General features: G+C 42.1%; 50 protein-coding genes and 1 pseudogene (1 of these 51 running past the window's edge). 18 read left to right on the top strand and 33 right to left on the bottom strand.

Going from position 1 to position 57,671, the window contains the following annotated elements; all coding sequences use genetic code 11:
• The 3 genes and pseudogenes from drmA to drmC form a co-directional block, all read left to right on the top strand.
• A pseudogene (gene drmA / locus V7K35_RS29650) lies at positions 1–669 on the top strand (DISARM system helicase DrmA) (it extends 2,868 nt beyond the left edge of the window).
• Positions 666–2,546 (top strand): DUF1998 domain-containing protein, encoded by a 1,881-nt coding sequence (locus V7K35_RS09520; RefSeq protein WP_335078334.1) that lies wholly within the window; start codon positions 666–668, stop codon positions 2,544–2,546. Before drmA ends, V7K35_RS09520 begins: the two are co-directional and overlap by 4 nt.
• 5 nt (positions 2,547–2,551) lie before the next feature.
• The gene (gene drmC / locus V7K35_RS09515) at positions 2,552–3,349 is read left to right on the top strand and encodes a DISARM system phospholipase D-like protein DrmC (RefSeq protein WP_335078331.1); all 798 of its coding nucleotides are present in this window, start codon (positions 2,552–2,554) and stop codon (positions 3,347–3,349) included.
• Between the two features lie 42 nt (positions 3,350–3,391).
• On the opposite strand, the gene V7K35_RS09510 is transcribed toward drmC, so the two are convergent.
• On the bottom strand, positions 3,392–3,652 hold the full coding sequence (locus tag V7K35_RS09510; RefSeq protein WP_152590402.1) for a helix-turn-helix domain-containing protein: 261 nt from the start codon (positions 3,650–3,652) through the stop codon (positions 3,392–3,394).
• Positions 3,653–3,872: 220 nt separating this feature from the next.
• On the opposite strand from V7K35_RS09510, the gene V7K35_RS09505 reads away from it, so the two are divergent.
• Entirely contained in the window at positions 3,873–4,175 is a 303-nt protein-coding gene (locus V7K35_RS09505; protein ID WP_335078329.1) for a hypothetical protein, read from the top strand.
• Positions 4,176–4,288: 113 nt separating this feature from the next.
• Here V7K35_RS09505 and V7K35_RS09500 read toward each other — a convergent pair whose 3' ends face one another.
• From V7K35_RS09500 to V7K35_RS09490, 3 genes are read right to left on the bottom strand one after another with little or no spacing between them, the layout of a single operon-like run.
• Positions 4,289–4,804 carry a TniQ family protein gene (locus V7K35_RS09500; RefSeq protein WP_335078327.1) on the bottom strand — a complete coding sequence of 172 codons (516 nt, stop codon included), beginning with the start codon at positions 4,802–4,804 and terminating at the stop codon, positions 4,289–4,291.
• Between the two features lie 29 nt (positions 4,805–4,833).
• Entirely contained in the window at positions 4,834–5,640 is an 807-nt protein-coding gene (locus V7K35_RS09495) for a TniB family NTP-binding protein (RefSeq protein ID WP_335078325.1), read from the bottom strand.
• 3 nt (positions 5,641–5,643) lie between these two features.
• A complete protein-coding gene (locus V7K35_RS09490; protein WP_335078323.1) occupies positions 5,644–7,608 on the bottom strand; it encodes a Mu transposase C-terminal domain-containing protein in 1,965 nt (654 codons plus the stop codon).
• A 464-nt stretch (positions 7,609–8,072) separates the two neighbouring features.
• Here V7K35_RS09490 and V7K35_RS09485 point away from each other — a divergent pair, with 464 nt between their 5' ends.
• Positions 8,073–8,291 carry a hypothetical protein gene (locus tag V7K35_RS09485; protein ID WP_335078321.1) on the top strand — a complete coding sequence of 73 codons (219 nt, stop codon included), beginning with the start codon at positions 8,073–8,075 and terminating at the stop codon, positions 8,289–8,291.
• Between the two features lie 139 nt (positions 8,292–8,430).
• On the opposite strand, the gene V7K35_RS09480 is transcribed toward V7K35_RS09485, so the two are convergent.
• The 5 genes from V7K35_RS09480 to V7K35_RS09460 all read right to left on the bottom strand — a co-directional run bounded on the left by V7K35_RS09480 (position 8,431) and on the right by V7K35_RS09460 (position 11,243).
• Positions 8,431–8,640, bottom strand: a complete 210-nt coding sequence (locus V7K35_RS09480; protein WP_335078319.1) for a type II toxin-antitoxin system Phd/YefM family antitoxin — start codon at positions 8,638–8,640, stop codon at positions 8,431–8,433.
• A 55-nt stretch (positions 8,641–8,695) separates the two neighbouring features.
• Entirely contained in the window at positions 8,696–9,460 is a 765-nt protein-coding gene (locus V7K35_RS09475; RefSeq protein WP_335078317.1) for a hypothetical protein, read from the bottom strand.
• Between the two features lie 7 nt (positions 9,461–9,467).
• Positions 9,468–9,833 carry a hypothetical protein gene (locus V7K35_RS09470; protein ID WP_335078315.1) on the bottom strand — a complete coding sequence of 122 codons (366 nt, stop codon included), beginning with the start codon at positions 9,831–9,833 and terminating at the stop codon, positions 9,468–9,470.
• 10 nt (positions 9,834–9,843) lie between these two features.
• Positions 9,844–10,971, bottom strand: coding sequence for a hypothetical protein (locus V7K35_RS09465; RefSeq protein ID WP_335078313.1), 1,128 nt, complete (start codon positions 10,969–10,971; stop codon positions 9,844–9,846).
• 128 nt (positions 10,972–11,099) lie between these two features.
• Positions 11,100–11,243: a DHHA1 domain-containing protein gene (locus V7K35_RS09460; protein WP_442939709.1), complete on the bottom strand. Its 144-nt coding sequence runs from the start codon at positions 11,241–11,243 to the stop codon at positions 11,100–11,102.
• A gap of 554 nt (positions 11,244–11,797) precedes the next feature.
• On the opposite strand from V7K35_RS09460, the gene V7K35_RS09455 reads away from it, so the two are divergent.
• On the top strand, positions 11,798–17,380 hold the full coding sequence (locus V7K35_RS09455) for a translocation/assembly module TamB domain-containing protein (protein ID WP_335078311.1): 5,583 nt from the start codon (positions 11,798–11,800) through the stop codon (positions 17,378–17,380).
• Between the two features lie 127 nt (positions 17,381–17,507).
• On the opposite strand, the gene V7K35_RS09450 is transcribed toward V7K35_RS09455, so the two are convergent.
• Both V7K35_RS09450 and V7K35_RS09445 read right to left on the bottom strand, forming a co-directional pair.
• Positions 17,508–17,732, bottom strand: a complete 225-nt coding sequence (locus V7K35_RS09450) for an ABC transporter permease subunit (RefSeq protein ID WP_335078309.1) — start codon at positions 17,730–17,732, stop codon at positions 17,508–17,510.
• On the bottom strand, positions 17,701–18,630 hold the full coding sequence (locus V7K35_RS09445; protein WP_335078307.1) for a polysaccharide deacetylase family protein: 930 nt from the start codon (positions 18,628–18,630) through the stop codon (positions 17,701–17,703). Before V7K35_RS09445 ends, V7K35_RS09450 begins: the two co-directional genes overlap by 32 nt.
• Positions 18,631–18,989: 359 nt before the next feature.
• On the opposite strand from V7K35_RS09445, the gene V7K35_RS09440 reads away from it, so the two are divergent.
• Complete coding sequence (locus tag V7K35_RS09440; protein ID WP_442939708.1) at positions 18,990–19,142, top strand: DUF3122 domain-containing protein; 153 nt, start codon at positions 18,990–18,992, stop codon at positions 19,140–19,142.
• Positions 19,143–19,361: 219 nt separating this feature from the next.
• On the opposite strand, the gene V7K35_RS09435 is transcribed toward V7K35_RS09440, so the two are convergent.
• Together V7K35_RS09435 and V7K35_RS09430 are read right to left on the bottom strand one after the other, a co-directional pair.
• Entirely contained in the window at positions 19,362–19,655 is a 294-nt protein-coding gene (locus tag V7K35_RS09435) for a hypothetical protein (protein WP_335078303.1), read from the bottom strand.
• Positions 19,656–19,892: 237 nt separating this feature from the next.
• Complete coding sequence (locus V7K35_RS09430; RefSeq protein ID WP_335078454.1) at positions 19,893–20,732, bottom strand: prephenate/arogenate dehydrogenase; 840 nt, start codon at positions 20,730–20,732, stop codon at positions 19,893–19,895.
• Between the two features lie 67 nt (positions 20,733–20,799).
• Here V7K35_RS09430 and V7K35_RS09425 point away from each other — a divergent pair, with 67 nt between their 5' ends.
• From V7K35_RS09425 to V7K35_RS09415, 3 genes are all read left to right on the top strand, one after another.
• Positions 20,800–22,377: a pentapeptide repeat-containing protein gene (locus V7K35_RS09425; RefSeq protein ID WP_335078301.1), complete on the top strand. Its 1,578-nt coding sequence runs from the start codon at positions 20,800–20,802 to the stop codon at positions 22,375–22,377.
• Between the two features lie 231 nt (positions 22,378–22,608).
• A complete protein-coding gene (locus V7K35_RS09420; RefSeq protein WP_335078299.1) occupies positions 22,609–23,202 on the top strand; it encodes a DUF1517 domain-containing protein in 594 nt (197 codons plus the stop codon).
• Positions 23,203–23,272: 70 nt separating this feature from the next.
• Entirely contained in the window at positions 23,273–24,157 is an 885-nt protein-coding gene (locus V7K35_RS09415; RefSeq protein ID WP_335078297.1) for a hypothetical protein, read from the top strand.
• Between the two features lie 1,174 nt (positions 24,158–25,331).
• Here the strand turns inward: V7K35_RS09415 and V7K35_RS09410 are convergent.
• The 6 genes from V7K35_RS09410 to V7K35_RS09385 all read right to left on the bottom strand — a co-directional run bounded on the left by V7K35_RS09410 (position 25,332) and on the right by V7K35_RS09385 (position 30,749).
• Positions 25,332–26,105 carry a hypothetical protein gene (locus tag V7K35_RS09410; RefSeq protein WP_335078295.1) on the bottom strand — a complete coding sequence of 258 codons (774 nt, stop codon included), beginning with the start codon at positions 26,103–26,105 and terminating at the stop codon, positions 25,332–25,334.
• Between the two features lie 513 nt (positions 26,106–26,618).
• Positions 26,619–27,272, bottom strand: coding sequence for a hypothetical protein (locus V7K35_RS09405; RefSeq protein ID WP_335078293.1), 654 nt, complete (start codon positions 27,270–27,272; stop codon positions 26,619–26,621).
• Between the two features lie 435 nt (positions 27,273–27,707).
• Positions 27,708–28,115, bottom strand: a complete 408-nt coding sequence (locus V7K35_RS09400; RefSeq protein ID WP_335078451.1) for a hypothetical protein — start codon at positions 28,113–28,115, stop codon at positions 27,708–27,710.
• Positions 28,116–28,250: 135 nt separating this feature from the next.
• Positions 28,251–28,901, bottom strand: a complete 651-nt coding sequence (locus tag V7K35_RS09395) for a hypothetical protein (protein ID WP_335078291.1) — start codon at positions 28,899–28,901, stop codon at positions 28,251–28,253.
• A gap of 201 nt (positions 28,902–29,102) precedes the next feature.
• Entirely contained in the window at positions 29,103–30,203 is a 1,101-nt protein-coding gene (locus V7K35_RS09390) for a D-alanine--D-alanine ligase family protein (RefSeq protein ID WP_335078289.1), read from the bottom strand.
• A 129-nt stretch (positions 30,204–30,332) separates the two neighbouring features.
• On the bottom strand, positions 30,333–30,749 hold the full coding sequence (locus tag V7K35_RS09385; RefSeq protein WP_335078287.1) for a hypothetical protein: 417 nt from the start codon (positions 30,747–30,749) through the stop codon (positions 30,333–30,335).
• A 166-nt stretch (positions 30,750–30,915) separates the two neighbouring features.
• On the opposite strand from V7K35_RS09385, the gene V7K35_RS09380 reads away from it, so the two are divergent.
• Positions 30,916–32,607, top strand: coding sequence for an NAD-binding protein (locus V7K35_RS09380; protein ID WP_335078285.1), 1,692 nt, complete (start codon positions 30,916–30,918; stop codon positions 32,605–32,607).
• A 100-nt stretch (positions 32,608–32,707) separates the two neighbouring features.
• Here V7K35_RS09380 and V7K35_RS09375 read toward each other — a convergent pair whose 3' ends face one another.
• Complete coding sequence (locus V7K35_RS09375; RefSeq protein ID WP_273769053.1) at positions 32,708–33,151, bottom strand: hypothetical protein; 444 nt, start codon at positions 33,149–33,151, stop codon at positions 32,708–32,710.
• A 505-nt stretch (positions 33,152–33,656) separates the two neighbouring features.
• On the opposite strand from V7K35_RS09375, the gene V7K35_RS09370 reads away from it, so the two are divergent.
• The 5 genes from V7K35_RS09370 to hemJ all read left to right on the top strand — a co-directional run bounded on the left by V7K35_RS09370 (position 33,657) and on the right by hemJ (position 38,460).
• Entirely contained in the window at positions 33,657–34,808 is a 1,152-nt protein-coding gene (locus tag V7K35_RS09370; protein WP_335078283.1) for an MGDG synthase family glycosyltransferase, read from the top strand.
• 157 nt (positions 34,809–34,965) lie between these two features.
• Positions 34,966–35,421: a photosystem II protein PsbQ gene (gene psbQ / locus V7K35_RS09365; protein WP_335078281.1), complete on the top strand. Its 456-nt coding sequence runs from the start codon at positions 34,966–34,968 to the stop codon at positions 35,419–35,421.
• Positions 35,422–35,614: 193 nt separating this feature from the next.
• Complete coding sequence (locus V7K35_RS09360) at positions 35,615–36,709, top strand: NAD(P)/FAD-dependent oxidoreductase (RefSeq protein WP_335078279.1); 1,095 nt, start codon at positions 35,615–35,617, stop codon at positions 36,707–36,709.
• A 131-nt stretch (positions 36,710–36,840) separates the two neighbouring features.
• On the top strand, positions 36,841–37,692 hold the full coding sequence (locus V7K35_RS09355; protein ID WP_335078278.1) for an alpha/beta fold hydrolase: 852 nt from the start codon (positions 36,841–36,843) through the stop codon (positions 37,690–37,692).
• A 186-nt stretch (positions 37,693–37,878) separates the two neighbouring features.
• Entirely contained in the window at positions 37,879–38,460 is a 582-nt protein-coding gene (gene hemJ, locus V7K35_RS09350) for a protoporphyrinogen oxidase HemJ (RefSeq protein WP_335078276.1), read from the top strand.
• A 576-nt stretch (positions 38,461–39,036) separates the two neighbouring features.
• Here hemJ and V7K35_RS09345 read toward each other — a convergent pair.
• The 5 genes from V7K35_RS09345 to V7K35_RS09325 form a co-directional block, all read right to left on the bottom strand.
• Entirely contained in the window at positions 39,037–39,945 is a 909-nt protein-coding gene (locus V7K35_RS09345; protein ID WP_335078274.1) for a peptidoglycan-binding protein, read from the bottom strand.
• A 476-nt stretch (positions 39,946–40,421) separates the two neighbouring features.
• A complete protein-coding gene (locus tag V7K35_RS09340) occupies positions 40,422–42,140 on the bottom strand; it encodes an NAD+ synthase (RefSeq protein ID WP_335078272.1) in 1,719 nt (572 codons plus the stop codon).
• A 243-nt stretch (positions 42,141–42,383) separates the two neighbouring features.
• Positions 42,384–43,130, bottom strand: a complete 747-nt coding sequence (locus tag V7K35_RS09335; RefSeq protein WP_335078270.1) for an NUDIX hydrolase — start codon at positions 43,128–43,130, stop codon at positions 42,384–42,386.
• Positions 43,091–43,690: a nicotinate-nucleotide adenylyltransferase gene (locus V7K35_RS09330; protein WP_335078449.1), complete on the bottom strand. Its 600-nt coding sequence runs from the start codon at positions 43,688–43,690 to the stop codon at positions 43,091–43,093. Before V7K35_RS09330 ends, V7K35_RS09335 begins: the two co-directional genes overlap by 40 nt.
• Before the next feature lie 4 nt (positions 43,691–43,694).
• A complete protein-coding gene (locus V7K35_RS09325) occupies positions 43,695–45,110 on the bottom strand; it encodes a nicotinate phosphoribosyltransferase (RefSeq protein WP_335078268.1) in 1,416 nt (471 codons plus the stop codon).
• Positions 45,111–45,703: 593 nt separating this feature from the next.
• Here V7K35_RS09325 and V7K35_RS09320 point away from each other — a divergent pair.
• Positions 45,704–45,853: a nicotinate phosphoribosyltransferase gene (locus V7K35_RS09320; RefSeq protein ID WP_335078266.1), complete on the top strand. Its 150-nt coding sequence runs from the start codon at positions 45,704–45,706 to the stop codon at positions 45,851–45,853.
• Positions 45,854–46,131: 278 nt separating this feature from the next.
• Here the strand turns inward: V7K35_RS09320 and V7K35_RS09315 are convergent, their stop codons facing one another.
• Together V7K35_RS09315 and V7K35_RS09310 are read right to left on the bottom strand one after the other, a co-directional pair.
• Entirely contained in the window at positions 46,132–46,779 is a 648-nt protein-coding gene (locus tag V7K35_RS09315; protein ID WP_335078264.1) for a DUF938 domain-containing protein, read from the bottom strand.
• A 104-nt stretch (positions 46,780–46,883) separates the two neighbouring features.
• Positions 46,884–48,416: a trehalase family glycosidase gene (locus V7K35_RS09310; protein ID WP_335078262.1), complete on the bottom strand. Its 1,533-nt coding sequence runs from the start codon at positions 48,414–48,416 to the stop codon at positions 46,884–46,886.
• 315 nt (positions 48,417–48,731) lie between these two features.
• Here V7K35_RS09310 and V7K35_RS09305 point away from each other — a divergent pair, with 315 nt between their 5' ends.
• On the top strand, positions 48,732–48,938 hold the full coding sequence (locus V7K35_RS09305) for a hypothetical protein (protein WP_335078260.1): 207 nt from the start codon (positions 48,732–48,734) through the stop codon (positions 48,936–48,938).
• 69 nt (positions 48,939–49,007) lie between these two features.
• Here V7K35_RS09305 and treY read toward each other — a convergent pair whose 3' ends face one another.
• The 6 genes from treY to V7K35_RS09275 form a co-directional block, all read right to left on the bottom strand.
• Complete coding sequence (gene treY, locus V7K35_RS09300; protein WP_335078258.1) at positions 49,008–51,830, bottom strand: malto-oligosyltrehalose synthase; 2,823 nt, start codon at positions 51,828–51,830, stop codon at positions 49,008–49,010.
• 808 nt (positions 51,831–52,638) lie between these two features.
• A complete protein-coding gene (gene treZ / locus V7K35_RS09295) occupies positions 52,639–54,486 on the bottom strand; it encodes a malto-oligosyltrehalose trehalohydrolase (RefSeq protein WP_335078446.1) in 1,848 nt (615 codons plus the stop codon).
• Positions 54,487–54,683: 197 nt separating this feature from the next.
• Entirely contained in the window at positions 54,684–55,793 is a 1,110-nt protein-coding gene (locus V7K35_RS09290) for a HigA family addiction module antitoxin (protein WP_335078257.1), read from the bottom strand.
• Complete coding sequence (locus V7K35_RS09285) at positions 55,783–56,124, bottom strand: type II toxin-antitoxin system RelE/ParE family toxin (protein ID WP_335078255.1); 342 nt, start codon at positions 56,122–56,124, stop codon at positions 55,783–55,785. Before V7K35_RS09285 ends, V7K35_RS09290 begins: the two co-directional genes overlap by 11 nt.
• Before the next feature lie 148 nt (positions 56,125–56,272).
• Positions 56,273–56,686 carry a thiol-disulfide oxidoreductase DCC family protein gene (locus V7K35_RS09280; protein ID WP_335078253.1) on the bottom strand — a complete coding sequence of 138 codons (414 nt, stop codon included), beginning with the start codon at positions 56,684–56,686 and terminating at the stop codon, positions 56,273–56,275.
• Between the two features lie 150 nt (positions 56,687–56,836).
• Entirely contained in the window at positions 56,837–57,442 is a 606-nt protein-coding gene (locus tag V7K35_RS09275; protein WP_335078251.1) for a Uma2 family endonuclease, read from the bottom strand.
• Positions 57,443–57,671: the final 229 nt, after the last annotated feature.

The raw sequence follows: 57,671 nt of genomic DNA, 5'->3' as shown, positions 1-57,671 counted from the left end.
GGTTTAATGGTAGTCCTTGGTCAACCCAAGACAGCCGCCGAATATATCCAAGCTACCAGCCGTGTGGGACGAGATGAGGAAAGACCAGGGTTAGTAGTGACCTTGCTGAATATTCATCGTCCACGCGATCGCTCTCACTATGAACGCTTTTGTGCTTGGCATTCAACATTTTATCGGGCTGTGGAAGCTACCAGCGTAACTCCCTTTTCCCCTCGCGCTATTGATCGAGGGATTGCAGCCATTACCGTTGCTTTAGCACGTCTCGGACATCCTAAGATGACAGCGCCACTCCGCGCTTTCGATATTACTCAACATCGCCAAGAATTAGAGTTTGTTGTTGAAACCATTGCACAACGCGCAGAGGTTTGTAAAAACGACGAGGATGATGCAGAGGAAACACGTCACAAAGTCAAAGGACGAGTAAAAAACTTACTAGATACATGGGAAAGCATTGCTAATAGCGATGGAAAAATTAGCCTTCAATATCAGCGTGAAGTAGGCGAAGCACCACCACTAATATTTGATCCCCTCGACCCCGAATTAGAGAATCAACCTCCAGAAGTAAGAAAAAAATTCAAAGCCCAGCGAAGTTTGCGCGATGTCGAACCAACAGTCAATCTGTGGGTAATTAATCCTTATGGATATGAGGTAGAAGAGCAAGGAAAATGAGTAAATCTAATAAAAACAAACGGTCACAAGGACAAGTGCGCCAAAGTCAGATTATTTCTACCTTTGGCCCTGGGGCGATGGTAGACTTACCTAAACATTCCGTGTTAATTTCTGGTTTAAATCACTGGCGTGGCGACAGAAGACGCATCTTTGAAGAGCGCCTGGCAGCGAGGGTTGCTAAAATTTTACAAGTCAATCATGTCAAGCTCTATGCACCACCAGTTCATGAACAAGACCCTAAAGCCCCTCGCACTGGGATTAATGTTTTTACTTTTCCCATTTGGTTTTTAGCTCAAGTAAAGGAAACTTGGCCTAAGCTAAATGAGCAAGGAAAATTACTACCAGGAAAAATTTATCGCACTCGCCCTCTGCTACCGTGGGGTAATTTGGTAAGGGGTGAATATCTTAGTTCTGAGAAAAAATCAATACCTGTTGTACCTGTCCGCTTCGTCCAAGCCTGCGTTAAAGGTCATATCAGTGATATTAACTGGTATCGTTTTGTACATAATGACTCTGAAAATAAGTGTCAAGGTCAGCTATGGTTAGACGAAGGTGGTTCAGGTAACGACTTCGCTGAGATTTATGTGCGTTGCGAAGCCTGTAAAAAACGCCGTCCCCTTGCTGATGCAACAGTCCGTAACGGTAAAGTTTTAGGCCCATGTCAGGGAGATCGCCCTTGGCTTGGCTCATTTGCTAAAGAACCTTCCTGTATTCGTGAATCCACAGGTCTACCAGAATATAGCAGGTTGCTAGTTAGGTCTGCCAGCAACGCTTATTTTTCGCAAGTTCTTAGCGTTATTTCTCTCCCAGACTTAGACGCAGCTTTACAAGAAGCAGTCAATTCTGTCTATGAAAACTTTCTTCAGTGTATAGAAAGTATTGATGAGTTCAAAATTTACCGCAAAAATCCAAAAGTATCCAGATGTTTAGAAGGATTTAGTGATGAAGTCGTCTGGGAAGAAGTGCAACGACGACAAAGTGGACAAGGAAAACCAATTAAAAGTATTAAGCAAGTAGAAATTGAGACATTACTCTCTAGTCCTGGCGAAATTGGCGAAGATGTACCAGAAGGTGACTTTCACGCTAGATCACGTACTTTAGATAATTTACAGCCTACGTTTTCCTCCCGGATTGAACGAATTGTTTTAGTAGATCGCTTGCGTGAAGTAATTGCTCAGGTGGGTTTTACCCGCTTTGAAGCTGAAATGCCAGATATCGATGGCGAACTTGATATCAGCGTCAGGCGTGCTGCGTTGGATATTGAAACTACTTGGGTTCCAGCAATTGAGAATAGAGGTGAAGGTGTATTTATTGCTTTCCGTAAGCAAGCGATCGAAGATTGGTTAAAGCGAGAAGCCGTCAAAAAACGTGGACGAGAATTATCAAGAGGATTTGATATCTGGTGTGCGCGTAAAGGTATAGACCAGGAAAAAGAAAAAATTAAGTTTCCTGGCTTGCAGTATATTATGCTGCATTCTCTATCACATTTATTAATTGTGGTTGTATCACTAGAATGCGGCTATGCTGCCAGTTCCATCCGCGAACGCATATACGCTAGTGATGCAGGATATGGAATTCTTTTATACACAGGTTCGTCTGGGTCAGAAGGGACATTAGGCGGACTGGTAGAAGTTGGCAAACGTATTGAATACCATTTGGAAGTAGCAATAGAGCAAGGAAGATTATGCTCTAATGACCCAGTATGCGCTCAACATCGACCAGATAATGAGCAAGAGGAGCGTTTTCTGCACGGTTCCGCTTGTGACGGATGCTTGCTGATTGCAGAAACATCCTGCGAACGCCGCAATGAATTTCTTGACCGTGCCTTGGTTGTCTCCACAGTTGAGGGTTTAGGAGCAGAGTTTTTCCCAGAATAAACACAATGGCTTTTTTGCAACTGAGCCGCCCAACTTTGCTGAAACTAGCAACAGCACTAGAAAACGGCAGGCTATCCCCTCCTTTTCTGATATCAGCAATCATTAACTACGTACCCGCAACTTTAAGTCAAATAGTAGTTGATGAACTTAATCATCTTACTGGTGAAGGCGTAAAATGCAGCTATATTGCTTATACCCTCCGCTTGCTAGCAGCAGAACGAAGCGCATCTCAACAAATACGCGATCGCATTGAGTTGGTATGGACTGGCCCAGACGTAACTGGTTCTCAAAGCCGTGATACTAGCGTTGTTGTCCGCGAACTGTTTAGCAACGCGAAAAAAAGCGTTCTCATCTCCAGCTTTGCCATTGATAGAGGTGAGAAGGCACGGAAATTATTCCAGGTACTTGCAGAACGTATGGATACTAACCCGGAACTATATGTACAGATGTTTCTTAACATCCAACGCCCTCATAACAGCGAAGTACCAGAGTCAATTTTATTGAAAGAATTTGCACATACCTTCCGCCGCGATATCTGGATAGGAAACAGATTACCAGAAGTCTTTTATGATTCGCGATCGCTAGCAGTGAATGTTAAGCAAAAATCATCTCTCCACGCCAAGAGCATTATTGTAGATGAGGAATCTGTGCTGATCACATCAGCCAACTTTACAGAAGCCGCCCACGAACGCAATATTGAAGCAGGTGTGTTACTCACTGACTCAGCGACAGCCCAAGCGTTGCGGTTGCAATTTGACACTTTGGTATCCCACAAAATCCTGCTTCCCATTCCTGGGATTTAATTGTTTAGGCGATCGCCTACGTGGGGTGTAAATCCATCGCGCTCAAACTATATCAACCTGAGAAACAACATTCCCTTCACTTTCATCCGATAAATATTCCAACAGTTCCCCTGGTTGGCAATTCAACGCTTTACAAATGCCATTCAATCGTTCCGGTGCTAATCTTGGCATTTCATCAACCTTACGCAATCTATAAACTGAGTTTTCAGTTATACCTAGTATCTTAGCTAAATCCTTATTCTTAATCCGCTTTCGCGCCATCACTTCATTTAATTTCCAACGAATCACTTGATTCTCAGACATACACTACATCACCAGTTTAGTCGCTGCTAGATGTAGATTTATCTACTCGTCAGTAATCTATATTACAAGTAGATATATAACATTCTAAGTTTTATTAATCTACACTTGACGCAATTCTACGCGTCACGTAGATTAAATTATAGACAAAAATAAAAGCGATCGCTCTCCGGGAAGAGTCTGCGATCGCCCTTTGTAAAACCCCATCAGTGAGGTTATTCACATGATTACACAAGAGGCATTTGATGATCAAACTCTTACACAATCAGAGTTTGAGGAATACGTTAACCAGGTGCATGACCCAGCACCACCAGAAATAGAGATTGATTCTGTGACCGATGATTTTGGAGAACTTTATCGAGTTTGGAACGGTTCGCAACTGCTAGGCACTTTTTATCAAAATCTTGAGGGGAAATGGGTCGCCCAGCCCTGTAATAGGGATGAAAGACCCTGTTTTGAGACTCCTTTGCAAGCTCAGTTGATCATCATAGCTGTTAATGGCTTATTGGTGGCAGATGTAGCCTAACAGGACATCATTGGTAATTTCCCATCACCTGGAGACGTGGAGCATTCCCGTCTCTTTCTTATTGGTAGTCTTTAGGCTATAAGTGGAAGTGCGATCATTTATTAAACTCACACCTATTGTGAAAACTGTTTTTGACGCTTTGCCATCGTACTAAAAGGCAAAAAGCAGTGAGGGCATTCACCTTGTGCCCAATCTGCGGGAATTGGGAAAGGTGTCTCACAATTCGTACATTTGGTTAACAGACGTAAATTGTGACGATCGCATTTCATCACATCCTTAAACTGCCACTCAATGCGGTGATAAGATTGTTCTCCATAGCAAGAAGCACATAATTTAATTGGTCGGGGCTTCATCGTGATACTCTTTGATGGCAAAGTTTCCGTGAGTTTTTCAACTTCCACCTCAATAAACTTTGCTAATGCCTCTAATTCTTGTTGAGTTGGGAATGGATTGAGGTAAAGTTTTTTCCATCTTGTTACTATTGCACCGACTCCGGCTTCCTTACCAATTTGATACCCAGTCAGCAAATTAGCCCTTTCAAAGCGACCTAAAAAGTGACTTATACTCTCCCCTGGTAATGGTTCAACTGTGTTTATCCAAGCTTCAAAATTATAGATTTCGTTTGACATCTGAGTTTATAATTTTGACGATGTATCTTTTAGCTTGCTAGCAATGAATAATCTCCTTCAATACTCTCCAGAAGTGATTTATCTATTTTGTTAACGCCAGATTCTAATGCTTTAACTGCTGCATCTCTAAGAATTTGATCTAATAATCTAATTTGACCATCTGTTTTTCCCTGTAAAAGAGTTATGATTTCTTGATTACCTGCTAAATTTGATGGCTCAGGTAGTCTCAGAATTTGCTGTTCCCAAATCTTTACCGTCTTTGTAAAGTTGGCTCCTAAAAGTTTTTCAAAGCTGAAGTAAGAGACAAAACGCCCAGCAACTTGTTCATCTTTACTTATTAAAGTATCTAGTCTACTACTTGTCCCTACCAATATAGGGATAATCTTCACCTTATCAAATAAGTCTCTAACATCTGCCAGTGTTTTAAATTGAAGACGATGAGCTTCATCAATAATCAATATTTCTACTTTACATTGCTTAATAAAATACCATGCTCTTTCTCTTAGTTGATTTTCAGTACCTCCCTTTGCCTTAAATTTTAGAGTTTCAATAATAGTTTTAAATAAAAGCGATGGACTACAAGAGCTACCCGTTAACTCTATATATAATACTGGAACCACTGGATTTTGATTTTGTATTTTAACCGCTCTATTCTGGTAGGTATAAAAGAGAGAAGCTGTAGTTTTTCCCAGACCTGAATCTCCTACTGCCCTGCCAGGTTTTCGTAACTTCCGCCTTTCATCTAACCAAGCACTGAATCTTTTTACTTGTTCAATATTTAAAATATCTGGTTGTCTTAGACGTTCAATTTCTAACTGTATTTCTTCTTTAGTCATAGTTTACAACCCTAGCTCTTCACGCAATAGTTTGAAATCCACTTTTTCTATTGGCTCATCTACTTCCGTTTTATATGCTAATTTATCAACCTGTTCATTTTGCTTTTCTTCATATCTTTGTGGTATAGGCTCTCTACGTTCTTGTTCGGCTCGGCGGCGTTCAGCTTTAGTTTTACTTTTTTTATTTTTCAAAAAGTTTCTGCGTCTAATTGCTTCTTCTAAAATTGAAACGTTATTGATACCTTTGCCACTATTTTCTGCTTTTTTACGTGCGTATTTAACTTCCTCAACTGACAGCCTTTCTGCTTCTAAACCAACAGCATAAGCACGGGCTAAAAATATTTCTTTATTATTTTTGCGACCATAGACTAACATCATAGTTATATCTCTGGGGTCAAACCTTAAGACAACCTTTTCGCCTGCGTAAGCCCCCAAATTCTCTCCCCTGTAACGAAGACCAGAAAAATTCAGATAGCCATTGTCATACACCACCCGTTCTGCTGCCTTCATTAAGCAAATGTCAAGTTCTCTATCGTTTAGCAAAGTAGGAGTCATTTGCAGTCCTTTTTCCCAACGCTCAATCCGACTTTGCTTTGGAGTTAGAGGGTTAGCTTGACTTCGGGCATCAGGCTTTTGGTTATAGCTATCGACGATGTAACCAATAATCAATTTTTCTAGTTCAGGAAGACTTATACAAGCTTTATCTTCAGCTCCCTCTGGACGGTCTTTAACACTTGACCCCGTGTAACCGGGCATTTCAGAAAGCAGCCCACTTATGGTTCTAAAGGGTCGTTCCACAATGCCGCCATCTGATGGTTGACTTCGCAGGATTGGCTCAAAATCTAATTCGTTAGCAATCCATTCCACTAAATGTTTTGAGCGAAAATCTTTACCACCATCGGTATAAACATATTTAGGTACACCGTAAGCACTCCACTTACATCTGAGTTCATACTCCGAAGCGTACCGTTTCGGCATAATTGCATTACGCAGCGCCAAAGCTACAACTTGAGAACTGGGTGCAGCCAAGCCTAAACGCAATCCAACAATGCAGCGAGAGTAACAATCTATAACCGTCGTTAATTGAGGACGGCCTATTTCCTTACCATCCTCATCCACTAATAAGATGTCAGCTTTAGTATGGTCAATTTGCCAAACCTGATTACTGTACTTAATAGATATTTCTTGATCATTACGGGTTTTAATTATATGTTCGGAACCGTGCCATCCTGGGCTACGGCTAATGCGAGATTTATGCCTTTTCTCCTCAACTGGTTTGAGCCATCTTTCTACCGTTCTAGTGCTGGGAGGTTTTCCATACTTTGACCAATACTTAAATCCTTCTGCTTTTTCCTTTATTTTTATCAGCTTTGTTAACTGCCGATCTAAGTCGTCTTCCCGAAATCCCTGAATTTCTAACCTTGATATTTCTGCTTCTAATTCTTTTTTGGCGAACTCATAAGCTTTAGTCTCAATCTTGTTGGCGACCTGAGCGCGAGTCATGCGATCGCTTCCTTTATTTCCTTCTTTATAAATTTTGAGACTCAAGTTATACCAGTATTCACTTTTTCGCACTTGTCCTTTGTCTGCTCTAGGAACTTCCGCTAAAGCAGCCATACCTTTTTCTTCCCAAGACTTAATCAAACGTCTAACGGTTCGTTCAGATTTACCAAGCTTTTTGGCTGCTTCTTCCAACCTTTTGCCGTAAGTTAGGCGATCGCAGGGTTCACGTAGATTGCGAATTATCTCCAAATTGAGTCTTTGTTCACCTGAGAGCCTAAGTTCTGAGTCCTCTAAAAATCTCTGATCTAAAAACTCAACTGATTTGTCTTCTTCTACAGAGTTATCATTCTCACTCAATGGCTCAACTTCAATTAAAAAGTCGAGTGTGTTTGTATACTCGTCATCCGATAGGAAGCTGTCTTCATCTTCTAGTTCAAACTGGTCATCTACATCTAAAGGACTCATAGATGTGATTTTTCATTGATTATTTGGGTATATTTATACTACTATGAAGCTGCGAAGAATTGACATTTAATTCTTCGATAAATTAAGAATTGTCATCTAATTAGTCGAAAAACTTAAAAAAAGACGCTTAATTTGTCGCCAAGGACTGAATTAGCTTTTTACGGGTTTAATTCCTGAAAGCCTTGATATATACGGATTCGTAGTTAATAAAGGTTTTTGACAAATATTTTGTCGCTGTGGTCAACTAATCTGTCGCTCTACAACATTCGCAAATTAAATGCCGCGATTTGCAAAGTCATGTCTTTATTGCCTAAGATGATAGCGATCGCAAAATCAGTGAATTATCTTTAGTCTACAAGGGGCGATCGCCTTTCTTACCTAGTGTTGTGGGAAATAAGTCTCAAGATAGTGTCTACTCATCACAGAAGAACTTAAACTTGGTGTATAAGTTTGGGGAAATAGTGATGAATAAGGAAACAGTTCCTAGTCAAGCAGAAAAGTCGAATCCAGAAGGCGAACCATCGCAACTAAGTCCAGAGATACTCGACAAAATCAAACACCCTGCAAGAATAGACGATGTTATCCGGGAGCAATCACCACAAGAACGTAGGAGTAACCCAGCTTTAGTACCGGAAATGATTGATGAACCAAATGAGGAATTGAGCGGATTCACGGAAGAGTAATCGAAAGGCTGAGATTCCCGACTTTTCTAAAAAGTTAGGAATCTTGTTATTCATTAATCATTAAGTAGAGCGATCTATATAGCTTGCTAATAGTAAAATACGAGGATCTAGGAAAATTTTCATCTGCCCTCAAATGCATTTAGAATCTCTTCAGACAAAGGTGCATCAAAATTATCAGGCAGTATGAATTCTCCGGCAGATAAACCAAGTAAGCGTTGGTGTTTGTAATTGGTTTTAATTCTGCAATTGGCTTATCTGCCTGGACAATGAGAAAGCTTTCACCTGTTTCAACTTGATTAAGGTACTTCAAGAAATCTCGTTGGATATCATCAAGTGTGACTCTCTGCATTTGAGTGTTTCGGCATAGTGGTATGGTGATAGGAGATTATTTGACTCAATATCTGTTAGCTAGCCGAATAATACAACATTTTCAAATGAGGAGGTAAATCTATCTCTTGGAATTGTTCAGCAGGAGAAGTAGGTAAACCACTTAGTTCAAATAAATCTCTTATTTTACGAGATAGTATTTCGATTAGAGTACCATTTTTTGTCAACTCAGATATATCATCCTTGTCTAGAACAACTATCATTTTATTTGTTTTGGCATGAAAAAGTATTTGGCGAAGCCTACAATCACTAACTTTTCTTGTCCTTGTTGGACCACTTTTTTTAGGAAACCCTGTTGCTCCATTGAGTGTAATAAAAATACCAAGACCTGCACCTTTTAAATTTAAATCCATGATGCTGCACAGTCGAGCAAATTGCTTATCTGGTACAGATGCTTTTGTTGCTTTCGCCTCAATAACTATATTTCTCTGGTTCCACTCAAGATATAAAGTTTTACAGACATTTTGCCAAGGAAGATCATCACCACTCACTAATAAATCATATTGAGGGCCTGCTGACTGAAAACTTTTGATGCTTTGAACCCCTTTTAGTCCTTTAAACACTAGAAGTACAATCTGTTCTAGCAGCTTACCAGCTTCTTGTGTTTCTTTAAGTGTAGGTTTCTTTAATTGATTAAATATCTTCAGATCATCCAAATATTCAGAAAGTTTAATATCTGCTTTATACAAATAAGAAGCTAACTTATTTAATGCTGGATTTCCTAATTCTAGGGAATCCATAGCATTAATCATAGATTCTACAAGTTCGTCTTGAGTTGGCATGATTTAATCAAACAAATTCAATTGATTCCTTAGATGTCGCCATAAGATCAAACGATAGCTCATCATAATTTTCTACAATACTTTCACAATGCGGACAAATCCAAGGTAAATCAGGAAACCCTATACCGTAAGGAATTGCACCCGCAGGGACATCTGGCTCACAATTATGATATATAAGAAGCTTCATTTCACAGACTCCTTCTGCTTCAAGATCTGCTAATAGCGCCAGAGCATTAGAGTATTTTATACCCAACCGTACAGCAAGTTGATGCGGCATTGTTGTTGTCGATGCCGTCATAAAATACTTGCTCAGTTCAGCCTTCTGTTTTTCAGATAAGAAGTCCAAATGACCCTTGTGGATGAAGCTAGTCATGACCTTAGCCTTAAAATCCAAGTTCTTTTAGCAGAAACTCAAGAACACGAGTACTACCACTATAATACCCTGAATAGCACTTGAGGTGTTGAAGAGAATCTTGGGTCTTAGAGTTAGGCTTGAGTCCAAAATAGCAGTGTGCTTTGATGATCTGCTTTAATTTCACTTCTTTTAATATTTCTGTTTCTATTTCATTCGCTATTAATTCCCTGTCTAGTTCAAATTCATAAGATTTAGTACCCCAATCTTTGATTAAGGTAAATAAAATTGCATCTTCAGCATTGCTTATTTTTTCTGCCTCACCAGACAAACCAAGTATATTTAGAACAGAATGAGCTAATTTTTGCGATAGAGCTTGTAATCCTCTCACATCAATTTCTTGAATTCCAGAACTATGAGCATTTATAAAAAGTCCAGAAGCTTCTGCTCGAATCCTTAAATGTTTCCATTTATAGCAAACACCATTGATTGATTTATTGAGATATTTTTCCCACATATTATGCAGAACAAGCTGATGAAGATTAGGGTGTGTCCACTGAGCTTGACAATGATTAGCTAATTCATCAAAAAATCCAGGAATATGATTCCAGAAAGGGAATTGAGTACGTTGTTCTATGTGTTCATCGGCTGTTGAACTATAGGTAAATCCATCCCAGGATAAAGCTAAGTAATCTTTGTCCACCTCAGCAATCACAGACCAGCGAATATAGCGCTCGTCTAATTGGCTAGCAGTTCCAGACCCTCGACGAACATAATCTACAATTCTATAAGTTCGGATATACCATTTTTTCTTGGGTTGATTCGGTTCGTGAATTGGTCCGTACCAACCATCCTGACCAAATTCTTGTAACAAAGATGCAGAAGAACTTAGGTTAAGTGTAGGATCGCACGTACCTATTTTCAAACTCAACCATGTTCTTGCCTGTTTCACATATGCAAGTAATATTTCATCTGAAGTAATCTTACCTTTTTCAAGTGCATTGGCTAAATGTACTGCTAATTCTGCTTTTTTAAGCTGACCTGTCTCTAATAAAATAAATCGGAGGGTTTTAACAGTAAACTCATTGCTAGATAGAAATTGTACACAGAATTCCTCACCTGGAGTAAAACCATGATCAACAAAAGCGTTAATACTCATAAACTATTGCTCAAGATGTTGTGTTGATGGATTTGAAAGGTTGTTAAAAAAAGAGCATAGCAAAAAGTATCTACGCTTAAGCCATTTATAGTAAGGCAGGCAAAACGCCCACCCCTCAAAAAACACAACTAATCCAAACCAGACTTTAACTCACTTTGCGCTTGTGCCAATGCCTTTGGCAATTTACTTGCATCGCGTCCACCGGCTTGGGCTAAGTTTGGTTTTCCACCGCCGCCGCTACCCCAACTTTTAGCGATCGCCTCGTTAATCAATTTGAACGGACTAACTTCAAGCCACCTGCCTACACTCGATTCCATGCGCCTCTATTTTATTGACAGGACAACTAGAAGGTAGCAATTAACGCTGAGAACTTGTTTGATGTGGAATATTACACTTTTTATTGATCAGTGGTTTTGCACTCTTGCAACAGAAACCAAGGGCGACATCCGTGAAAGGTTAAAATAATTCGTAATTAGTAATGACGCTCCTACCTCGCTAATGCTACGCTAACGTAATTAAGTTTTGTAACGGGATTTAGCACCAAACTGGAGCGCCGATTTCCGGCAATCTAGATTTTGCAAGAGACCCCGCCACCAAACTTGCCGCTTAATAGTTGCGGAGGACTTAAACCCACAAAATTGATTAAGGTAATATATGCATTTGCGGAGCCTCTCATTGGCGCAACCTCTTTTAGAGAATAGAAGCAGCCTGCCCCAAAGTTCTTGCGTAAGTCCTAATATTGTGAAACTATAACTTGTGACTTGCTGATTAAACTGCAACCAGCCTGTCTCTAAGCTCACTCCAGAAAAAAGTACTGGTAATGATCATGAAGCGATCGCCAAATTCAGAAAATAACCAGAAACCATCTAATCCTCGTTTATGGCTCCTCATCTTAGGACGTACCAGTTTGGCTGTGGGTGGAGTTTTACTGGTTGGAATTGCAGTTGGTGCTTGGTGGGCTAGAAACTATGTATATAAAGATTTAGCACCGTTAGTGCAGCAAAATCTTCAGCAATTGCTTGGGCGTCCTGTAAAAGTAGGGAATGTTGAACGTTTTTCGCTTTCTAGTCTGAGATTTAGCTCTCTATCGATACCAGCAACTTCCAATGATCAAGATCAGGTGGTAGCAAAAGCTTTAGAGGTGCAGTTCTCGCCGTTGCAACTTCTCCTCACCCGAAAACTGGTATTAAATGTCATATTAGTTCAGCCCAATGTCTATATTCAACAGGATAAAGATGGTCGTTGGGTTACAGCGCAAGTTAAGGCTGGGGAGGGACAAGGCTTCATCCAAACTGAGTTGCAAACACTTCAAATTCAAGATGGTGATGTAGAGTTGATGCCATTCGCCGCACCAACTAAACCGAAAGGATCAGTAATATTAGATCAAGTTGGTGGTGTTGCCCGATTTTCAGATCAAAATCAAAGGATCGGTTATGACATCAATGCTCAACTCAGTAGGGGAGGCGCTGTTAAAATTGTTGGCGAAACACAAGTAAAAGCTCAACAAACTAACCTCAAGTTGCAAGCACAAAATTTACAAGTATCAGAGGTCAGTCGATTAATTCAATTGCCAATTGCCTTGCAAGCAGGGCGTTTAGATGCTGACTTAGGGGTTCAGATTCCACCCAAACTGTCAGAAATAGCGATTACAGGAACAGCTACAGCTAATCAAATCACTGCTAAAATTCAAAATATTCCTCAGCAGGTTTCTAATTTTAATGGGAGATTTCTATTTCAAGGTCAGACAGTTGCTTTAGAGAATCTGAATACGAACTTTGGCAAAGTTCCCATTCAGGCAAATGGAACAATTAATAGCCAAACAGGTTTTAATATCTCTGCTCAGATAAAACCAGTTAGTGCAAAAAATATCTTAGACACATTGAAAGTGAATTCGTCAGTCCCAGCTACTGGCGAAATTCAAGCAAATATTCAGGTACTAGGGTCACTTCAGCAGCCAATCCTTAGCGGTACAGTAAGCAATACTAAACCCATTCAAGTTGATCGTGTTCAACTCCAAACCGTCAATACTGACTTCCGGTTGAATGTATCTAAAACTGCATCTCAACTTGCCGTTTCCAATCTGAAAATAGTCCCCGCAGCTGGTGGTGAAATCACAGGCGGTGGTCAAGCTCAACTGGGAGCTAAAAATGAAGCAAGATTTAATGCTCAAGTTGATGGTGTATCAGGGGATATACTAGCACGCGGTTATGGCGTTACTCTACCGATCGCAGTTGGAAATGTTTCAGCGAAAGCACAAATTTCTGGCTCACTTGGCAAACAACCCTTGAAACTTGATATTACTAGTGTTCAGATAACGCCGCCAGCCGGGGGAAAAATCACAGCCAATGGTCAAATTCAACTGGCTCCCCAAGGTCAAGTAGGCGTAAATATTCAAGCTCAAGGTATCCCAGGAAATGCGATCGCTCAAGGTTACGGTATTTCAACTCCAATTAATATTGGTGGTATATCTGCAAACGCCAAAATTTCTGGTTCTCTGGGCACACCATTAAACGTCAATGTTGTTCGCGTTCAAGCAAATCCAGAGGTGGGAGGGCAAGTTACAGCTAACGGTCAACTTCAGCTTGCACCCAAAGGCAGGGTGGCGTTGAATGTACAAGCAAAAAATTTACCAGGGGATGCGATCGCTAAAGCATACAACTCCTCACCCTCGATCACCATTGGGAATGTATCGGCAAATAGCAGGATTTCTGGCTCACTTGGCAACCTGCAAGCAGTAACGCAAGTGCAAGCGCCCACAGCCACCTATCCGATTACAGGTGAAGCTGTTGTTAATCAACAAGGGCAGAATATCTTCTTGCCAAATGCTGTGTTGAACGTGGCAGGCGGTACAATCAGGGCTAGGGGTCAAGTTGTACAACAACGCTGGCAGGCTTTTGTGAATACCCAACAACTGCAATTGAGCCGTTTTGCACAGATACCACCGCAGTTCCAGGGAGTTTTAAGCAATGTTGCCTTGAATTTGTCAGGAAGCACTGCTTCTTTCCAACCCTCAACCATTCAAGCCACAGGACAAGCAAGGCTGAATGTAGCAGGAGGTACGGTTAATCTCAGGAATGTTAGCTTTAATGGTGGTCGCTGGCAAGTGCTTGCCAACACTTCCCAAATTCAACTTAGCCGTTTCTCACCTCAATTGGGAGGACGGCTCAATAGTAATATCCAATTCGCAGGCACAGCAAAATCTTTCCAGCTTGCAGATATTCGAGCCGCCGGACAAATCCGCGTTTCCCAAGGGTTAGCGCTGCTAGCACAACCGCTGACAGCCCAAGTGCAGTGGAATGGAGAGCAGATTATCGTTGAAAACGCAACTACCTCAGGACTGAGTGCTAATGGGGCGATCGCTGTTCAAACCCCACCAACTGGCGCACCCCAAATTACGGGATTTAATTTAAATGTACTGGCGGAGAATTTCAACCTCAAAAATACAGGCTTTAAAGTTCCTGGTGACGTGGCGGTAACGGGGCTACTTGATTTTAAGGGAAAAGTTACAGGTACTCCAGATGTACCTCAAGCTAATGGCAATATCCGACTGCGGAATTTCCAGGTTAGTAATTTGGCGTTTGACCCAGTTTTAACTGGAAACGTGAATTTTCAAGGGGGACAAGGGGCAAGTCTGCGATTAGCCGGGAAGCAAGACAAGATTGCACTTAACCTGGGTGCAGATTATCGCCCAACTTCATTTTTAGTCCAGCGCGATGAGGCAGTTACCACAGGTAGAACTGAAGGAGATAACTTGCTCATCAACGCCCAACAGTTTCCCATAGCTCTTGTTAGCGGCTTTTTACCTAACAATCAATTGAAACCTCTGGCGGGGCAATTATCGGGAAATTTAGTTGTTAATTTGAATAATTATGCAGTTGCGGGAGATGTGGCGATCGCTGCGCCTCGTGTTGCTAGAATTGCAGCAGATGAATTTCGCGGCACCATCAATTATGCCGATGGTACTGCTAGCTTGGCTAATGGTCAATTGCGGATTGCAGATAGCAATATCGCCCTGAGTGGAAATGTGCAAACAGGGAATGACCCGCAATTTCAAGTTCAAGCTAATTTAGACCAAACCAGAATTGAGAAACTCTTACAAGCGTTTAATATCTTTGACTTTAAAGACTTTGGTACCGGGTTGCAGCCTCCGAAGTTGGCTGGAGCAGAGGTACTTAATACTGAGCCTGTCAGTTTGCCCAACGCAGATTTGAAAACACAGCTAGCATATTTCTCTAATATTGCAACATCGGTAGCAAAACAACAGCAGGTAGAAAGAAAAAAAGCCGCATCTTTGCCCACCCTTGCAGAATTAACGGGTGCTTTGAGTGGAGGAATTACAGCTAATGGCTCGTTGAAGTCTGGGTTAAATGTCGGCTTTAATTTTCAAGGTGCTAATTGGCAATGGGGTGAATACTCGATTAATCAAGTCGTTGCTCAAGGTACTTTTGCTGATGGGATCGTCACACTTTCGCCGTTGAGTGTTGGAATCAATCAAGGACTGGTGGCGTTTTCGGGACAGTTAGGAACTGAGCAACTATCTGGAAAGTTGAATGTAGCAAGTTTACCTTTATCACTTTTAGAGCCTTTTATCGAAAAATACCCTATAGATATTACTGGTAATGTAAATGCTGATGCCACCTTGGGAGGTAGTTTAAAAGACCCCAGAGTTCAAGGACAAGTGGCGCTGGCGAATGCAACTCTCAACAAGCAACCTGTGCAAACAGGACAAGTGAACTTTGACTACAACAAAGCTCGCTTGAATTTTGACAGTACTTTGTTAGTCATAGGAACGCAGCCACTTGCAATTACAGGTAGTGTACCTGCTCCATTACCTTCTGCCGCAGTGCAGCCAGATAGCAATCAAATTAGCATCAACGCTAATCTGCAAAATGAAGGATTGGCACTGTTAAACGTGTTTACCAACAATCAAGTCGCTTGGGTAGACGGTCAAGGAAAAGTAGATTTAAACGTTCAGGGTACTTTAAAGGAACCAATTATCAACGGAAATGCCATACTTAATAATGCAACTTTTCGCACTCAAGCCTTATCTGATCCCCTAACAAATGTCACAGGGATAGCGCGATTTAATGGTAATACGGTGAGTGTTGAAGGTATCCAAGGCACGTACAATAAAGGGCAAGTGACAGCATCAGGCATCCTGCCAATTTTTGATCCGCAGCAAGCCGCAGCGAATCCCCTAACAGTATCAATAGCAGACAAACTCAATTTTAAGCTTGCAGGACTGTATGAAGGCGGTGTTGGCGGCGATGTCGTAATTCGCGGAACAGCCCTAAAACCTATAATTGGTGGAGAGATTAAACTGAGTAATGGTCAGGTGATTATTGGAAACTCGGCTGCTGCGAAGAAAAAATCAGCAGCGACAGCAGAGGCTAACGCTAACGTCATAAATAGAGAAGAGGTTAATGCTAACGTCACACCTACACCAGAGAATAGCACTAGCCCAGTGATTACAGCAAAGAGTAGCACTAGCGCAGTCACTCCACCCAATTTACCTATAAAGTTTGCAGATTTAAAGTTGACTTTAGACAAAGGTGTTCGTGTTACTACTCAATCTTTACTGAGCTTTGTACCAGGAGGAGCGGCCTTTAGTCAGCCCCTATTGAGCTTTGACGCCAAAGGCGACTTGACCATCAATGGTACATTAGCCAAGCCGCTTCCTGAAGGAGTCATTCGTTTGACAGGAGGACGACTGAGCGTATTTTCCACTCAGTTCACCTTGGCGCGGGGCTATGAACAAACTGCGAGCTTTACTCCAAGTCTTGGACTTGACCCGACCCTAGATGTGCGACTTACCGCAATTGTACCCGAAGCATCGGCAAGGAACAGTCAAACTTTGGAATCACCATTGTCTTCTGAAGTCAGCGATGTTTCTGCAAACAATTTTGGGACTTTAAATACCGTTACCGTTCAAGCCAGGGTAAACGGGCCAGCTAGTGAATTGGGCGACAATCTAGAACTGACGAGTGAACCTAACCGTAGTAAGGGAGAAATAGTTGCTCTGCTGGGTGGCTCGATTCTGGGTTCTTTCGGTCAAACAAATGCAGGACAAGGGCTGACTGGTTTCGCTAGTTCAACCATTTTAGGTGGTTTACAAGGAACTATCACTGCGATCGGACAGGCTATTGGTTTCAGTGAGTTTCGGATATTTCCTACTCCATCTACTAATACTAATAAAACAGCGAACGGTTCAGTTCTTAATTTATCAGCAGAAGGTGTGTTTGACATCAATAAAAACGCATCTGTTTCTTTATCACACGCTCTTTCTAACAATGATGAGTCTTTCCGTTACAATGTGCTCTATCGACTCAATGACGAAATCTTGATGCGAGGCTCAACTAATTTGGGGGATGAAAATCAATTCCAAGTTGAGTATGAAAGCCGATTTTAGATTACAGCTTTGTATTTCCGGGTGGATTTGTCTTTGTCTTCTAGGTGTCTCTGTAAACCTGAAATTCTAAACCAGACATTATTGCTAGCCATAGTAATTATTAGCAGGACATAAATCGAGGCAATCGCTATTCCTGATATATATTAGTGCTATGAATAATCGTAATGTAAATGTTACCTGTAACTGAAGCAGCAATAAAACCAGCCACAGCCCCAACCAGCATCATTCCATCTACGCCCAGATTTAACACGCCCGATTTTCTAGTTACTAATTCACCTAGTGCCGCCAAAATTAGAGGTGTCGCTGACCGTAGGGTATCACTAATGATTAAGCAGATTGTTTGGATGTTCACCCTTTGTAACCGTAGGTAAAACTACCTTCGCCAGATGTTGTTCTTGGGCTTGTATTTCCAGTAGTTGGGGAATCGTCACAAATCGATAGCCTTGGGCTTTGAGACCTGCGATCATTTCTGGTAAAGCTTTGACGGATCGAGAACGGTTGCCGCCCCCATCATGCATCAGTACAATTGCACCGGGTTTTGCATATTTAAGCACATTTTTTATCAGCATTGGCACTTGAGGCGAACGACGTTCAGCGTCTCCCGACTCTTCTGACCACATCATGACAGCGTACCTCTCGTTTTTGGCGTATTGAGCTAGTCCATTATTCAGAAAGCCGCCGGGGGGACGAAACAGAGTCGTTTTCTCTCCTGTCGTCTTGTAAATGATGTCTGCCGTGCGATCAATTTCACTAGCCGCAGTCGCTCCATCCATTTTAAAATACCAATGATGCCATGTATGATTGCCAATTACATGACCATCAGCAGCCACTTGCTTGGCAATTTGGGGAAAATATTTCACCATTTGCCCAAGCATAAAAAATGTTGCCTTGATATTATTTTTCTTCAAAATTTCTAAAATCTGTACTGTATTTTTGGGACCAGGACCGTCATCAAAAGTTAGGGCGATGACTTTCTCATTTGCTTTTAGTTTCGCTTGATAAACGATTGTTCCCTGAAAAGGCTTTGGCACTTCATTCATCTGGTCTATAGCTGGGGTGATAGACTCTGCATCTGCACTCATTGCCCTACCTAAACTCGTTTTAGCACTCTCGCCTTTTGGCTTTTGAATTCCGAACAGATGGTCAAGTTTAGTTGTGCCTACAAGCAGAATGATACCCATACTACCTACATAAGCAAGCGATGTAATAGTTACTACCTTTATGAACAGCGATAATTTCCGATTAAACACATTAAATCTCCTTAAATATTAGTCATTGGGCAAAACAGTTCGGAGGTCTGAGTTGCCAGTTCTGAGTAAAGAAGTAAGATTCCCCATTCAGGACTCAGCACTGGGCACTCAAAACTCCCTACTCTCCTATCACATCACTCGTACTCAGTTGTAAATTAATATATCTGCTGCTAAAAGAATAAAATACCTTAAAACATCCCACCTAAAGGAAGTCCCTATTTAATCTGCACTTATTCGCCACCTACGGATAAAAGTGCTATCAAAAGACTGGATAAAATAATACCCACTTGATTTAACCGATCAATAAAACCAGTAATGATCGCAGTATAACCGTAACCACGAGAAATGCTAGGACAAAGTTGACCCCAGCAGGAAAATTGCTGAGTGTATCGGATGCATACGCTTTAATTGCAGCTATCCCTAATGTGGGTGAATATAACTTAACTGATATCTTACCGAAATTGCCAACAACTGATGCACTCAAACTCTATGTACCAATTTCTAGTGGATAGCAATTGGTTCTCAACATATCCAACATTGTAGTCACTGAGTGGCAATGGCTAGTTACAGACATTGATTGATTTTATGCACCAATATTAAAGTCTAATATAAAAGCATTCAACATAAAAATAACCCAATGGTGATGTGGGGCACGATCGCTGCCTTCGGAGCCAGAAATCTTAGTCTTTATATACTTATAGCCTCCCACATCACACGCAGCACTTGTAATGTTAGTCTTGAGACTCCTCAGAGATAGATTCTGACTCAGTTTCAAGTTCTTCTGTTTTGACTTTCGGGGCTGGAGGTTTAACGGGTTTTGGGCCACGCGCTAGGGCAGGATTACCCTGCTGCCTGTTTTCATCCCCATAGGATGCTTTTTTCTCTGTGCCAGATGAGCGATTACGGCTTGGTTTTGAGCTTTTGGGGTTGGATTCAATAGGCGGTATAGAATCCGAATTTTCGGTATTGTTGTCAGTGCTTTCTTGAGACTGACGTTCCGATTTCTTGATTGGGCGTTCTACCATTGTTGATTTTTGTAAATTTATCTGTATAGTACATCGGTTTGGTTACTATCAAACTGTCAAGTAGCATTTTTTAAAGATTTTATTGTTATAATTACTAAATAGCTATGTTTATTAATTTGACAAGCAAGCAGCCACCCGACTTGATCAACTACCTTAAAAAGCATTCAAAACCAATAAGCAATTAACTCACTAAATGTTGAAATAGGTGCGTTATTAATAACCTAACGCACCCGACAACTATTCAACAAAATTAGGTCGTGCCTTCCCCGTTGATTTCAACTTTTGCTCTAAAACTGCCCAATTTTCCTGCTCAATTAAGTTAGTCAACTCATCGAGATTGTGACGATATTGTTGCAGCGATCGCAGCAATGCTTGACGATTATACCGCGCCATCATTACACCCAACTCTGGATTCCCACCACCCACACGACTGGTATCCCGAAAACCTGAACTAGCAAATTTTTGGGCTAATTGCAAAACATCAGGGTCAGTTTCACTCAAACAAGCAGCAATCAACGAGGAACTGACCATTACAGGTAAATGGGAAATCCAACTAACAGCGCGGTCATGTTGCTCTGGTTGACAATAGTGGATATTCGCTCCAAGCGATCGCACAATTTCTTCCACCACCGTAATTGCAGTGGTTGGTGTTGTAGTTATCGGTGTTAATACATAAGGTCTATCAACAAATAAATGCCGCTGTGCAGCTTCTATTCCACTGTCTGTTTTTCCCGCCATTGGATGACCGCCGATAAAATTATTCCAAAGGGGAGAAATCGCCTTGACTATCTGTGCTTTCGCTGAACCCACATCAGTCACGACGGTAGCGGTGGACAAATGAGCGCTCAACTGTTCCAATTGGGGCACAATAAGCGCTAAGGGTGTACAAATAAATACAACCTCTGCGGCTGCTAACAGGCTCAGATCAACTGATGCTTGATCAACACTGCCGAGGGCAACTGCCTTTTGACATGTGGCTTCACGGCGACTAACTCCTAAGATATGATGTCCTTGCGATCGCAAATCAAAACCCAAAGATCCGCCTATCAGTCCCAGTCCTAAAATCCCAACATTTATTTTTGATTTTGACATTCCGTTTTTTATGATACCAACTATTAAAGTTGGCATCCAAGGGGTAGCATCAATGACTATAGAGGAATTATTGGAACAATACGCAGCAGGAGTCTTAAATTTTAGTGGTCTTGACCTCGCAGAAGCTAACCTGAGTGGGGCTAAACTCAGTGGTGTGAATCTTAGCGATGCTAATTTAAGTATAGTTAACCTGAGTGGCGCGAATCTGAGTGAAGCTGACTTGAGCAATGCCAAGCTAAATGTAGCCAGACTGAGTGGTGCGAATCTATCTAGCGCCATCTTGAACAACGCTAGTCTCAACGTCGCTAATTTGATTCGAGCGGATCTGGGTCGCGCTCAACTTAGAGGAGCTTCGTTGATCCGCGCCGAGTTAATTCGTGCTGATCTCAGTCGCGCTGACCTGTTGGAGGCTGATCTTACCAGTGCCGATCTGCGAGAGGCCACACTCCGCCAAGCGAATCTCCGTTACGCTAAGTTGAGTGAGGCCGTCTTGAGAGGCGCTTCCTTAACTGGAGCCAACTTGGAAATGGCTAACTTAAACGCCACTGATCTGAGTCGTTCTGACATTAGCGGTGCAAATTTGCGAGATGCCGAACTTAGACAAGCGAATCTCAGCCATGCTAACCTGAGCGGGGCAGATTTGAGCGGGGCGAATCTCCGGTGGGCAGATTTGAGCAATGCAAATCTCCGGTGGGCAGATTTGAGCGGCGCAAAATTGAGCGGGGCTACTTTAATTGGCACAGATTTAAGCAATGCCAATTTAACAAATACAATTTTAATCCATGCCAATTTAACTCAGGCAAAATTAATTAAGGCGGAATGGATCGGTGCTGATTTAACAGGAGCAACTTTAACTGGGGCAAAGCTTTATGCCACCTCCAGGTTTGGTTTAAAAACCGAAGGCATGATTTGTGAATGGGTTGATCTTAGCCCCAAAGGCGATCGCTCTATTATCCAAAACTTCCATTCCGAAGACTCACGAGATTTTTTTAATGAAACACCGCCAACAATCCGCATTATTGTTGATGCACCCCTAGAATACGAAGCCAATTTTGCTCTTGCTGGCGCTTACTACCAAATTGCTCAGGAATACCGGGGGCTGAAACAACCCCCAAGCGTGGAAAATGGGCGTCGCCGAACTGTTTTCACATTTCATGTAGATAGCGACGAAGCATTATTTGCCACTGCTTACATTGTGATTCTTCCCTTTCTAGATGCGGCATCTACCCAAAAGAATATTTTGAGTATGGTGGAAATGATTAACAGTGAAGTTGTTGCAAACCAAGATTTAAAATCGCTAAAATCTCCCCATTTGGTGAAACAATTAAATCTTCTTGTAGAGCAAGCTATAATTCAGGCTACAACAATTAAGCAGATGAAAAAAAATATCGAAGTAGCTGCAAAGTTAAATTTTTGTAAAGCCTCAACCCAAATAATTTTAACGAATTCTAGCGCCCACACTTTGATTGTCCATGACCATCCTAACTTTGGCAAAAGATTTATTAATCGCTCTGCTCTCAATGCTTCAGCTTATGATGATATATCTAATGAATCAATAAAATATGATATATTGCCTCAGTTAAATATGGTTATAGATTTTGTCCAAGGATTTCACTATATTAGTCATTAATCATGGGGCATTGGGGAGCCACTGCGTTGCGGTGAATCCAGCGCTGTAGGCGGGTTTACCGCCGTAGGCGACTGGTGAACCCGAAGGGAGGTTCCCAGCATTGTACCCCTACGGAGAAGCAAGCTACGCGTTGGCGGAGTCTCTCTAAGAGTTGCGTCTTTGAACAAAAGAAGCAACTAGCGTCATTGGGCAAATGAGAAATAAGAAAAAACAAAATTTTGGAGGACAAAAATGCGCGATACCTTTAATAAAATGATCGGTCGAACTCGCTATGTAGTCTTTCGCCTATTTCTGCACTTAGGGGGAGGTGAGGTAGCACCAATTTTGGGAGTATTAAATAGTGCTGGACGAGATGCGATCGATGTTGATGGCGACTTAGAAGTTTTGGGAGAAGGATTGGTAGAAATTAGCCAAACCCTGCTGCAATATGATGAATATTGGCTTTCTGCTGCCAACGAAGGTGACGTATTTTGGGATGAAGGCGAGGCAGGAGATTACGTGAATGAATTATTTACTGATTCTGCCGAAAGATATCTCAGTGAACCAGATTACAGTCCTAACTCTGGATTGAATGAACCTTTATCTATACCTGTAACTCGCAACATCATTGTGATGATTACAGTAGCTTATGAAGGAGAAGTACTAGAATTAGAAACTGATCTTTCTAACGTTCAGGCACTCAAAGAAGGATTGAAAGCATTGATAAATTTGCATTATAAACATAGATTGAAGGCAATCCAAGTGCATTTCTCCCCAGCACAGTTAGGTGATGAACTCACTAGCGATCAACTGTTGCAATATTACCCAGAATTGATTCCTTTGTAATCTGTTGGGTAGTCCGTACTTACTGCTCACATCAATAAATTGTTAAGCTCAGAGATAGGACAATAATCCAATGATCATGACCATAGTACGTAAATTTACTGCCGTTTTTTTAGCTCTGAGTTTGTGTATGACAACTGTCGCTTGTGGTGGGGGAAACCAAACTATTTCTCCGACTAAGAACGTTAGCCAAACTTCTACTAACACAAAGCTGAGTGACGGTGAGTATCAAATACAACAAGCTACTTATGACGATGCAAGTGGTGAGTACAACCTGTTTTTACTTAATAATAAGCCCCCAACCTTTGCAACCGAAAATTTGCAAATGGCACGGTTAACTGATGATGAAGTCAAGCAGGGTAAGAAGACCTATCTGAAGGTAGAAAAAGGACAACCAATTTTATATCTGACGGAAGACTTTAAAATTGAGTACGTCCATAACGTTACCGAGAATAAAACCAATCCCCAGACAGGACAACAAGAGACGGTTGTAGTCCGTCGAGAAAATAGCTTCTGGGCACCGTTTGCCGGGTCTGTGGCTGGTAGTTTGGCCGGTCAGGCAATTGGTAGTATGTTATTTAGACCCCAGTATTATGTACCCCCTGTCTATCAATCAGGACAAGGATTAAGTGGCTTCGGTGGATATGGTGGAAGCTATGGCCAAGCAGTTCAAAACTACCAAACTCGCTACAATACGCCACCCGCAGCCGTGACAAATCGCACTGCGTTCCGCAATACGGGGACAATTAGAAGGTCATATCCTGGAAATTCAACTATACGCAATACACCGCGTAGCACTACAGGTAATAACCGTCCTTCGGGTTCTGGTTTTGGTGGTAGTACGTTGCAACCCTCTGGTAGAGCTACTTCACCCAGACGCAATTCGGGTTCTGGTTTTGGTAGTGGGCGTAGTACAGCACCCCGCCGTTCAAGTGGTTTTGGCAGCAGACGCCGTTAAGAAAATTTTGTTGCTGCTCAATGAAAAATTCTTGAGCGGGGGAGGTTTCAAGGTGGGGAGAAACTAAAGCTAATTAACGGGCTGAATGCTTTTTGCTAGTAGGCTGTTGGGAGATGTCATCATAGAAATATTTGACGACATCTCTCCAAAAAGAACTAGGAAAAAGCTATTAGCATTCGATTAGCAATTTTTTCAGTAAAATAGCTAACCCTCAGCAAACTATAACCTTAGTATTACCCAGATATCCCCCCGCAGTTGTTTAATCCGTTTCAAATCCTTTTATACAATTTAAAAGATTTCAGAATGCGACACCTCATTACACACCAGCCCTACAATCGCTGTCACACGCGGATGTAGGGTTTTTTATCTGCTCGTGATGGATTGGATATTTTGCCTGGTATGATCCCAACATATAGCAAAAGCCCCATTAATCCAAGCGTATTGAATTAAGCCCCTCTTTAAAAGGGCTTGGGGGGAGCTTCCGGGGCAAAGTATTACAAAAGAAAGCTTTATATCTATACAAGTGGCAACGATTAATTATAAATTATTCGGTCAAATAATATGAAATACCAAATACAAATATTGCTAAAAGAACAGGAATCATTTTATTAAAGTCTATTCGCTCTTTTTTTACTATTTCTAAACAAGATATCGGAATCATCAGAGGCCAGAAGATAGTTGTGACCAAAAACATCACAATTGATAAAAATTTATCTTCTGGAGTAGAAACAGAATAACGTAGGGAAAATATTAACCAATTGCTTAAAAAATAGCATGTCATAAACAGGTAACTAATAGTTAAAGTCAGTTGTATCTGATTCACCGTGAGTACTCCTGAAGTTATGTGAGCTTCACCAAACATCCTCCGTACAAAGTTATAACATATAGGACTTACGCACACTCTACGAATTCTCGGCGCTCTTGGCGTCTTGGCGGTTCGATAAATTAAGCTTTTTGGTAATTTTTGCGTAAGTCCTAACATATTTATTTTTCTCCCTTGCCCTGGTAAATTCCAATGTCTTTATGTATCAAGTTTGTGCCATTTGTGTCAAACTTATCTTCCTGTTTGTAGAGTCTAGTTAACCGTCTTTGGAGAAAATTTTGAAATTTTGGATGATGAATATTCAATTACATTATCCAAAATTTAAAATTTGGTTAGCTATGAGAGTAATAATTAAGCAGTCTTAAAAAATCGAATAATTTCACGGACATGATCGAGAAATTGTCCGTCAGTGGAAAGTTGCGCGATCGCATTCCTTGCTTCTCTCCCCAAACGCTCATGTTCTGTTTGATTTGTCGCCCGTAATTCTTCTAAATTAGCCGCCATTCGGGCTAAATCTCTGCGAGTTTCTTCAGCGAAGCGTTGTTGAGTTGCTGGTAATGAATAAGATTGTTCTGGGTTAAGTTGCTCCTCCAATGACTGGATTTTTTGTTCCAATATAGAGAAGCGATCGCGCAGTTCAAAAATATCTTCGCGCGGATACTTCCATTCTTGGCGAATCATCGCTAACCGCGCATATAAATACTCATAAGCGCGAATAGCTGGGCGTAGAATTGTTAATAACAAAGCTGCACCAGAACTGATATATCCCACAGTACTAATACCAGTGGCAGCAAGAGTATAAAGACCAACGGTTGAGAATAAGTGTAAAGCAATGGCAACCCAGAGCGATCGCTTTGCCAACACTGTGACATATTTCACTTGTTTCTCATCGACTGGAATTCCTTTCTCCTTGGATTGTGCTGCTTCTGCTAAGACTTCTTTGGCTTGAAAATGCACATTCCACGGTACGGTAACAATTACCAACAGCCACCAAAAACTTGCACCACCAATCACCCAATCAAGAAAGTTACCAGCAGGGATGTGCAACCATTGCAGCAAGCCAAAAGCTGTTAGCACCACAATTACAATTCCAGCAATGGAACTGATAAAAAAGTTGATATACATTTTGCCATGTCTCCAATTAAACCATCACCTCGATCATCACTTTGCAGCAGCAGTTATACGTAAATTATTGTGATAGTTTTTCTAATTGCACAGACTAATTTGGGGATGAGATAGCTAAACCAGGTAATTTGAGTATCTTTGTCACCTTTTTCCGAAAAATATTAACACAAATGCTTGTGATGCTTTTTCTACTTGCACTAGATCACTCCTCTGCGTCTCTGCGTGAGATAAAAAATACTTCGGTATTAGCAATACCTTAGCCAAAAAAATAAGTAATCTAGCTTTTGCCGAAATAGCCCAACATATAGCGTTTACCGACCTAGTGAGGTACGTTTTCAAAGTTACTAACTAATCTTGGTAAACAATATTTTGGTGTACCTCAGTTGCTTAGGAAACGCTATAAGACCATGCTTGATTATGAGGCAAAAAACGTCAAACTCCAGTCCAGACGTATACTACAGTCAAAATTATTTCCACACAAACCATACAATTGGTTAACTTTGAAATAAATCACTAAGATGGTTTTAAAAATTCAATAAGGAAAGTATTACCTTGTGCAAATCGAATAGTAATTTGCATGGTAGAACCTTCAGAATATTCAAGATTTAGTGGTTTGCCAACTTCAAAATTTACTGGTTGTTGTTGACCACCATTCACCGCTATATTATCAGCATAAATATAAGTTCTATCTGATGTATCTAAAATGGGATTCAAACGACCTTTTAAACCTTTAATGTATCCAGTGCTATCAGGAAAAATAACAGAACCAACATTTCCTCTATGTTCTAGTTTTTTTTGTGAATCCTTTTCTGGAGAAAAATTTCTAACTATTATGCCTGCAAAATTTGGATGTGCCACTAAAAGAGTATAATTTTGTTGAGACTTAATATTGAACTCAGCTATACCATTATTATCTGTCAAACTTTCTAAATATGTATTATTCTTACCAATTAATATTACTTGTGCGTTATTGATAGGATTATTATTAATATCATGAATAAATATTTTAGCAAATATATTTATGGTTGATGCTTGTTTTTGAGAACCTGGTTGAAATTTAGCTTTATTCTGAGTTGTATTAGCTGATATTGCTGAGTATGATAAAGCTAATGTATTGAGAATTAAGAGAGTTGGTAAAAGCTTTAAAAAGAGTGATTGTATTTTCATCTTTTCCTTTACTAATTTGGTAATTTAATCTTATTGTTCTTGCCCAGACAAAACTGATCCAGAAACTAATTCGGCAAATACTTTGCTACATATTAACTATGCAAATTTGCCGTTTACATCAGTGAATACGCGCATTATGTGTATTTATAGTAAAAGTTCTTGCTTTAATAAAGGAGAGTTTTTTAAGTGAATTCTTAGAGTCAAAGTTGCACCCTTGAGGAAGCGAAATAGCCCAACATAAGACCATGCTTGATTATGAGGCAAAACGTCAAACTCCAGTCCAGACGTATACTACAGTCAAAATTACTTCCACACAAACCATACAGTATTTTATTGGGTCAGTTTTTTGCCATCCGGCAAAAGCAAGCTTGTAAAATCTTAGGTTTGTTCTATATCAAGGCTCGTAAATTGGCGAAGGTATTGTATTAGAACTAGCTATTGGATAAGATAGCTACGCCAATTAGATTGAGTACCTTTACTACCTTTTTCTGGAATTAGCGATCGCCAAGTTTTACCTTCTTGCTGAATTTGCAGGTAAACGTCAAAGGGTTGTTGTGGCTGCGTCAAGCGTCGTTTTGGCAACTTAACAATCAAGTCATAAGTTCCTCGAACGCGGAAAGCTGGTAAATTTTCAATCGTTAGGGGTTGTTCCTGGGTAATTGATAGCCGTTTGATTTCAAATCCTTGAAAATCTAGATCCAACTGTTGGCTAAGTTTTTGTTGAGTTTGTTCTAGCCCAAGTGCGATCGCTTTTTGCACTAATTCGCTAGTCGGTAGCAGTCCAATACTGCCACAAGCTGTCACTAGCACCAGCAATATTGCTGTCAAAACTAACCGCACTATGTTATTCACTGCTTGATCTACTATTTTCTTCCTTATCAGTGTAACCGGACGTGTAAAAACTAGTAAAGACACGGTATAACCGTGCCTTAATTCGCAAAAAGGATTATTTTGACAAGTTTTTGCTTTACAGTACTATTAAGACTGGCGTAAAATTGCAGATAATGAACTATCTTTACGAAGATCCATCAAGTCTGCCAAAGATTCTGTACGCGTATCCAAGTGGTGCTTGTGTTCTGCTGGCAGAACCGTCACCAGGTGTTTTGGTTTAGGTTGCATCTGCATAACAGGCATCAGTCGTGGCTGTGGTACAAAAATTGGCTGGTTTTTAGGAAGGCGTGGTTCCAATCTTTGGTAATGGCTTTGTGCCAAGCGTGCCTGATGACGGTTAATCTGTTTTTGAACTTTCTGCGGTTGTGCTTTCCGGTTGAGCATTCTGAAAATGAGCAAGCAACCACTACCACAGCTGAGGGCGATCGCAGCCACCATCCATAAAGGTGTAGGATTACTATTCTCAGAGGGCGCATTGATTGGTTGTTCAACTATAACTGGGATTTTTTCTGGTTCTTCTTGTGCTACCTGTCCAGCATTACCTAAGCTATACAGGGCAAAGCCACCACCTCCGATAAACATGGCTAAAAACCCAGTAAACAATAGCCAAGGATGATGTGCAACCAGATATATCAGAACATTCGAGCTTTGTTTTAGTCTCGATTTCGTTTTTGTCAGCTCTGGAGTAGCCCCTCTTGGTTGGGTTCGCTCGCGCTGTACACTCTGACTTTTTTCCATGATTACTTTCAGATTTGTACCCCTCTAGTCAATAAATTGTACTGGAGGAGTCAAGCATCGGGTATCCGTAACAAAATTTTAGATTCAAGTAGCTTTTTTGTAAAACATACGCTACCAAATCCGGCTAACTTTTGCCAAAATTCTGTATTTCTTATGACTTTTTGCCGTAATAATCTGAAATCAGTTTGCTTATTTTCTCCCTCAGCTAGGAGAATGCCTAGCGATCGCAAGTTGAATTAACCGATCAACTAATTCTGGAAAGGAGACTCCACTATGAGTCCATAGTTGGGGATACATACTCGTTGCAGTAAAGCCTGGCAAGGTGTTGATTTCGTTAATCAAAACTTCTTGTGTCGCTTCCACGTAGAAAAAATCTACCCTTGCCAGCCCCGCAGCGTCAACAGCTGCAAAGGCTTGCAAAGCCATGTCTTGAATTTGACGAGCGATCGCATCTGGAATCGGTGCAGGTATCAGTAAATCTGCTCTACCCTCAGTATATTTAGTTTCATAATCATAAAAATCGCTGTCATATGTAATCTCTCCAATGACAGAGGCTTGGGGTTGATCATTACCTAAAACGGCACACTCGACTTCTCTAGCGACGACACCAGCTTCCACAACTAGCCGTCTGTCATAACTAGCAGCATTATCTAAGGCGGCTTCTAATTCTTGGCGCGATCGCACTTTGGCAATACCCACTGATGAACCTAAATTAGCAGGCTTGACAAAAGCGGGATAACCTAATGCTGCCTCAATTTCATCACACAATTTCGGAAATACGCAAGGATTAGACCAAACCTGCGCTCTAGTTATCGCCTTGTATTTTACCTGTGCTAGTCCCGCTTGCTCAAAGGCCATTTTCATGGCAATTTTATCCATCCCCATTGCCGAACCTAACACCCCAGAACCAACAAAGGGGACTTGCATCAAGGTGAGTAACCCTTGAATTGTCCCGTCTTCACCGTTGGGCCCGTGGAGAATAGGAAACCAAACATCTACTTGGGCAACTTGAGAGGGAGATTGCCACTTGTTGAGCGTTTGGGCTTGAGGGTTAGATGTCAAATGTCCAACAGATGTTGATTCTTCAGATTCCAGTAGCGGACTGCCGGTTGCTAAAACCTTTTGGGGTGTTTCTCCTGCAAGAGTGCGTCCATCTTTTTGGATGTAAAAAGGCAGTATTTCGTACTTATTAGCATTTTGCTCTGCACTCAAGGCTTTAGCGATCGCCCGTGCTGATTTGATCGAAACTTCATGTTCTCCCGAACGACCGCCAAATAGTAACCCCACGCGCAGCTTAGTCATTTTCGGTTCCTCGACACTCCTCAAGCAGATAGCGTATCACAACCTACAAAAGTTGCCATATTTTTCTATATTATTTTATTGCCTGTTCAAACCCTGGATCCAAAAAACTCTCCTCTTTAAGGTGTCAAATTATAGTGAGCTTTTAGAGTTGCTAGGTAACGTAGGGTGTGCATTGGCATTGTCAGCCGATACAATCGCATTGTCTGTCGATACAATCACATTGTCAATCGATACAATCGCATTGTCTCTCGATACAATCGCATTGTCAGTCAATACAATCGCATTGTCAGTCAATACAATCGCATTGTCTGTTGATACAATCGCATTGTCTGTCGATACAATCGCATTGTCTGTCGATACAATCGCATTGTCTGTTGATACAATCGCATTGCAGGTATCAAAATGCTTGTGTGTACACCTTAGCTTAAAAGGAGAGAGGAATGAAATCTTACTCCCCTTTCGTTGCAGGGAAGGGGCTGTTCTTGTTAGGTCTGTATTAAACTCAACAAGAGAAGTGTTATAAAACCTTTTACCCTCAATCATCAAATTTATAATTCTCTTTCTACTTGGTGTCTCTACCTCCTGCCTCCTGCCTCTTGCCTCCAATTGAAACAATCGTGTTGTCAGCTACAGTTATATTCCAGGAAAGTGGGCAACAATATTGAGAAATAACTAGAAATGCAGCCCTACCTATAAAAGATGCTGCCGTTTCATGAAACCTCGAATTATTGTTTGTGGCTTAGGACTTACCGGATATAAAACCTTTCGGTTGCTGAGACAGCAGGGAGCCTTCGTTGTTGGTATTCATCACCAATCCATCCCTGGGGAAACAGCACCAGATGTGATTGTTGGCGATTTACAAGCAGCTGCCACCCTAACAGCAGCCGGAATTCAACAGGCAGACACTTTAGTAATCACTGGATCTAAAGATGCTCTGAATTTGTCTATTATGATGCAAGCGCGAGTGCTGAATCCCCAAATTCGGATTATCAACCGTTTTTATAATACAAATTTGGGGGAGCGCCTAGATCAAAGTTTGCCAGATCACTTGAGTATGAGTGTTGTAGGATTAGTAGCACCCCTATTCACGTTTGCAGCATTGGGAAGCCAAGCGATCGGACAAATTAAATTATTTGAGCAAACTTGGCCGATTCACGAAGAATATATTGATGAAAACCACTTTTGGAAGGGTCAAAAGCTGAGTGAATTGTGGGAAGACCGATCGCGGATGCTGATTTATTACTTGCCAGTAAAAGGTGAGATGGATTTGGTGTCAGCTGTAATATCTGGACAAAAGATACAAGTAGGCGATCGCTTAATTATTGGCACTCAACCCCGTATCCGTTCTCCTCGCAGATCGTTGATTAAAAAACTGCTGAAAGTCTTGACTAATATTAGGCTGTTTCAGCAACACGGGCGATCGGTACTACTGGGTGCTATTGCACTATTGGGAGTTATTGCGATCGCTACATTCACCTATATGTCTGCTGAGTTGAGTTTGTCTCCTGTCGATGCTTTATATTTTTCTGTCGGCATGATTACGGGAGCGGGTGGTAATGACAAAGTAGTAGAAAATGCTCCTAACAGTATTAAGCTATTTACCGTTGTGATGATGATGGTTGGAGCAGTGGTGATTGGTATTTGGTATGCAATGCTCACCGATTTTGTCTTGGGAAGCCGCTTTAAGCAATTTTGGGATGCAGCCCGAATTCCCCAGCGATATCACTACATTGTCTGTGGCTTAAGTGGTATTGGGGTGAGAATTGTCCAGCAACTCCACGCCAGCGGATATGAAGTTGTAGTAGTTGAACCCGACTCCAACAACAAATATATTAATACCGCCCGCGAACTCGGTATCCCCGTAATTCAAGGTGATGCCAGCTTTCGCACAATACTCAAAGCCAGCAATATAGAGTCTGCCGCCGCAGTGCTTGCTGTTACTAACAATGATGCTACCAATCTAGAAATTGCCCTCAAAGCCAAAGGCTTGACACCCAATATTCCGGTGATTGTTAATTATGCCGATCCCGATTTTGCCGGCATAGCCCAACAGCTATTTGGCTTCGACGCTGTACTGAGTCCGGCTGAACTAGCGGCCCCAGCTTTTGCGGCGGCTGCACTAGGGGGACGCATCCTCGGTAATGGCATCACAGCCGATAGTCTTTGGGTGGCTTTTGCGACTGTGATTACACCTTCACACGTTTTTTGTGGTCGGTGGGTGAAAGATGTAGCCATGTCTACTGATTGTGTACCTTTATACTTAGATAAAAATCAGCAAATCCATCACGGCTGGGATTTATTAGAAAATTGTCTCAGTGTTGGAGATATTTTGTATATGACGATGCCAGCGACGCGCCTATATCAATTGTGGCGGGACGAGCAAATTTGCGAATCACATACTTAAGGCGATCGCAGCGCTAACATCTTTTCTACAAGACGCTTTGAAGGGGTACAGCTTTTAAATTTTGCGAAGCGACTTGACACCGATGAGCAATGCTGTGCCCCTACGGTGTGTTAGTTAAATCAGTTGGTTTATTAAAAACTTCTAAAATCTGTCGGCAAATCTGTTTGAGCTTATCCCCAATTTCACCAGAAGGCAAGGACGCGCCGACAATACTCCAATTTTCTACCGTAGAAAGTCGCCACGCCTCGCCGCGATGATCAAATCCAGCTACCTGCACGCCGATCGCCCGGCATGAGTTATTGATCGGATCTTGATAAAATCGAATTTGAATTAAAATACTGCGACTTCGCCAAGATTTGCTAATACCAGGAAAGTGAAAGCCAATGTCTATAGAGTCTGGATCGACTAACTGCCTGGTTTCCGGGTCATTTTTCCAGGGTTTTAGATCAGATTTGGCATCAGGAAACTCGAATTTGAACAAATTAACCACCGTAGCAATGTTGCTGGCGAGTTCAAGGTTCGTTGCCTGTTCAGCTGCATTCACTAAAAAACACTCCTATATTGACATCGGCATCTTCAGGGATGTGAAGACATAAAAACCGCCAGAAGGCTTATATTATTGGTGTTTCAGCTTATCAAGACCTTTGAAATTTAGCAACTCTAAATCATACTTCTCTAACAATCATTGTTACTAACAGATGCCAAAAATCGCATCTTGTTGGGACTGGCTAACACCTTTTAAGTAATTATACTTAAAAAATCCTTAAAAGCAGATGAAACTCTGCCCTTTGTAAAAAATCTCAAAATTTTCTGCAAAATCGATCGCCAAAGCAAGAAATACGATTTACTGTACAAGCTGACCATTGGATTGGGCTTGAGAGCCACTGTTTGCCACCATGCCGAGCGCTTGTGCCTTCTCTCTTAGCGTAGGCGTACTTGGTGCAGCGCTCTTTGGCGGGTTTCCCCCTGTAGGCGACTGATGTTAGCGTAGCAGTAGCGAGTCAGACGTTAACGCGTTTTGCCAAAGTCATTTTTGAAGAGGTCATTAGATGACAAGAATAGATTTGATTTTTTATAGTGGTGGTGGTGGACATCGCAGCACTGCAAATGCTTTGTCCCAAGTCATCAAGAAGCAACAGCCGAACTGGCAACCTCAGCTAGTCAATATTGAAGAAATTGCAAATATAGAGCAAGCGGATATGTTCTATAAAATAACTGGTAAGAATGGAAATGATATCTACAACCTGGTACTAAAAAAAGGCTGGACATTCCTCATTCCATTATTTCCATTACTTCGGACTTTGGCAAAGGCAAACATTCGTCAAAATTATTCTGAGTTAATAGCTCTACTTGAAAATCATTGGCGGAAGAATCAGCCGGATTTAGTAGTATCCTGCATTCCATTTTATAACCGAGTACTCAGGGAAAGCTTACAAAAAGCAATACCCACAACACCTTTCGTCACTATTCTTACGGATTTTGCGGATTCTCCGCCTCATTTCTGGATAGAACCACAGGAGCAATTCTTAATCTGTGCTACTGAACAGGCAGTTGAACAAGCGCGTGCGTTGGGGCATCAGGAAAAGCAAATTTTCCGCACATCAGGATTGGTGATTAATCCCCGGTTCTACGATCCCATTACTATTGATCGCCGAAGCGAAAGACAACGCTTGGATCTAGATCCAGATTTGCCTACTGGATTGGTTCTGTTTGGCGGTTATGGCTCTAAGGTTATACTCGAAATTGCCCAACGTCTCGAATGTTTTCAAGACAAGCTCCAACTCATTTTTCTTTGCGGGCAAAATGAAGAGTTAGCTTCAGCACTCCGTCAAAGTCAAGGTTTTCAGAAGCGGTTTGTCACTACCTTTACTGAAGACATTCCTTATTATATGCATCTTGCCGACTTTTTTATTGGTAAGCCAGGACCTGGTAGCCTCAGCGAGGCTGCGGCGATGAAGTTACCTGTGATTACAGAACGCAATTTCTTCACTATGAGTCAGGAAAGACTCTCTTGTGAATGGATTACGGATAAAGAACTCGGGATTGTAATTTCTAATTTTCACAATATCGAGCGGGCTGTCGAAAAGCTAATTCAACCAGAAAACTATTCTCACTACCAGGCTAATCTCAACACCCTCAATAACCAGGCTGTATTTGAAACAGTTGATATTTTGGAAAAAATTTTGAAAGCTCCTATTTAAGTAAGTTCAGGAAGTTTCACAAGGCTTTGGGTGAGGATGAAAGTTGCAGCCAGGCAACGCGGTTTGGTTAAAAGTTGACTAGAGTGAACGATAAATTGCGCTAGCGATCTAAAATGACACTGGTAATCGGTAAACAAAAAGCAATTAAGTTCAGTGTATGGCGCGTCAACGGTCGATTTTTTCATTTGTTCTAGTATTATTGGCCACATTCCTCATTAGTTGTGGCGGTCCTGGTGTCGCGGTGGCACCTCCAACTTACACGGCAACACAACTTGAAAGAATTCAGGCATATGTTCCTGAAATTCAAGCTGCGCGCGATCGCTCACAAGAGTTGAAAACCCTGATTCAAAAAGGTGATTGGATCAACGTGCGTAACTTTATACATGGGCCGATAACAGAAGCAAGGCTGAACCTGACTTATGTCACTTCCAACCTTCTACCTAAAGACCAACCCACAGCACGTCAAATAACGCGAGATTTGTTTAACGACCTGGTTAAACTTGATAGAGCTACTAGTGCTGGCAATCCTGAAATTGCCTTAACTAACTCCCAAGCTGCTTTCGCAGACATTGACAAATTCCTCGATTTGCTTCCTAAAGCAGAAGAGAGTTAAGAGTTAAGAGTTAAGAGTTAGGAGTTAAGAGTTTTAAATTTTTAACTCCTAACTTCTCATACCAATTCTGTATGAAGATGCACAGAATATTAAACGAACCGCCAAGTACGCCAAGAGCGCCAAGAATAGAGAGTTACTCATTTAGTGCAGCTTCACATTAAATTGGTATCACTTCTAACTCTAAGCACAAGTCATGAATGTAGTTATTATCGGTTGTGGTGTAGTTGGGGCTGCGATCGCCTATGAACTGAGTCAAGTAAAAGGGCTAAAAATCACGGTTTGCGATCGACAAGCACCAGCACAAGCTTCCACGGGCGCTGCACTTGGCGTTTTGATGGGCGCAATCAGCCAAAAAATCAAAGGCAAAGCTTGGCAGATGCGGCAAACTAGCATCCAACGTTATGAAACCTTGATTCCTGAACTAGAAGCTTTAACAGGTAGCAAAATCCCTTTTAATCGCCAGGGAATTCTCAGTCTGGGTTTGGAAGAGGAAAATTTAGCAGCATGGGAAAAACTAGTAGAAATTCGCCACTCTCAAGGCTGGCATTTAGAAATTTGGGACACTGCTAAACTCCAAAATATGTGTCCTCAAGTTGCTCACAAAAAAATTACTAGCGCTGTCTATTCTCCGCAAGACCGGCAACTTGATCCAACTGCCCTCACATTAGCTTTAGTTGAAGCTGCCCAGCAAAATGGTGTAACTTTCAAATTTGGCGTGACTGTTTTGGATGCCCAAACCTCACCACCTGAGTCTTCCCCCCAATTTTGCAATCAACTTGAGACTACAGAAGGAAAAATAGCCGCTGATTGGTTTGTAGTCGCAGCAGGGCTAGGTTCAACACCATTGACAGCAAAATTAAATCAGATAATTGATATCCGTCCTGTGCTTGGGCAAGCATTGCAAGTACGTGTAGGGCATCCATTAGGCAATCCCGACTTCCAGCCAGCGATCACAGGTAACGATGTCCATATTGTTCCTGTGGGCGGTGGAGATTATTGGGTGGGTGCAACAGTGGAATTTCCCAGCAATGAAAATGAGATACCGCCAAATCAAGAACTGCTGGAATCTGCTAGAGAACAAGCGATCGCATTTTGCCCTGAGTTAGCCACAGCAACTATTATCCGCACTTGGTCGGGGTTACGTCCCCGTCCTGAAGGACGGCCAGCCCCAGTTATTGGTAAGTTGCCAGGGTTTAGTAATGTCCTCCTAGCTACCGGACACTATCGCAACGGCGTTTTACTAGCACCCGCTACAGCTTATGCAATTCGTGAGATGATTATTTCTTAGGGAGTAGGGAATGGGGAGTGGGGGGATGAGGGAGCAGGGGGAGTAGGGGGAGATCAGAAGGAAAAGGAAGACAACGAGAATAACCAATGCCCCATGCCCAATGCCCAACGCCCAATCCATAGGAAAATAGCGTGTCAATAACAGAACATAAAATTAATGTAGATTCACTGGAATGGTTTTATCGCGAATCTTTGCCAATCGGTAGAACTGACTTAGCGCCTGTGTTGTTGCTACACGGCTTAGTTTCACAAAGTTATAGTTGGCGTAATATTATACCTGCTTTGGCGAATCAGGGTACAAGAGCGATCGCTCCAGATTGGATTGGTTATGGAAATTCTTTAAAACCAGAAAAACGAGATTTTGCTTACACTCCCGATGCTTTTATCACAGCTTTAGAAGGATTTATCAAAGCGTTAGAACTTGAATATTTTTCTTTAGTTGTACAAGGCTTTTTAGGTTCTGTAGGACTACAATATGCCTTGCGTCACCCAGAACAAATTGCTAATTTAGTTATTTTAAATACACCAATTTCAACTGCTGCTAAATTACCCTGGAAAATTAAACAAATGGGTTTACCTTTGGTAGGTGAAGTCATGACCCAAGACCCCCTATTAGTTGACCGGACGCTAGAAGGTGGTAGCCGTTATCGCATCGGAGATAAAGATTTAGATATTTATCGCAAACCATTTTTGAAAGCTTCTACATCTGGTCGAAGTCTCTTATCAAGTATTCGCAATTTACAACTTGATTCAGCAATGACAGAAATCGAATCTGGCTTTAAAGAATGGCAACAGCCAATTCTTATCCAATGGGGTATGATTGACCCTTGGTTACCTGTAGACATTGCCCAAAGTTTTACAGATTCTACACCAAATGCCGAATTAATAAAACTTAATAACGTCGGACATTATCCTCAAGAACACTACCACGAGGCGATTTTGGAAGACCTTTTACCCTTTGTGCGTCGTAAAGATGCTCATTGATAATATACCTCTGTCAAAAATCGATATTATAAAAATGAAACCAAGATTATTACAGATAAATATCTGTGGTAAAAAATAAATTTGGGATTTTTGCTAGATTTCTAAATGTTATCCCCGTCGGCATTTGCGAACTTTTTATTACCATTAAAAATACATCACAACTACAAGTAAAGGAGATTAAGACTCATGGCTTATTCATGGTTTAAAGCTTTTCATATTGTCGGATTTGTAGTTTGGTTCGCCGGTTTGTTCTACCTAGTACGTCTTTTTATCTATCACGTTGAAGCGAACCTTGAACCTGAACCAGCACGAACGATACTGAAAAATCAGTATCAAATTATGGAAAAGCGTCTCTACTATATCATCACTAACCCAGGAATGTTCGTGACGATCGCAATGGCTATCGGTTTACTAACCACTGAACCGGACATTTTAAAAGAGGGTTGGTTGCATATAAAATTGTTGTTTGTTGCGGTTCTAATTGGCTATCATCATTACTGCGCTCGGCTGATGAAGAAGTTAGCAGTAGATGAATGTGGCTGGAATAGTCAGCAATTACGTGCTTTAAATGAAGCACCTACAGTTATGTTAGTAGCGATCGTCCTGCTGGCTGTATTTAAGAATAATCTACCTACAGATATCGCTGCCTGGGCTATTTTTGCGATGATTATTTTGATGGCAGTCACTATTCAACTTTACGCCAAAAAACGCAGGCAGGATAAAGAGAAGCTGACGGCAGAAATAGGGCAACCACAAGAACAAGGTTAAAGGTTGTTTCAAAAGTAGTTGGCTGTGATTTTAGGCACTTATTGATCCCCCCTAACCCCCCTTAAAAAGGCTACCGTGTATACACAAGTTGAATTACCCCCCTTAATCCCTCCTTATAAAGGGGGGAAATAAGAAATCTTGTTCCCTCACGCCACATGCTTCAAGTCGGGCATTGCCCGCCCAACGCAGTGGCTCCCCTTTCTAAGGGGAGGGTTAGGGTGGGGTAAAACTGACGCGAAAAACCAGGTGAGTAAGCTATTTCAGACTTGTGTATACACCGTAGCGATAAATTGGGGGGAATCGGAATCAAAGTCCCCCAATTTATCGGGGATTTAGGAGGATCGAGAACGTTTTGATACCTACAATAGGACTTTTCAAACATCCTCTTAGACAAAGTTGCTGCCTCAAATAAAGTATGGATGCACAAATGTGCATCCATACCAAACGTTGCATCACAACTACTACTACTACCAATTACCGATTAAGGTTAATCCACATCTAGTTTTCCAACTGAACGTCCTCTGGGTAAGAGTTTTAGCCTCTAAATTGTGCAAATTAAATGTGGAACAGCTTATCTCATTTTGGAAACGTTTTGAGTAAATCATCCCCAGGAATCACGGTAGTGTAAAAAGTATATTTACGATTAGCGACATAACGGCGGTCTTGTTTGACAATCGTCATAAACTCTCTATGTCCCTCACGAGTACGTCCGACTAAACAACCTGCGCTAGCAAGGCGAATATCATTCCGGGGAAAATCAAAGCCGTAATGTTGATTCACATAAAAATCATTACCTGTATCAAGTTTGTCGCCAGTCCGTTTAAAATCTTTGTTGAAATCTCTACAAACAGTTATATCTCCAGCTTGCACTAATGCTTCGTGAGGCTCTGCTGTGCCGTGGATGCCAACAGCCCAAGCTTTGTATTGTCCAAACTGAATCCTAGCTGCTCCTTTGGGATTCATCGGATTATAAGTGTAGTACTTCCCTGGTTCTGTAGTAGCTTCCCAGTGATCTACGATTTTGGGAACGCCATTTACTACTTCAATGATAATCCGGCGATCGTTAAATTGATTGGGTGTATCACTGTTGAGAGTCCAGTCTGCATCTATACCCTCTACATAAACAATGTTGTATTCTTTTGGATTGGTAAATACCTGATAACCTTTAGATTGCAAGTATTTCACAATCCTGCTGGCAATATCATTACCAAGTTTTAAGGGGAGTTTAGGAAGATCATCTATTTTGGTTTCAATCAGTTTCTTGGCTGTGACTGCTCCTAAAAAGTCACTCTCTCCAGTCTTTGTTAATTCTTGAAATTTTTTGAGAGATATCACAGAAACAGGGCCAAATTTCCCATCGGCTGGAGGTTCTAGCAAACCTAAGCCAATTAACAATATCTGAATCTGACGAGCCAAGTCTGCATCTTGTGCGATCGCATCAAATGACCATTTTTCTTCTTTTCCTAAGAAATCTTGTAGTTTCATTATGCACCTACCTTCATTTACTTATTTCTAAGTATAAACATCACTTTAATAACTGATGTTGTTTGAAACTATACGCTCAACTGAAATATAATGTTACAATTTTTACTATTACTTTATGATTCAGCACACAAAAATTCACAGAAATTACACTGAAGAAAAAACTATTTATTGGCGACATATATTAAATTTTTTCCGTAATATGGTTCAAGTTCAGAGGTTAAATGGTGAACGATTTCGTAGGGGCACGGGAGTCTGCGATCGCACACCGCTTAGATGAATAAAAATAATTTATTGATTAAGCTCAGAGGTTGAGCAATGTTTCTGACAAGCTACACCTACACCCTTTTAACTCGACAATTTGTGTTATGAGGTGCAAGCTTTAAGTCCAAAAGTAAAATAATGAGGGTTAAAGGGAGGAAATCGAAAAATCCAGTTCCCTCCCCTTTACAAGGGGAGGGTTAGGGTGGGGTAAAAAATCACAACAAACTAAGGTTAGGTGTAGCTGTGGTTTTAGTCTGGTAAGCTTTTTTGACACCAACCCAGTTACTAGCAATTGGCATTCGCCAACCAGTTCCAAAAGCGCGATCGGTGATTTTTAAACCGGGGGGTGCTTGTCGCCGTTTAAATTCAGCCCGCGCTACCATTTGGATTACTCTATCTACAATTACCGAATCGTGACCGGCTGCAACAATTTGCGCTGCTGATTGGTGATTATGAACCAAGCGTTGCAAAATATCGTCCAAAATTTCGTAAGGCGGTAGAGAGTCTTGATCAACTTGACCTGGTTTGAGTTCGGCGCTGGGTGGTTTGGTCAAGACGTTTTGCGGGATGATTTCATTATTGCGATTTAACCATTGGCAAAGTGAATAAACCCTCGTTTTAGGAACATCTGCAATTACAGCCAACCCGCCATTCATATCACCGTAGAGGGTACAGTAACCAACCGCCATTTCTGACTTATTACCCGTAGATAGGAGAAGATAGCCAAATTTATTAGCGATCGCCATTAATAAATTACCCCGAATCCGAGATTGTATATTCTCCTCAGCCAGTCCAAACTCTGTACCTGCAAACAAATCACCTAATGTTTGATCAAAGCCTTGCATTAACTCGCCAATTGCTAAAAGATGAGTCTTAATCCCTAAATTTTCGGCTAATGCTTCAGCATCACTAATGGAATGCTCAGAACTATAAGGGGAAGGCATGAGAACACCGAGAACATTTTCTTTACCAAGTGCAGCAGTGGCGATCGCAGCTACTATTGCAGAGTCAATCCCGCCACTTAAACCCAATACTACCTTAGAAAAGCGACACTTTTGAGCATAATCTTGCACTCCCAAAACCAACGCTTGCCAAATTTCTTCATCTTCCGATTCATAGACAGGTGCTACAGAACCCAACTGTAAATCTCGTTGCGCCTCGTCAAATTCGACTACAACTAAATCGGTGTCAAAGCCACGCGCGCGACACATAATTTCACCTTGACGATTCAAGGCAAAACTACGCCCATCAAAAATTAGATCATCATTTCCCCCAACCTGATTAGCATAAATCATCGGTTGTTGAAAACGTACTGCACTATGCCTAAGCATTGTTTCTCGAAACTGCGGCTTACCGACAGTGTAGGGGGAAGCAGACAAATTTACAATTAAATCTACACCCAGAATTGCTAAATCAGCAATCGGATTTACTGCGTAACTACGTTTGCCCCAAAAGTCCTCATCGTTCCATAAATCTTCGCAAATAGTTACGCCAATATGGATATTATCTAAAGTGAAATAATTGGCTTGCAAACCTGGTTCAAAATAGCGACGTTCGTCAAATACATCGTAAGTAGGCAAAAGTCGTTTGTGAAAAACTTGCTTAACCTGGCCATTCTCTAACAAAGCCATGCTGTTAAATAAACTTTTACCGCCAGTAATGGACGCTTCGAGGTTCTGTTGAACAGTTCCTACCAAAACAGCTAAATTTGGGGGTAAATCCTGCGCCAAGTTTTGTAAAGTGATGCCCATCGCTTCCACAAAACTAGGATTTAGTAATAAATCTCTTGGGGGATAGCCACACAAAGAAAGTTCTGGTGTTAGCAACAAACGCGCACCGCTAGATGCTGCTTGTTGTGCCGCCTCCAGGATTTTTTGGGCATTTAAAAGCAAATCACCAATTGTCGGATTAATTTGAGCGATCGCAATTTTCATATTATTTGTTATTAGTCATTGGTCATTTGTCATTTGTCAAGGGTCAAAATAGGTTACTCAGGACTTTTGACTCTGCAAAGTAACGTGAGTTCGACAAGTCTTATTTGACCTCTCCCCCAGCCCCTCTCCGACGCGGAGAGGGGAGCAAAAAGCTGAATTAATTTTTCAGTTGCTCCTCCCTTTCCGAAACGGAAAGGGAGGCTGGGAGGGAGAGGTTCATCGAACTTACGTTCAAGTGATTGGTTAAATAAACACTAAAGGTTTATCTTTTAAGGGAGCAAAAGCTTCAGCGTCAAACTTATACAAACTAGCTGGACGACCAGCACCTCGTGATACCTTAATTCCGGTATCGCATAAAAAACCTAACTTGAGTAGACGCGCTCTAAAATTAGAATAATCAGAAAAATTGTCACCTAAAACTGTGGTGTATAACTGATATAAATCATTCAAGGTGAACATTTCTGGCAAGACTTCAAAAGCCACCGGACTATACTCTAATTTATTTCGCAACCGCCTATGTCCATAAGCCAAAATTTCATTATGGTCAAAAGCTAATTGTGGCACTTCTTTGACTGGATACCAAGCTATGCCAGTCATGCGATCGGCAATCAATTTGGCTTCCTCAAATCGCACAAGGGCAAAGTAACTAACTGATAGATAACGCACACCATAACTATCAGTTGCTTCCCGTGGATCGCGATTCGGCCCGCCAAATGTATAGAGTTGTTCTAAATAAAGATTGTTGACCTTAATTTTCTCCGCCATAATGCGATAGGCGGCATCTTCTAAAGACTCTCCTGGACGTACCAAAGTACCGGGAAGACTCCAATGATTTAAAAATGGTTCTTGCTGTCGCATTACTAGTAGAACTAACAGCCGATTTTGTACAGTATCTACAGAAAAAATTACATTATCAACACCAACCTTGAAATCGGCCAAAGGTTGTTGGGTTAACGGAGTTGGTATCTTTTTTTGTGAACGTCCTGGCATTCGTACAAATGCTCTCGATTAATATAGGCAACTACAGGGGCTGTGAGGGCTTGAGAATCTCCATGTTCGCGGTACGCTGTCGAGGAAACATCTAGACCGGTCAGACTAGCGATCGCAATCTTCCCTCCCAGCTTTTGCACTACCTCTGAACTAAACTCATCTATTGCATATCCCGGTCGCGGCACGATCAGTAGTTGCACTTCCTGTAACAAATCTTCAACGCGATACCAACGTGGTAGCTGACTCAGTAAATCTGAACCAATGATTAACGTCAATTCAGCGTCCTCACCCCAAGTAAGCTTTGCTTTTTCCACTGTTTCCAGTGTTCTGAAGCTACTTAATTCTTGTTCCAAAGCAATATTGTGCCGTGGCGCGTCTATATTTGCAATCAACAGTCGCAACATTGCTGCCCGATGTTCTAAGGGTGTTTGATGGGACTTAAATGGATTATCTGCTGCCCAAACCGCTACCCAATCATAACGCTCAGACAACCAACTCAGAATTTTTTGGTGTCCCGCAGTTGGTGGATCGGCACTAGTACCAAACAAAGCAACTCTCATCATCTTACTTTGCGTCCTTTGCGTCCTTGGCGGTTCGTTTCTTAGTTTCTTCAGTCAACACCCGTAACCCCTCAGAAATTTCCACCTGCACCGAAACAGGATCATGCAAACGCCGTGTCTGTTGTGGCAAACTAGCAACTGAAGCGGCAGTACGCTGACGAATTGTTGCCAACGACTCCAAAGGCTGCACCCGTTCACCTTGTTGCACTACCAACTGCAACAAAGGTTCTTCTTCCAAGGCAATTTCACCTAAAAGTCCCAACCTGTCTGCTTTTACCTTACCTCCCGTAAACGAGCGAAAAATCTGCTTGCGTCCTGGATAAGTAACTTTACCACTCGACTGCTTCATCACTGGGATACCATCGATGTCTACAAGTTTATAAACTCCATTTACAGGCGAACCTGTAACTAGTCGCGTTCCCAGCCCGTAACCATCAATTTCGGCCCCGGCAGCTTTTAATCTGGCAATTTCCCACTCGTCCAAGTCGCCACTAGCAAAAATTGGCACACCGGGAAGGAGCGATCGCACCTCTTTTGATAAGGTAACTAAATCTCCTGAGTCTAATCTCACTCCTGTTAATTGCATTTCCCCGGAATTTACTTTTTGAGCCAAGCGTTGGGCAGCAGCAACAGTATCGTAAGTATCAATTAGCAATGGCGCACCCGGAAAATATCGATGAAATGCACTAAAAGCTTGTTCTTCAGTGCCTTCTATAGCCGACAACGCCATAACTAAGGCGTGTGCCATCGTACCACTTGGCTTTTGTCCCAGTTGTAGCGCTGCTAACACATTGGAAGTGGAATCTAACCCACCTGCTAACGCCGCCCGCGCTGCCCACAAAGACCCTTGCGGACTAAATGCTCGTCTTGTCCCAAATTCTAAAAGTGTTGCTGACTCCCCCGCTACATCCCGCACCCGTGCTGCTTTTGTGGCAATCAAAGTCTGGTAATTAATCGTATTCAGCAAGTAAGTTTCTACTAGTTGGGCTTGCCAAAGTGGTGCTTCCACCCGCAACAGTGGTTGATTGGCAAATACAGCCGTCCCTTCTGGTACTGCCCAAACATCACCCGTAAACTTTCCCTCAGCTAAAAGTGACCAAAAGCGATCGCTAGCATGAGCAAAAATTCCCGTCGCCTGTAATGCCGCAATTTGCGAGACACTAAAGCGGATTTTGGCTAAATATTCCAATGCCTGCGTTAGCCCCATTGCAATCAAATAACCAAAACCCTCTGGCAATCGCCTGACAGACAATTCAAAGCTTGCCCGTCGCTGTTCTATACCTTCGCCTGTGTAACAAGCTACCATCGTCAACTGATAAAGATCCGTCAGCAAGCTGTAGTTATCCCCAGAGAGGTTTAGTTCCTGGTTCTGTAGGCTTTGCTGTTTATGTACATAGTCCAAATCTGGCAAAGTTGTCATGCAAGAGCTTCCTTACAAGATGCTTCTCTTATTTATGGTAATATCTACCATAAATAATGTCAACTATCAGCAAGTATATTTTCTGAGATTGCCGTATAACAGTAGATTTAGAGGTAAATTAATACTAACTTCACAAAATACTTAATATTTTTTAATAGTAATAGTTAGCAATGATGTTAATAGGACTTACGCGCACTCTACGAATTCTCGGCGCTCTTGGCACGGCAGTTGCTTCAAGTCGGCAGAGCCGCCCAACGCACTGCCTCGTCTTGGCGGTTCGATAAATTAAGCTTTCTAGCAATTTTTGCGTAAATCCTAGTTAATTTAGCAAGGTAGCGAATGAAAGGAAACAATCTCTTGTAACAGAAAGTTTGTTTGCCAGCTTCTTTCCCAGACTGGGGTTGGAGAAATAGCTAAGTTACAATTACAATCGAAGAGAAGTTTGACTTTTTGATAAACTAAAGTCTTGCGAAGTTATCTGAATAAACATTGCACATATTCTCAATATATTGAGAATTAGAGCCAGCCTTGAATATCAGTACTAGAGTATAGGTATCAAAATTAAAACGACTCGAAAAAAGGAGTCAAATATTATGGCTATTTCCAAAATCATTGCGAATATAACCCAGTATATTTCTGAAGCTGCAATGCGGATTTTTGGCCCTAGTGATGATGCTTATCCTACTATTGGCGTACAACCTTTTACAGGTGAGCCTTACGATAAGCGGACAGATGATACTTAGTAAATTATTGAATATCTAGCGCTTCTGGGTTGAGTCCAATTGAGACCTAACCCCCAACCCCTTCCCTACCAGGGAAGGGGAGCAAAAGTGAAAAAGCAGGGGAGAAAAACCACTCACTAAGGGTTGTTGCTCTCAACCTTCGTCAGAAAAGTGGCAGGGGTGCTTTTGCCCACAATTCGGCTTGAGTTTGTACCTTTTCCCCCTGCCTCTCATCAAAGCCTCTGACACCACTTGCTTCATTTTTGTCAACATATATTAGTGGACTGGTTCTCTAAGAATTATTCATTAGCAGAACGTTCAAACACTACTGAAAGATTATTTGCTGGCATTTGGTAAGTCTGTTTCAAGGTAAGATTTTGGGCGCTAGCTACTGCGACAACATCATCCAAGTTACGTATACCCCACTCTGAGTTTTGGGCGCGTAAAGATTTGTCAAATGCTGCATTACTCGCTGCTGTATGTTCTCCACCTTGTTTAAAAGGCCCATATAAATAGAGGATACCTCCTGCTGGTAAGATCCGACCTGCCCCTGCCATTAGTCCTAGACAGGCTGACCACGGTGAAATGTGAATCATATTTATGTTGACGATGGCGACAATTGGCTTTTTATTAAGCCAATCAAATGCACAATTCTCGACTGCCCAAACTAGTTCTCTGACATCAAGCTCAAGCGGTGGATAAAGATTAGAACAGCTAAAGTGTTCAGCCCATGCAGTAATGCTGGCTCGTAATTGTGGATTTGCATCTGTTGGCAGCCACGCACGAGGACTGAGCTTGGGGGCAAAAAATACTGCATGTTCACCAGTACCACTTGCTATTTCTAATATTGTGCCACTCTCCGGCAACACTTGTAAAAGTAGTTCTATAATTGGTTGGCTATTGCGCTGGGTTGCTGGTGCGTATTGTCGTGCGTCTTGTGGTGTCATCCGTATCGTTAAATTTTAAAATTTCATTCAACTATACATAATCCATATAGAGTCAAGTGTAATAAATAAGATAAAGGCGTGAGTTTTTTCCTCACGCCTTTTATTTAAATTTTTTTCCCAGAGGCTGCTAAAAGTTCTAGAATGACTCCATTTGTCCAGCCGAAGCCAACTTCATTAGAACTATACCCAAAGCAGATATCGTCGGAAACGTTGGCAGAACAGCGTTCAACATCATATTTCTCGACTAGGGTGTTGTAACGTCCGAATTCTTTAATTACCATAGCCAGGAATTTATTGGCAATGCGATCGCCTTCTGTATGATACCCATAGCGGTGAAGTCCCTGGACGGCAATTAACGTCAATGGTGCCCAGCCAAAGGGGGCATCCCACTGGTTTCCGGTGACATGAGTACTGGTAAGGATTCCACCTGGGGCTTCAAACAAAGAGAGATTTTCGACGACGCGTTTAGCTTGGGTTGGTGAAGCAATTCCCAGCCACAAGGGATAGAAGGTGGTAGCAAATTCGTAACGGCGGCGTTTTCCACTCTGGAAGTGATAGTCCAGATAAAGTCCCTGTTCTTCATCCCAGAGAAACTGATCGATGCGATCGCGGCGGATATCTGCGCGATTGCTCCATTTTTGTTCCAATTGTTCGTTCCCCAGAATATGCTTAATTTGCGCCATGTCTTGTTCTACCTGATACAGCAAACTGTTGAGGCACACAGGAGCATAGTGGAGGATATCAGCACTGAAAGGGCCAAATCGGTTAGTGATATCAAAACCAGACTCGCGCATGGTGCGATCGCTTTTGTAAAATAGGTTGGTCAGTTGGTCAGTTTCCTGGTTGTAATAAAGACTAACGTCATAATCCTCAACTTCAAAAGTTTTATAGTACTCCTTGACGCGATCGTAGTGGCTTTTCCCCTGCTCATCCCGCTCGGAGAACACAACTTCTGGCGCGGGTCCTTCCCCAAAGGCATAAAATCTAGATAAGCCGGTTGCAGCATTCAAATGGGGCGGAACTACCCAGTAATAGTAAAATTGCTCTAGGAGCGGTACGATTGACCTTAACCACTCTTTATCCTGGGTGTGCTGGAATAATGCCAAAACCATCATGCTGAGAACGGGAGGCTGCGATCGCGACAGCATGTAAGTCCGGTTGGAATTGAGGATGATACCGTAATTATGCACCTGATACAGCAGTTGGTCTACTTGGCTTTGCGCTAGTTCTAATTCTCCATCGTGCAAAAGTCCCAGTAATATAAAGTAGCTGTCCCAGCCATACATTTCATTAAAACGACCACCTGGTACGACATAAGGCCCTGGTAGGTATAGTAGCCCATGCTCTTTAATCGCCTCGACTTCAGGTGGCAAAGTGCGAATTTCCAGCTGTTGCATATCCTTTGGAGATAGCGATCGCTCCAACACACTCTGAATATTGGGACAATCTTCTAAAGGTGAAACATAGACAATCCAAGGAGTGTCTGTTTTGTGGTCTAGCTTGATATCCTTTGCAGATTGTAATAAGTGTTCGTGCGATCGCGTTAAGGTTTTCCAGGTTTTTTTGATGTGGGCCCGCACGGCGTCAATCTGCGTGGTGGTAAACGCTGGAGTTTGGATAGAAGATGAAGTGGTCATAATATTTCAATTTGACAGGGTGTTGAAGAGTTCGGATTTTTTAACGCAGAGAGAAGTATAAGCGGCAACTTTTGCCGTTGATGCGAAGCGGTTTCTCGTCAGACATCTGAACTTATCCTAAGCGACACGCTGCACAAATGGTTGTAACACAGAGGTTTTACGGCGTTTTTTTTGGGCGAGACAGATTCATTTTTTTTTCTGACTTAGGCAGAATAGATTCCCGCCTTTTAAGGGGAGCGGGCGCAGTCTTCTCCCTACAGCCCTTCTCAAGACAGGAGACGCTGTTCGGGTTCGGGCTACAGCAGGCGTTAGGCTGTGGCTAATGTGAGAGGGAGAGCCACTGCCTTAACTGGGGTTTCTGCAAGTAGAGGAGCCAGCCGTGTAGGTGGTGGCGACTTGAGCGAATTAGTGTCAAGTGGCGTCAGACGATATCGCCATAGCGCAGCCTCAACTTTACAGAGGCTTTTGCCAATGAGTCCGCGAACGTCTGGAGGTTTCCATGCCCGCTTCCCAACGCAGTGACTCCCCATGAGCGACGGCGTGGGGAGTGGGGAATCGAGGCTTCAGGTGTTTCAGTGCGTAAGTCCTGTTTTACTCAGCACTACTAACTAACAGAGCAACTGGAAAATGGGTGAGGGCTGCTGCGATAGATAATGTTTCTGTAACCTCCAAAGTTTGCTGAGTCAAAACGTTTTTCCAGGAGTGGGGAGTTCCAGAGGGTAATTGCAGGTGCGTATCTTGCCAAACTGACTCGCCCAAGGGGTTGTCTCCAGGCTGGATGAGGCTAGTTAAAAAGCGAGGCGCGATCGCGATCGCTGTTTGATTCCCTTCCTGCCGCGCAAAGGCGATAATATGATTGGCGTAGGTTCCTTGAACTTCTAGTGGCAGATAGTTACCGTCCTGGAATAATGAGACATAATTTGTTCTGGCTTGGAGTAATTGAGTCGTTAAAAATAGTTTGATTCTGCCGTCTGTTTTGTCGTTCAGCAACTCCTGAATTAGTCCGAGAATGTCTGTTTTTACTTGTTCGCGGATGGCGCTTAAGTAAGTACGTCGCTGTTCAAAATCCACGGGACGGCGATTGTCTGGATCGACTAGGCTTAGTTCCCAAAGTTCCGTTCCCTGGTAAAAGTCGGGTACGCCGGGTACAGTAATCTTCAGCAGAGTTTGGGAAAGGGAATTGAATATACCATAGTCTGCAATTCGCTGTTGAAAAGGACGAAAGGCTTCTAGAAATTCCCCGGAGATCGAAGGGTCGAGTACCTTGTCAATAAAGGAGGTACAAGCTTCTTCATACCTGCTATCAGGTCGCAACCATGCTGTGTGGACTTTCGCTTCTCTGATTGCCTTAATTATATAGTCTTTCACCCGTTCCATGAAAGATGCATATTCATTTTCTGCAAAGGGAAACGCCCCTACTAGGGTTTGATAGATAAAATACTCATCGTTGCGATCGGGCATAGCAAACCCGTGGCGTACACCGTAGGGGTTGGTGAAGCCATCGCTACGATGTCCTTGATTCATGACACTCCAATTATTTACCTGCTGTTCCCACTCATCGGGGATTTCCGAGAGGACATTCAACCTGGCGCGCACATCTTCGCCGCGTTTGGTGTCGTGGGTGGCTGTGGTGTTCATTGTATGAGGCCAGGTTGCTTGGTGCTGTTGGTTAAAGGTATGAAATTTGTCTACTGAAATCCCAAAATGACCAGGATTACCTCCAACTTCATTCAGCGAAAGCAAGCGATTGTAAACATATAATGTGGTGTCTTCTACACCTTTTGCCATCAAAGGCCCACTGTATTGCTGCATCCGCAAGACAAAATATATCCACTGTTCGCGTTCTGTTTGAGTAAGAGAATTATCAAACTCTAGCAGCATTAACTTTTCAATAAAGTTCAATTCATGATATAAGAGGGGCGTTTGTTCTTTGGCTTGGTCAATTACTTCTTGAATCGTAGCGCGATCGCTATCTCCAATTCCATCTGGCGTAATGTATGTCCGGTAAATCGGGAACTGTGTTAAAACTTCAGCGATCGCTTTTTTGAGTCCATTCAGTGTAAAATCATTGCCATAGCGATATTTGCTGGAAATATTCTTTAACAAGAGAGCCAAATTGTCAATATCTCCTGCTAAATTCTTTTCCAGTATCAGATGCTTTTTATCCTTCACCACCGATGCATAATCTACTCTGGAGCCGATAAAGTTCTGGTATATTTTATCAAACTTTGATTTGTTTTCTGTTTGACAAAATATGCCATTTACATAGTTCAAAAAGTCATATCCAGATGTCCCTTCAATTGCCCAATTTTCCGGCAACTCTTCGGTGAGTTCTAAAATCTTCTCCACCGTGATGTAAACATCCCCTGTCTTTTCCCGCAGCCTTTCGAGATACTGAATTGGGTTATAAAGTCCATCAATATGGTCAATTCTTAAACCTGTAAATGCGCCCTCTTCAACTAGCTTTTGAATTAAGCTGTGGGTGTTATTAAAAACTCGCACTTCTTCAACTTTAACGGAAATCAGTTCATTGACAGTAAAGAAACGGCGGTAATTCATTTCCTCCGCCCCAACTTTCCAATAGGAGAGACGGTAAAACTGGTCATTCAGTAAATCATCTAGGAGGTTAAAGCTTTCGGAATTGCCTGGTTCTCCGTTAAAAGTTTGGATATTTTCGTCAATGAACTCGCGGATAACATCGTTTGTGGTATAGAGTTCCCAAACCAATCCTTTAATAAATGCAATTTGGTCTTGTCGCTGTTTTCCCGCAACCTCTGAAGGCACACTTTTGAGAATATATAGAATCCCCAATAGTTTAATAAAATCGGGGTGATTGCGTCCCAGTGTGCGCGTGAGTTTACCTAGATTCTGAGTGATAAATTTTGTGTAAGACTCTAACCGCAACGGCAGTTTCAAGCTGTAATAGTTTACAGTTAAACCGTTTTGTTCATATTCTAGTTTAATGTCTCCGTTTTCCAAGGATACACCGTAGAAGTCTCCTAGTAACGGTGCTAAGATTCGCTCTTGGCGATCGCCAAAGGGAGCATTCCAAGAAAGGTCGAAGTAGTCGGTATAGCTGGAATCTGGCCCGTACTCTAATACATCCATCAAGTAAGGGTTTTCGCTGGTATAGGCCATGTGGTTTGGCACAATATCTTGTAACCAGCCCATACCAAGGGATTGGACTTCGCCAACTAATGCATCGAAGGACTCATTAGTTCCCAGTTCTGGATTGAGTTGATTGGCATCTACTATATCGTAGCCATGCGTACTCCCAGATCGTGCCTTGAAAATGGGGGAGGCATATAAATCGGAAATACCTAATTCTGCCAGATAAGCTGCGATCGCTTTAGCGTTGTCAAAGCCAAACTCAGGTGTAAACTGAATTCGATAAGTTGCGGTAGGAATTCGCATAAGTTTGTTGTTTTTAGTGGCAGGTGGGGAGTAGGAGAGTGGGGAGTGATGGGGATGAGGAGCTTATATCATGTTCGCTTGATTGCTTATTAAACCCGAAGAACCCCATACCCCGCCAAAGCTGTGCTTTGTCTCTCCTCCCCGCAAGCCTACGGTGTATACACAAGTTATCGAATCACTACCAGTCCTCGAATTACCCCACCCTAACCCTCCCCTTGTAAAGGGGAGGGAATCAGATTCTCTTGTTTCCCCCCTTTCCAAGGGGGGATTAAGGGGGGTAATTCTACTTGTGTATACACCGTAGCTTGTAAAGGGGAGGGAATGAGATTCTCTTGTTTCCCCCCTTTCCAAGGGGGGATTAAGGGGGGTAATTCTACTTGTGTATACACCGTAGCCGCAAGCGGGAAGGGGTTGGGGGTGGGGTTCTTTTTTTATGGGTAATTTAGCGGACATGATATTACTTGCAGGAATGTTAAGCCTTTTAACTCGAACGTTGAGCCTTTTAACTCGAACGTTGAGCCTTTTAACTCGAACGTTGAGCCTTTTAACTCGAACGTTAAGCCTTTTAACTCGAACGTTGAGCCTTTTAACTCGAACGTTGAGCCTTTTAACTCGAACGTTGAGCCTTTTAACTCGAACGTTGAACCTTTTTGCTCGAACGTTGAACCTTTTTGCTCGAACGTTGAGCCTTTTTGCTCGAACGTTGAACCTTTTTGCTCGAACATTGAACCTTTTTGCTCGAACGTTGAACCTTTTTGCTCGAACGTTCAGGTTATGAGGCTGAAACTTTAAGTTCTAACTTTTCCCTTCATTCCCTTTCATACAGGACTATACTGGTAGCTTTTATTTTCACTTCTTGGCCCACAGACAGATGTTCAGTGGCTTCAGAACCAGGCCCAGACCATGAGGTATCTGCTGAGTCTAATAACTTATGAGCATTATGCCCAATTGGCAAAGTCACTGTCATTGCCGACGAATTGAAATTCATCACAAATATTAGTTCACTTGATTCGCACCAACGACGCACGATGACCAACTCTTTCTCTTTATCACTAGTCGCTTGGATGAAATTGCGGTCTTGATTCAAAAGGACTGGATGCGTCTTGCGTAAATTAATTAACTGGCGATACCAATCCCACAGAACTTTGTGCTTACCTTCATTGCGTAATTGCCAATTGAGTTTAGACTTTAGGAAAGTTTCTGCCGATTCCGGATCTGGGGGATCATCTGCGTAGTGAAATGCTTCAAATTCTTGTTTGCGTCCGGCTCGAACTAATTGAATTAAATCAGGATCGGAGTGACTGACAAAGTAAATGAAGGGTGCTGTTTCTCCGTATTCCTCTCCCATAAACAACAGGGGTAAGTTGGGCGACAGCAGCACAGCGCCGGCGGCTAACTTTAATCCTTCAAAAGAGATCCGCTGGGTAAGGCGTTCTCCTTTCATTTGATTGCCGATTTGATCGTGATTTTGAATGCAGATTGTAAACTGTGATAAAGGGCGATCGCGGCAAGATACCCCATGAAATCGCTTGCGATGTGGTGCGTACTTCCAATCGTAGACAAAAGTATCTTCATAAGCTTTCGCCAACTGAGCAGTTTGCCCAAAATCTTGATAATATCCTTGGCGATCGCCTGTTAAAAGTGCGTGTAATGCATGGTGGAAATCATCACTCCACTGGGTATCAAGTCCATATCCACCCAATTCTACCGGACGAATTATTTGCGGATTATTCATATCACTTTCGGCAATTAAATGGCGTTTCCATTTTTGCCCTTGTTGTGAAAAATGATGAACAGCTTCTGCCAGTTCCCACAAAAAATGCTTCGCCCCCAAGTCGTAAATTGCTTGAGTAGCATCCAGCCGCAATGCATCAATGTGAAACTCACCTAACCAGTACAGCGCATTTTGAATAAAATAGTTTCGCACACCCTGACTATGGGCATCGTCGAAATTCAGCGCATCGCCCCACGGCGTTTTATAGGTTTTAGTAAAGTAGGGCGCGAACTGCGCCATATAATTACCTTCTGGGCCAAAGTGGTTATACACCACATCCAGCACTACGGCGATATCGTTTTGGTGGCAAGCATTTACCAGTTCCTTAAATTCAGCTGGACTACCGTAGGAATTTTGGACAGTAAAAGGGTAAACGCCATCATAGCCCCAGTTGCGATATGTCAAAGAAGCTTCAACATGGGTGTCTCCCGGAAACTGGGAGATGGGCATGATTTCAATGGCGTTAATTCCCAATTCTCTCAGTTCCGGTAAGCGGGGAATAATCGCGGTGAAATTTCCTTCAGGCGTGAATGTGCCAACGTGAAGTTCATAAAAAATCAGCGACTCTACAGGAACGCCAGTCCACCCTTCATCAGTCCACTCAAAGTGTTGATCGACAATTTGAGACGGCCCATGTACCCCTTCAGGTTGATACTGCGACGCCGGATCAGCAAAGGTATCTTGACCATTCAAGACATACTGATAAAGCGTGCCTGGATAGACATCGTTCACTTTTATCTGCCAGTATCCCTCAGACTGAGGCTTGAGGGGAATTAACTGCGGTTCTGGCGTCAAAATTTTTACAGTGACGCTATCTAATAGCGGAGACCAAACTGTAAACTCACACTCTCCGTTACCCAAGTAGTTAGCACCAATTCTCACGCAGTATCCTCCCATCAGTTCAGTTTGTTGTGTCGAATTGTGACGCAATGGCGTACTCGCCCTTTCCGGTGGCGATCGCAAATGTCATTGATTGTACAATGTTTCCGAACACGCCAGATAGCATAATGGTTGTTCTTGCAGACTTTTTACTAGCACCTGGAGGCGGATTTTTATACTGAAAAAGTCTATCTAATTAGTTATTCATCATCTAACGCCCACTCAAGCTTTTGTTTTAGGTCATTGCAGTGACTAGGCGGTAAACAATTATCGTGCTGAAGTCTACCAACTAAAATCCCTGGTGCAATGCCGATTTCAGCAGCAAACTGGATAATATTCGCTTTACTGAATTGTTCAACTGATGCCAGAAATGTTTTCAAATCGGCAGAGGGGATAAGTATATCCGCAGCGAATTTGTCTGCTTCTTTTTCCCTTTCTTGATCATTGACAGATGCAACACCTGTACCCTCAAGAAAGAAATCACGCTTACCATGCAGCAAAATGTGACCAGCTTCATGGAAGAAAGTAAACCATAAATGGTCATCAGTCTTGTAGCGCAGACTGAGTTGAATCAACGCTTTGTCAGGATTTAACCAATGAGTTGCTCCACTGGTTCGCGTTTTAGGAAGTTGTGGCACAAAAACTACAGCAACACCAGCTTCTGCACACAACTGCTGCACTTTTAGCTGGAAAATTTCTGGTGGTTCTACAGTTAAAGCGCGGATTTTTTGCAGTGCTTCCCGAAACTTGTTGGCATCATAGGGAGCACAACCAATCTCAGATGCTTTAATTTCTCCTCGACGCAGCCAAGCGGTAATAGCACCAAAATCACTTTGAAATGCTGGAGATTTACGATAATTTATATGAGTGTTCAACCATATTCCCTCCCAATTGTCAGGGGAGGCGACGGCGAAAAAATTTAGCACCTCCCGCAGTTGCTCAACTTTATCCTGATAACGGCGAATCCAATGAGACTTAATCATGGCTGCAACAGGAATTTCTTTCAGCCACGATACTTGCTGTTCTAAACGCTCTTTTTCTTCCTGTTGCGCTAAAAATTCCCGGTATCGTCGTTCGTGATTGTTCCAAAAACTAGCTGAGATATTAAATACCAGTTCTAGCTGTAATGCAGTTTCTGGGGTAATTGCTGCTTTACCATTAATAATTTCGTTAATTGTTTTTTTTGGTCTTCCAGTCCGTTTTGCCAGTTCTGCTTGAGTCATCCCCCGTTCTTCCAGAACTTCCAGCAGGGTATCCCCAGGAGGAGAAACGTAATCTGGATTATACTGATTTTGGATCTTACTTTCCATGTGTGTTCTCCACGCCGATTATTCTCACGGCAGTTACTTGACTCCAGTCGAGACCACCATCTAATTTGATAGGAATTGGTTCATTTGCTGGCTCAAATATAAGCCGATATGGATGATCTAAATCGAGCGATAATTGACCTGCGCGATCATAAAGCAATTCGTGGCAACGTCCAGGGAGATTTCGCATATCCTCAAGTACGTTGGCATAGTAACGTAAATGATCTAGCCGTAGTCGGATACGTTTTGCTCTATCTGCACCCTGATTTTTCACTAGAAGCCGTTGGTTATTGCACTCTTGTTCAAATTTACTGTTCTCAAATACAATATCCATTATAGCACCAGTCTAAAATATTATTAACCCTTGAGGTTAACAATATTTTAGGCTCTAAAATCAAAAATAATCGTAATCCTCCGGAAACGGGGGTTATCTTATTGAATACTAGAACTTATGTACTAAAGCTAGCTCAGTCTCAAAGTTACTACTCATTACCTGTTTTACAGCTACCATCAACACAGTACGACGATTCATAGGTATTAGAACGCTTACCAAAGAGTGCATAGCGGTTATCGCGGATTTGTTCGTAAAAGCGATCGCCTGCCCACTTCATCCCTGGTAATGCTCGATAAGCGTCTACAAATATACTTCCTGCTGGCAATAACCGCCCAATTTCTTCTGCGGCGTTACTACCTTGCCAACGTCTTTGAGGTTCGTTGGCATCAATTAAAATCATCCCCTGTTCACAGTCTTGGGCTGTAATTCCCCATCGTAAAAGTGTCTGCTCATCTTGCATAGGAGCGTAGCGAAACAGCTTTCCTTGGTCTAAGGATTCTAGCGATCGCACTAGTGTAACGCAGAGATTACAATTTCCGTCGTAGATTACGTAGTAATTCATCAAAATAACGGTTCTTTGACAATTGACTTGTCAGATGTGTTTAAATACAACTTTGGTATTCTAGCTTAGAAAACCGTGGCGATCGTTCTAGTCTCACCGAAGCAGTGCTAAGTAATCCGATTCACCTCAGCCAAAACAAAATTTGATTTGTTAAATATGCATAATATCGTCGAGTTTCAGTTGTAAATTTGGCAAAATTTCAGACGAAATAGTATCCCCTAAGCGATATTGTTCCTGCTGGTACACACCGTTAACTAAGTGACAAACCGTGAATGTGGGTTGTTTGGGATTACCGATAAATTGCAAACCACCCAAGCCGCGAAAGTCCACAATCCAATATTCGGGAATATTAAGAAAAGCGTATTCTTCCACTTTTCTTGCATAATCATCTTGCCAATTTGTGCTTACAACTTCAGCAACAAGCTTGACTGTACTGCCGTTACAAATAATAGGTTCTTTTTGCCAGAGCGGTTCTTTACTAAGTTCGGCTTTATCTAAAACAATTACATCAGGACGCAGCGCTGTGGCTTCAGCAGCAGGTGGTTTGATCAGACAAGTTTTTGGAATTAGCCAGTTGAAATTAGAACTAAAAATTTCCACATAGATTCTACCAGCAATACTACCAGCAACAGCTTCGTGTGGCCCTGTAGGTTCCATGTCTCTTATTTGTCCATCGATTAGTTCGTAGCGTGTATTATCACCATATTGGACTATAAATTCCTCAAAGGTAAATAGTTTGGGTGAGGTGTACGTCATAGGTCTTGTTTTGACTTGGACTTTGGCTTATTCTAGCGACTGCCGTTGCAAAGTACAGGAAGGAATAAGGTTTCAAGAATTAGTGCGTTAGTCTTATACACTATTACAGCACGGCGGAAGTTTGTCTACTTTTAACAATGTAAGCGATCGCATTCACAATGTAAGCGATCGCATTCACAATGTAAGCGATCGCATTCACAATGTAAGCGATCGCATTCACAATGTAAGC

It is taken from the genome of Nostoc sp. (assembly GCF_036917275.1).
Classification (GTDB): Bacteria; Cyanobacteriota; Cyanobacteriia; order Cyanobacteriales; family Nostocaceae; genus Nostoc.
This window is presented reverse-complemented; position numbering and strand designations above follow the sequence as displayed.

Coding starts and splice junctions, on each gene's coding strand:
- V7K35_RS09520 (WP_335078334.1), top strand. CDS start 666: ATGAGTAAATCTAATAAAAACAAACGGTCACAAGGACAAGTGCGCCAA.
- drmC (WP_335078331.1), top strand. CDS start 2,552: ATGGCTTTTTTGCAACTGAGCCGCCCAACTTTGCTGAAACTAGCAACA.
- V7K35_RS09510 (WP_152590402.1), bottom strand. CDS start 3,652: ATGTCTGAGAATCAAGTGATTCGTTGGAAATTAAATGAAGTGATGGCG.
- V7K35_RS09505 (WP_335078329.1), top strand. CDS start 3,873: ATGATTACACAAGAGGCATTTGATGATCAAACTCTTACACAATCAGAG.
- V7K35_RS09500 (WP_335078327.1), bottom strand. CDS start 4,804: ATGTCAAACGAAATCTATAATTTTGAAGCTTGGATAAACACAGTTGAA.
- V7K35_RS09495 (WP_335078325.1), bottom strand. CDS start 5,640: ATGACTAAAGAAGAAATACAGTTAGAAATTGAACGTCTAAGACAACCA.
- V7K35_RS09490 (WP_335078323.1), bottom strand. CDS start 7,608: ATGAGTCCTTTAGATGTAGATGACCAGTTTGAACTAGAAGATGAAGAC.
- V7K35_RS09485 (WP_335078321.1), top strand. CDS start 8,073: ATGAATAAGGAAACAGTTCCTAGTCAAGCAGAAAAGTCGAATCCAGAA.
- V7K35_RS09480 (WP_335078319.1), bottom strand. CDS start 8,640: ATGCAGAGAGTCACACTTGATGATATCCAACGAGATTTCTTGAAGTAC.
- V7K35_RS09475 (WP_335078317.1), bottom strand. CDS start 9,460: ATGCCAACTCAAGACGAACTTGTAGAATCTATGATTAATGCTATGGAT.
- V7K35_RS09470 (WP_335078315.1), bottom strand. CDS start 9,833: ATGACTAGCTTCATCCACAAGGGTCATTTGGACTTCTTATCTGAAAAA.
- V7K35_RS09465 (WP_335078313.1), bottom strand. CDS start 10,971: ATGAGTATTAACGCTTTTGTTGATCATGGTTTTACTCCAGGTGAGGAA.
- V7K35_RS09455 (WP_335078311.1), top strand. CDS start 11,798: ATGAAGCGATCGCCAAATTCAGAAAATAACCAGAAACCATCTAATCCT.
- V7K35_RS09435 (WP_335078303.1), bottom strand. CDS start 19,655: ATGGTAGAACGCCCAATCAAGAAATCGGAACGTCAGTCTCAAGAAAGC.
- V7K35_RS09425 (WP_335078301.1), top strand. CDS start 20,800: ATGACTATAGAGGAATTATTGGAACAATACGCAGCAGGAGTCTTAAAT.
- V7K35_RS09420 (WP_335078299.1), top strand. CDS start 22,609: ATGCGCGATACCTTTAATAAAATGATCGGTCGAACTCGCTATGTAGTC.
- V7K35_RS09415 (WP_335078297.1), top strand. CDS start 23,273: ATGATCATGACCATAGTACGTAAATTTACTGCCGTTTTTTTAGCTCTG.
- V7K35_RS09410 (WP_335078295.1), bottom strand. CDS start 26,105: ATGTATATCAACTTTTTTATCAGTTCCATTGCTGGAATTGTAATTGTG.
- V7K35_RS09405 (WP_335078293.1), bottom strand. CDS start 27,272: ATGAAAATACAATCACTCTTTTTAAAGCTTTTACCAACTCTCTTAATT.
- V7K35_RS09395 (WP_335078291.1), bottom strand. CDS start 28,901: ATGGAAAAAAGTCAGAGTGTACAGCGCGAGCGAACCCAACCAAGAGGG.
- V7K35_RS09390 (WP_335078289.1), bottom strand. CDS start 30,203: ATGACTAAGCTGCGCGTGGGGTTACTATTTGGCGGTCGTTCGGGAGAA.
- V7K35_RS09380 (WP_335078285.1), top strand. CDS start 30,916: ATGAAACCTCGAATTATTGTTTGTGGCTTAGGACTTACCGGATATAAA.
- V7K35_RS09370 (WP_335078283.1), top strand. CDS start 33,657: ATGACAAGAATAGATTTGATTTTTTATAGTGGTGGTGGTGGACATCGC.
- psbQ (WP_335078281.1), top strand. CDS start 34,966: ATGGCGCGTCAACGGTCGATTTTTTCATTTGTTCTAGTATTATTGGCC.
- V7K35_RS09360 (WP_335078279.1), top strand. CDS start 35,615: ATGAATGTAGTTATTATCGGTTGTGGTGTAGTTGGGGCTGCGATCGCC.
- hemJ (WP_335078276.1), top strand. CDS start 37,879: ATGGCTTATTCATGGTTTAAAGCTTTTCATATTGTCGGATTTGTAGTT.
- V7K35_RS09345 (WP_335078274.1), bottom strand. CDS start 39,945: ATGAAACTACAAGATTTCTTAGGAAAAGAAGAAAAATGGTCATTTGAT.
- V7K35_RS09340 (WP_335078272.1), bottom strand. CDS start 42,140: ATGAAAATTGCGATCGCTCAAATTAATCCGACAATTGGTGATTTGCTT.
- V7K35_RS09335 (WP_335078270.1), bottom strand. CDS start 43,130: ATGCCAGGACGTTCACAAAAAAAGATACCAACTCCGTTAACCCAACAA.
- V7K35_RS09330 (WP_335078449.1), bottom strand. CDS start 43,690: ATGAGAGTTGCTTTGTTTGGTACTAGTGCCGATCCACCAACTGCGGGA.
- V7K35_RS09325 (WP_335078268.1), bottom strand. CDS start 45,110: ATGACAACTTTGCCAGATTTGGACTATGTACATAAACAGCAAAGCCTA.
- V7K35_RS09320 (WP_335078266.1), top strand. CDS start 45,704: ATGGCTATTTCCAAAATCATTGCGAATATAACCCAGTATATTTCTGAA.
- V7K35_RS09315 (WP_335078264.1), bottom strand. CDS start 46,779: ATGACACCACAAGACGCACGACAATACGCACCAGCAACCCAGCGCAAT.
- V7K35_RS09310 (WP_335078262.1), bottom strand. CDS start 48,416: ATGACCACTTCATCTTCTATCCAAACTCCAGCGTTTACCACCACGCAG.
- treY (WP_335078258.1), bottom strand. CDS start 51,830: ATGCGAATTCCTACCGCAACTTATCGAATTCAGTTTACACCTGAGTTT.
- V7K35_RS09290 (WP_335078257.1), bottom strand. CDS start 55,793: ATGGAAAGTAAGATCCAAAATCAGTATAATCCAGATTACGTTTCTCCT.
- V7K35_RS09285 (WP_335078255.1), bottom strand. CDS start 56,124: ATGGATATTGTATTTGAGAACAGTAAATTTGAACAAGAGTGCAATAAC.
- V7K35_RS09280 (WP_335078253.1), bottom strand. CDS start 56,686: ATGAATTACTACGTAATCTACGACGGAAATTGTAATCTCTGCGTTACA.
- V7K35_RS09275 (WP_335078251.1), bottom strand. CDS start 57,442: ATGACGTACACCTCACCCAAACTATTTACCTTTGAGGAATTTATAGTC.